We start from the raw sequence: 57,671 nt of genomic DNA, 5'->3' as shown, positions 1-57,671 counted from the left end.
GCTCTGTGTAATTCGCTTCGATAAATTGCCTTGCTCGTCGTACAACAGGAGAGATAACTGATTCTTGATCAACAGCATCTTTGCAAAGTCTATACACCTCAGGAATCGATTCTAAGCTGCCATCAATTGTTTCTACGTACAAATGAACAATCATTTTTAGACAATCTTTAATTGTTTCTTCCACTCTTTTAACCAAAGTGTCAGAAACTTCTTCCCATACAATTAAGTTGATCCGTCCAGTTTCGTCCCGAAATACGACAGGAATATAAGGTTCAAGTATTTCAACGACAATATTTTCAATTGAAAAGAACAACATTTGCTTGTCTTTATCGTTTAATAACGGCTTATTCGCGTAGTATTCTGGGCTTTGCATGATGGCAAATAACGTTGGAACTTTTAAAGGCAGCTCCAGAAATTCCAATTGCTTTACAATCTCTGTTTCTTTCAAACGTCCTTCCACCCATTCTCGACAAAATCCTTCCCTTAATATAGAAAGATTTTTTGTTATTTGGTTGGAAGCCATTTTTAAATATTCATCCTGCTTTACTGTCTTTTCAAGCTCTTTTCGTACACCATCTAATACTTGTTTTAATTGATCAGGATCAGCCGGCTTTAAAATGTAGTCTGTGACATTTAATCTTACAGCTTCTTGTGCATAAGAGAATTCGTCATGTCCAGTAATAATCACTATTTTACAATGTGGCAGCTTTTCACGTAGTTCCTTTATTAAGGTAATTCCATTCATAATCGGCATATTTAAATCTGCTAAAAGAATATCAACAGAGTGCTCCAATGCCAGTTCTAACGCTTCCTCTCCGTCTTCGGCTTCAGCTTTTACTTCCATTTGAAGTGATGACCAATCCACAGAGTCCCGGATCCCTTCACGAATGACTGGCTCATCATCAGCAATTAATACTTTCCAAACGGTTTTGTTCATCGCGTTCCCCCCTTTTAACTTTTTACACTCATTCTTTGAATTGGCAGATGAATCATGACAACGGTTCCTTCACCTAGTATGCTGTCAATTGTTAGGCCATATTGGTCTCCGTATGTTAACTTTATTCTCGCTTGGACATTCATCATTCCATAACCAAAATCTACTCGTTTTCCCTTTTCCTCTTTTACCGTATAGAGGCTGTCCATTTTTTCTCTTAATGCTTCAAGTTTATCTGATGGGATACCTTTGCCGTCATCCGTTACCTTTAAAACTAATTGGTCTTGTTCTTCTTTTGCATGGATATGAATATGTCCAGGTCCTTTTCTTTCTTTTATACCGTGATAGATGGCATTTTCCACAATCGGCTGGAGAACAAGCTTTAGAATTGTGACATCATGGATTTCGGGTTCAAGCTTGATTGAATAGTTGAGTTTATCGCGATATCTCGCTTTTTGAATGCTTAAATAGCTTTGGATATGGGTAATTTCTTCCGTCAATAGGATAATGTCATTACCTTTACTCAGGCCAATCCGAAATAATCTTGATAATGAGGCAACAACCTCTGAAACATCATCCGCACCGCGTTTTCGTGCCATCCAACTGATTGTGTCCAATGTATTATAAAGAAAATGCGGCTTGATATGTGCTTGAAGACTCCTAAGCTCAGCTTCTCTTTTTTGACGTTCTTGCTGTTCAGTAAGTGAAATCAAATCATTTACTTTTACAATCATATGGTTAAAGCTTCTGCCAAGCATCCCAATTTCGTCTTTTCGATCACCCTTATAACGGATCGAGAGATTTCCTGATTCTACCTTTCTCATAAATGACATCAGCTGAACAATTGGCTTGGACATTGAGTTAGAAAGATAGTAAGAAGCCGTGATCCCAAATATACAAACAAAAAAGACAAACGATATAACATATAAATGAATCGTTTTTACTTCAATAATGGATTCATCAGTGGAAAAAATGCCCACTGTCGTCCAATTCGTAAACGGCTGTTTTTGATAAATAAACTGCAACGTGTTCCCTTCCACTTCCTCAGAAAAATAACCGGAATCATCGCTGTTAAGTAACCGCTTAGGAATTTCCTTTACTAATGGATTTGCCGGCGAATAAATTTCTTCGCCATTTTCATCAATAACCATTAAATATCCATATTTCCCCAACCTTACATTCTTTGTCGCCTCAGCAATGACTCGCAATTTTAAATCAATTAATACAACACCTTTCACCTCTTGTGTTTCAGGTTCAATGATGGCACGGACAACCGTAACGACTTCACTATTTTTATAATTAACATGACTGGTAATGGAGCGATTAGCAGGATGGCCAATAATTTTAAAAATTCCCTCATTTTGAACAGCTTCCTTATACCAAGATTCTTCAGTTAAATTCTGATTATATCTTGAGTAAAGCTCATTACTTATATAATTTCCGTGGCTATTAACGACTAAAATCCCAGCAACTTCGGGATATAACGTTGAAAGCCCTTGCATGAATTGACGAATTGAGTATACCTCATCCTCTGTTTGATTGGTAGTTGGTTGTTTCTGAGAAAGGAATGTATTTATTTCTGGGTCCATTGAAAGCAAGTAACTAATATTCTGCATATTGCTTGCATAGGACTCCAATGTTTTATTCACTTGTCCGATTAACTGCAGTGTATGCTGTGTTGCCTGGTTGTCGATGATTCGCTCAACTGTATAACCAGTTAATAAACCGAGACCCATGGAAGGCAGGATACTGATTAATAGCAAGAGCGTAATAATTTTATAGCGTATAGGAAAATTATTTAATTTAAAGACTGGTTTCTTCATCATACTTCAACTCTCGTCCTCTTGAAGTTTTTAGTCTGCATAATACTCTTCAATATTCTCTTTTGTAACAACCGAAATTCCTGTATCGACATATTCAGGTAAAATCGCAGAATGCTCTCCTTGCTGTGTGGGTGATAATGAAGAAGTCCCATGATTATGCTGGAAAAGGAACTGCATGGACCAATATCCCATATTCCAGGTGCCTTGAGCCAGTGTGGCCGAAATAGCTCCTTCCTTTATTTTATCAAGTGTTCGTTTATCAGTATCAAAACTAATAATTTTAATTTGTTGTTCCTTATTTAATGATTGTGTAGCTTGGGCAATGCCCACACCGCCATTTGCTTCTGTTGTAAAAATCCCTTGAATATCTGGATGTTCCTTAATAATGTCTAGTGCTGCTTGTTCTGAACGCAGTTGGTCACCTTTTCCATCTTTTATTTCCACGACCTCCATTCCAGGATAGGCTTCCTCTATCGTCTCAACAAAACCATCTGTTCTTTCCTGATGATTCAACTGATCCGGAAGTGTGATAACCGCTACTTTTCCTTTACGATTCAATAAATCAGCCATTTTATGAGCTCCAGTCTCGCCCGCAACATAATTATTTGTTCCTAAAAAGGATAGTGCCTTGCTTGAAGGAGCATCAGAATCAAACAAAACAACAGGAATTCCTGCTTCAATCGCTTTATTAATCGTTGTGTTTAATTCATAAGGATTTATTGCAGAAATCGCAATTCCTGCCGGTTTTTTGGCAATGACTTGCTCCAAAACAGTAATTTGTTCATGGGAATCATACTGGGTTGCTCCACGGTATTCAACTGATACATTCAACTCATTGGCCGCATCCTCAAATCCTTTAATGGCACTTTTCCAATAATCAATCCCTGCTAAAAACGTGACCATTACATATTTTTCGCCAATATCTCCTTGTAATTGCTCTTCATTTTTTCCAAAAGGATATAAATAGGATTCCTTTAAGTAATAGTTATATAGATAAATGGAAAAGATCGAAAATAAAATGACATAGACAATGAAAAGCTTTTTCACATGTCATCACCTCTAATGAAAAATTGTAAAGAAGGACTAAAATGCTAGTATGTTTATCTATTATACACATGTACGTACAATCTGCATATTAAAAATTATGCATTTTTTATTATTGTACACAAATATCATATGAATCATTTCACAACCACAAAAAACCTCTCCCATTTTACTAGGAAAGGCTTTGATCTCCAACCTTATTTCGTTGAGTTATCAAGATTATCCAAACTATTCTTTCATCCGTTATTTATGATAAATAAATCTTTCACCTGGAACCATCATATGGAATTTCTGTACTGGATAATGATGAAAGAGATAGTCAACAAAATAAGCAGGATTATCTCTGTTTTTTGGAAACATATCAAAATGAATCGGGATGACAAGGTCTGCTCCAACAGCTGCAGAAAAGTCAGCTGCCTCACGGAAACTCATATTGCCGATAATTCCTCTAGATGTCCGGAAATAATCGCCGCCATTAATAGGCAGGAACGCAACATCCGGATTAAACGCTTTCACCTTTTCGACAAGCAATGGAGTGACGACTGTGTCACCGCTATGATATAGTTTGACGCCGTTTACCTCAATGAAATAACCTAAGAAAGCGTGATCATTATTTTCGTCTACATCATATTCTGTATGTGCTGCCGGTACCGGCGTAATGGAAAAACCTTTAATTGTAAAGGGCTCATCCGCTTTAGCTAAGTGAAGTTTCATTTGTTCCACTTCCTTATATACAGAAGCTTCACAAGGTGCCGGGACAATTAAACACGTCTGTTCTGTCACCTGATCAAGTTCCTTTAATGTTGCTAAATCAAGATGGTCACCATGATCATGTGTAACAAGAACACCATCAATATTTTTTAACAATGCTGGCTCTATTACTGGGGGAAATGCTCTTTTAAATTCTGATTGTTGATCTGCTTCTTCAATAATTGCTGTTAAGTATGGGTCAATACAAATCCACCCATCTTGCTTATCCCCTTTTATTAACACACCTGCCTGTCCCAGGCTCCAAAATGCAATAGTATGATCCATTAGCTTTGTTTCAAAAACCTCTTTCAATAAAGCTTTACCACTTTTATAAAGCTTTTGCACGATGATCCACATCCTTCTTCTTATATGTACTCCTTACTAAAAGAGTAGATTGATAAGATGTAAGTGTCAACCTATCTTTTATAATGATTATGTAAAATAGGTTTGAATAAATGTGCCTACATTCAATCGATGCGGGAAGGTCGTGTATACAGAGTTGTAATCTTTTTACTCGCACTTTGCCGACATTTATCGCTTCTTACCTTTTATTACAGACATATCGACCCAATAAGGGGCTATCCTAAGACAGCCTTTGCTTTTTCTTACATATCACTTCAAACAAGACAGCCAAACCAATCCCCCCGCCGCTTCCAATCGCGGCTAAAACATAGTTACAATTGTTTCTTCTTTGCACCTCATAAAACAACCGGGTAATCAGCATTGCACCTGATGCACCATATGGATGTCCAATCGCTAAAGCACCGCCGTGGACATTCAGCTTGCTATACGGAATGGATAAGGCCTTTGAACAGGCGACAACCTTTGCAGCAAAAGGCTCATTTAATTCAACTAAATCAATTTCTGCAATTGTTAGGTTATTTCGATTGAGTAATTGTTGAATGGCTGGGACAGGGCCAATTCCAGGATAATCTGGGTGAACTCCACATACTACACTATCAAGATAGCGCAGTACAGGCTGCAGACCCATTTCCATTGCTAGCCCTTCTTCCATAACTAATGCTACACAAGCACCATCATTAATACCACAGCTGTTAGCAGCTGTAACCGTTCCATTCTCTTTATTAAAAACAGGTCTCGCACGCCTTACTAGTTTCTCAATGTTACGCTCTTTCAAAAATTCCTCATCCTGATTATATTCGTTTACAGCAAGGATTTCTTGCGAAAACAGTGAATGTTTAAACGCATGTATACTTCGTTCATAGCTTAATAGCGTATATTCATCCTGGAGTTTCCTAGTAATACCATATTTGCTGGCTACATTTTCTGCGGCAGCTCCCATGTCGGGATCACCTATTTTATCAGGAGAAAATCGTGCTCTTGATTGAAATGGAGATGTACTCGTACTTTCTACACCACCCGCAATATATCCATTACCTGCTCCCGCTTGAATAAGACAGCAGGCTAGCCGGATTGCATCTAATCCAGCACTGCATTGCCGATCAAGCGTCAAACCAGGTATGCTTATTGGGAGCTCTGCTTCTAATGCAGCTAAACGCGCTACATTGCCCCCTGGTCCAACCACATTTCCAATGATCACATCATCAAGTTTATTTTGAGACATTCTTGCTGCATGTTTAAGAAGGGGGGAAAGTAATTCATCTGCTCCAAACTGCTTAAGCATCCCATCCTTCCTGCCAATCGGAGTTCGTTTCGCTTCTACGATGACCGCTTTGTTAATCATCTTGCACCTTCCTCTCCAACATCTCGATTATTTTAGGACGTGCAATTTTACCACTTGTCGTAAGCGGAATTTCATTAAGGAAATACCATTTACGTGGAATCTTATAGGCTGCTAATTTCATTTTACATAGCTTTCTTAATTCCGCTTTTGTGGCACTTCCTTGGATCACGGCTGAAACAACCTGTCCCCAATAGGGATCAGAAGTTCCGACTACAGCTGCAGCATCTACATCAGGGTGTGAAGCCAGTACAGTCTCAACCTCCTCAGCGTATATATTTATTCCTCCGTATAAAATCATGTTTTTTTCTCGTCCAATTATATATAAAAAGCCCTCGGCATCAACATATCCCATATCATCAACGGTCATCCAGCCATCTTCAGTCTGAATAGGTTGAATGCATGACATACCGGCCTGAAGATAACCACTAAACAGCATTTTACTTCTTACATAGATTTTTCCAATTTCATTTTTTTCTGCAACCACCCCAGTTGATGTACGTATTTGAATTTCTACGTTATGACAAGGCTTTCCGACTGAACCTGGTTTTCGCTTACTGTCATCATCTGGTAAGACCGTCACAAAGCTTAGCTCACTCGCACCATAAAATTCATACATATACGAATTTGGGAACATTTCCATAATCCTCTGTTTTGTGATCTCCTCCCACTTTGCACCAGAAGAGATGATTTTTAGTTGCTTATTCGACTGACATCCTTCCTTTAGAAAAGCTTCCAGCATGGTAGGAACAACATATATAACAGTAATCGGCTTTGTTTCGATAAATTCTAGCGATTGTACAGGTGAAAACTTACTAAGTAAATAGACAGAGCCGCCAAAATATAAGGTACTAATTGCACCAAATAAAAAATGAGAGTGGATCAGTGAGCCTGGTATTAGTACATGATCATTCTTATTGATGTGAAAATCAAACTGAGTGCAAGCAAAGCTTTGTACCCATGATTCATGAGAGCGAATAAATGCTTTCGGCTCACCTGTTGATCCTGAGGTAAACCCCATATAAAAGGGCATTTCTCTCTTTATTTCTGTTTCACGATGAAGCGGCATTCTATTTATCTCAACTAAACATTCCTCCCATACCATGACATTTAGATCTAGTTCCTTTAGCTTTTCGAATTGATCTTTCATTGTAATAATGATGGATGGCTGAGAGAGTATAATACGTTTCTTGATTTCTGCTGTTGTCCATTTTATATCGAACGGGACAATCACTAATCCGGCCTCTGATGCAGCTGAAAATAGCTGTAAAAAAGGCAAGCCATTTTGCATAAAAACCCCTACAATGTTATTTGCTCTCTGCAGTGATGCAAGCCAATTAGCTGTTTGACAAATAAGCTGATACCAATTCTGGTAACTGAGGCTTTCATCCGCTGTTTGAATCGCTATCTTATCCGGAAAATGTCTTGCATGCATTTCATAAGTAGCAGTGATTGACATCTTTCTACTCCTTTCTAAATATGAAAAAAGTGAGACATTAAAGTGTCTCACTAGATTTAGCTAGTTTCCTTGAAATGATCGGGGATTTCCGTAATTGGTAGACCAAATAGGAAGCAATGATTGCCTTCAAAACATCGCCAGGAATATAGACAAGGCTTAGTTTTATTGCTTGGAAAAGTGATATTTCCATTATAAATGCTTGTACAGGTATGCCTATAAAATAAATCAATAAAATCCCTACTGTAAGATTAATAAATAAAATCGATTGTAATGACTTTGCCTTAAATTTAGTGAGCAAATAGCCAATGATAAACGCTGTTAAAGGATAGGCAAGCAAGTATCCGGCACTAGGTCCAAAGAAAACACCAATTCCACCGCGTCCTCCTGAAAGAAGCGGCATTCCTGCAGCAACGAGCAATAAAAATAAGATTTGACTAAAAGCTCCTAATCTAGCACCAAGCACTCCTCCAGAAAGTAAGACTCCTAATGTCTGAAGGGTAATTGGAACTGGTGTAAACGTGAGCATAATTGGCGGAACAAGTCCTAACGCACCCATTACGGCTGTGAATAACGCTATGTATGTCATTTCCTGTACTTTCATTTTAGACCTCCAATCCATTTTTCGCAAAACAAGTTTCTAGTTTATTTTATTAGCAAAAATAAATATATGTCAACGATATTTTACTTTAAGTTAACATATAAGTTGAGGTCTAAAAATTTTTTGTAAAAGGAAAAGGCTATATCCAAAGGGTCAGTCCCTTGAAACAGCCTTCCTCAAATAATTGTTTTTCATTCCGATAGTGTTTTCTCGGCCGTGATCGAATAAAGAGCATTTGAAACTACTCCATACTCGCTTGCATGTGGGCGATCTTCTCCGTCACTATACCCGTAATCAAACATTCGGTTTCGATTAAGTGTTAATTTCGTAAATGTCGGACGCAGCAAGTCAAACAGCTCAAAGCGTTCCTTTAAGTGTGGGAATCTTTGCTGATACGAAATGATTTCATCGCGGACAATCTCCCAAAAGCGGTGTTCGCTAAATGCTTCTTTTTCTTCAAGCAGACTGCTTAAATAACGGAAGTGGCATATAAATAAGCCCGTAAAAATAAATTGTGTCAACCCTTCTGGCGGCTCACTGCGTAACACGCTTTTCAGGTCCTTTGAAAGAACGGAAAGCTCTTGCAGCGGTTGATCACTAATATTAACATCATCAACAAAATCCTTCATAATGGTACGTTCAGGTATATAATCTTTCAGAACAAGCACCGTGTTTTGACCATGAGGTGAAAAGACGGTTCCATATTGGTACATGTAGTGAAGCAATGGCGGCAGAATCGCTTTTACTAATTTTCCCACCCATTCTTCGACCGTCAATCCGGATTTTTCAATAAGCTTTGAGACAAATGGCGTTCCCTCATGATCGACATGAACTAATGCTGCAAGGGTGATAGCTCGCTCTTGGCTCGTTAATTGATTATAAATACTCTCCCTCCAGACAACGCCAAGTAATTCAAGATATTGATATGGTGCACCTTTAACATTCTTGAATACCGGTTGATCAACATTCATCGTTGCTACTTCACCTAATAACCCCAAGCGGCATTCATCCTTTAAAAACGGGTCATTGTCGAGAATGTTTTTCATAAATGCTGTTACTTCAGGTGCAATAACCGTTCGCTCGCCTGGTAATCCGCGATAGACAAGTGTGTTTAAAATGCTCATCGGCAATTTCACATGAAACTTTTCTTTGTTTTTGACATTCACAAAGGTTCTGATCGATTGCTGCGGCAAGTAAAGATCATCGGCTTCTCCTAACGGAATCATCTCGTTTTTCGCTATCTCTGCGGCAAACATTGTGACAATTGAATGATTCCATTGCCATAGATGAATTGGCATAAAATAATAATCCTCAGGCTGAAGATTCAGCGCTTTTATACGATTGTTGAACTGAATGCGAGCATCCTCTGCCAGTTCCTGCTCAATCACCTTGTGATAATTCAGTTCTTCCACAGAATGAAAGGTTGCCAAATTTTTATGTACGGCAATCCAGGATAATTGCACCGGCTTCTTTTGCTCTGGAGCAAATTGTGTATAATCATTGTAGCCAAACCCAATCCGGCCTTTATTATAGGTAATCCACGGATGACCTGTCATTTCTCCTTCAAGCTCTGCATAATCAAGCTCAACCAGCTCTTCAGATAGTTTTGAACGTTCCTGTATATGTGTGTCTGCAACCAATGTGTGCAAATACTCTCGGACTAAATGGCCTGCCGTTGATCCCGACATTTTCCCCTCGCCTTGGATACTGATTAAAAGCGAAAGTGATAAGGGGATATGCTCTTCAAATGGGATCACTACAATCGAATCTGAGATTACAGAAATACTGTCAAATAGCCGTTTTTTTGCTTGAAATCGATAAACCCTTCCACTGCTATCTTTCCATTCATATTGCCCAACTCCATTTTGTTCAGTTATTAGCTGGGGGCTAATAATTTCTTCATAAATAAATTCTTGAAGCATTTTTGCGATCAACTGCTGATCAGCTAGTTTCCAATTTTCCTTTGTTAGCATGGTTAATGGTGTATCACAAATTTTCACGATATCCAACTCCTTTTCGTTATTAGCTACATTCCAAATTGCTGAAATACATTATGCTGATAGGTTTTATACACGGTTTTTCCAGCAAGCTGATTGATGATTTTTGCACTTCGGAATGCGCCCAGCCCTAAATCTGGTGCACCAACACCATGTGTATGAAGCTCACCGTTCTGAACAAAAACCTGATTACCGGTGCTATTCTTCGTCTGAAGCTTATAGTCTTCTTCGACCATTAATTGTCCATTATCATCCCATTCCAGCAAATCCTCAATCCCTTTTAAACATTTAGGTATATACGGCTGATACCCTGTAGCAAGGATGACAATATCACTCTCTGTTTGCTTGGCTGCTTCTTGTTCAATCTGATAGAGTGATAGACGCAAAATATCCTCCCACTCTTCGATTGCAACAAGCTCAGTTAACGCCTGCAGATGTACGTTTGGTTTACTAGCGCCAATCGATCTTTCATACAATAGATCATAAATATCAGCAATGGTTGAAAAGCTAATCCCTTTATAAAGCAATGCCTGATTTTTAAGAACTGCTCTCTTCTTTTCTGCAGGCAAATGGTAAAAGTATTTTGTATAATCCGGTGAGAAGTGCTCTAATCCCAGCTTAGAATACTCCATTGGATAAAACCCTTTTGACCTTGTATACCATGACAATCGATAGTCATGATCAGGCTGTCTTGAGAGTAAATCATAAAATATTTCCGCAGCACTCTGTCCCGAACCAATAATGGTCACTGACTTAGCTTGCATGGCATCTTTACGTCTTGTTAAATAATGTGAAGAATGAAAAATGCGGTCACTAAATTCGGAAAATTTTTCAGGTATATACGGTTTCGTACCAATGCCTATAACAATATGCTTTGTATTATATATTTTTTTAACACCTTGACTCACAGAATGGACCGTCACCCGATAATGGCCTTCGTCAGTTTTTTCAATCATTTCTACCTCATGATCAAACTGAAGCTGCGACAGCTGTTCAGCAACCCACTGGCAATAATGATTGTACTCATTGCGCGGGATATGGAATCTTTCTAAAAAATAAAACTGATATAAACGCTTATGCTCATGCAAATAATTTAAGTAGCTAAATCGGCTCGTTGGGTCAACCATCGTGACCGCATCAGCCATAAATGGCACTTGTAAAGTCGTCCCTTCAATCAGCATGCCTGGATGCCAATCAAATCGCGGTTTTTTATCAAAAAACATTGCTTTACATTGCGTTTTTTCAAGCAATGCCGCTAATCCAAGATTAAAAGGACCGATCCCTACGCCAATGACATCTAAAATTTGTTTTGCTGCCAATCGGCCCATCTCCTTTCAAAATTTTCTCGTTCACAGAACATCAATAGCCCTGTTTTATCAGGAAGCTCTACCTCCTTTATTGGGATAAAACCGCATTTTTTAAAGACATGAATCATTTTTTCATTACGAATATCCGGTTCTGCTATTACTTTATTTGTTTGTGAAACTTGAAATTTATGAAATAAAATCGTTAGCAGCAAAGGATAAATAAACCCTTTCCCCAGATAGTCCTTATTTCCAATGAGCAGGTGAATCCCCTGGTCAAATGGTTCAAACTGATAACATGTTCCAATAATATCTCCATCCACCCAATACGACTCCCAATAGCTAACAGGTACTCCATTAATCTCGCCGATCAATAGAGTTTGATGATGATCATTTAAAAAATTTTGTAAATGGAGCTTATATGCTTCTAACGAAATATTCAGCTTCCAATAGGGTATGACATGCTTTTCATGCATCCATGAATGCAGTAAGGTGACATCCTCGTTATAGCTTACATGGCGGAAAGAGATCTTCTTTTTTGTAATAGGATCATCATGCTTAAATGGGTATGCCGGTTTTGCTTTTAGTTTAGACACCATGCAGCTCACCTACAATATTGAATAACGGATTGTGTACCCTAGTGTATACAGATTGTGTTTCAAGGGAGCCGACAAGTTCGTCCATATCATGAATTCTAGTCAACAGATTGGCTTTGCACGGCAAGGTTTCCTCGTTTACTAAAGAGTTCAATAAATTCGTCGAATCGCCATAATCTTTCTGCAAATCATGTAATTCATCCTTAAGCAGTTGCAATAATCGATCTTCATCAATCAAACGATTGACGCCAAACGCATTAATGAGCCCGAACAAGTGGTTAAAAAAGAAATAATAGCGAAAACGTTCTTCTGCAACATCATCAGCACATATGGTGTTGCTCTTTTCATTTAAGTCCGGGAGCACCTTTCTTAATTCCTCTGCTTTTGATTCCATGAAATAATAGCCCTGGTTATCCCGGTAGTAAAATGCTGCTGGGTACCCCTTTTCATCGAATGTTACAAGTGAATTTTGCTGATGTGCTTCAAGGGCAATTCCATATGTAGCATACATCCAATAAAGCGGACGCAGACTAATGGTTAAATAGCGGCGAAACCATTCTTCACACACATCTGTGACTGCCTTTTGCTCCTTATCAGCTAAACCATGAATAAGGTTTGCAAGATGGGATAGACCTCCATTTATATGGTCCTGACATAAACCGGCAAGCAAAGTTGTTCTTGCTCCCTCGTTTTGCTGAAATGGATTTTCACGAATGACCACTTCAAAGCCGGATTCTTCTGTGTCAAGCTTAACTGTGATATAAGCAGGATCTTGAACAATTTGAAAGTTAGGATGAAGAGCTGTTAGTTTATCCTTAAGCACCAGCCCTAATATACGGCTAACCTCCACTCCGCGATCAAGCTCCTTTCGTTTATTGATCCGCAGTGAATTGGTGATTTTCACTGGTATCGAAAACTTATACATATAGTCAGCATCTTGATGGTAAACAGTACGCACCGATGACGTAGGGTAATAGCTTCTGCCATGTGGACCAAGATAGGTTAGCTTGCCGGCTTGAATTAGCTCACAAACCGCTTCTTTTCCCAATAGCTTTCTTGCCTGTAAAGGATGAACAGGGATCAAGGAATAGCCATCCTCTTGGCAATACTTCTCTTTAAAAGATCCAGAAACAAAAGGATCTTTCTTTAATTCTTCCTTGATAAGAGCTGTAGCTGTTTTGGAAAGGATCGAGTCCTCTTCCACAATGTCATTTACTGCCTGAAAATAATGTAGCTTAAACGATCCTTTTCGTTCAGGAGCAAAGATATGCTCCTCCTCATCATCAATTCCTTGCCTGCTTTTCGGGGTTGGATGAACTTGATGCCCAATTAAAAGGGACTGTTCAGCTTGCAAAAAATTCTTTTCAGCTTGATAGCATTCCTCATAATCCTCATTACGGTGTAAAAGGATGCCCTTCATATTTTGATAGCTTAAGATCGTTCGTAATATTAGCTCTTCGGAATCAACAGGCTTTTCAGCTGCTGCAGCTAAATCCTTTTGCAAATAGATAACTAATGTTAAGTAATCCAGCTGCTTAACATTATCCATTTTCCATTGATAATACATAAATGGTGAAAATAAATGCCGTCCTGTGATAGAGTAATAGCGAACGGGCACGTATAATGTAACTGACTGACTTTTCAAGGGAATCACAAATACATGCTTGCATTCCGGGTCAGCTAATGGAAAAGTGATGTCTGCAGCCTCCTTCAGCACACCTTTATCCGTTTCCTTTATGTAACAATTAATCAGATTTTGCATGGTAAGATGATTAGAAATGAACGGAATATTCATTGCTTCTCTCTCCTTTCTTTTCTGTTATGATGTCACCTATCTTTTTTATGTTTTCAATCTGAATCTCCATGTTGCGGAGTGTATTTAATGGATTCAACATCGTAAATTTCAAATATACTTTGCCATTTTGCCTTGTTTTAGCCATGATCAGCTTGCCGCTTTCGTAAAAATAACGCTGAAGCTCAAGATTGACTTCATCAACAAAGAGCTGATTTTCTGCATGCCGATCAGGAAGATAACGAAATAGGACAGCGTTTATGACCGGTTCATTCAGGACCTCAAATTGTGAACTGCACTGCAATAGCTCAGCAGTGTCCTTCGCAAGCTGAATAGTAGAGTCAATCATCTCGCCAAACACATCGGTTCCAATAAGCTTAAAGGTCATTAAGACCTTTAGCGCATCAAATCGTTTTGTCGTTTGTACGCTTTTCTCAACAAGGTTGATAATGCCGTCCTTCCGATCCTCTTCAGGGTTTAAATAATCAGCATGAAAGGCAATATGATGAAAATACTTACGATCCTTAACAAAAAATGCCCCACAGCTAATCGATTGGTAATAAAGCTTATGAAAATCAATAGTGATGGAATCTGCTTCCGATAAATCATGAAGCAAATCTCGATATTGATGGGAAAACAGCAAAGCCCCTCCATAAGCTGCGTCAACATGGAGCCATAAATGATTATCATGTGCCATCTTTGCTAGCTCCGTTAGATAATCGATACTTCCAAAGTCGGTCGTTCCCGCTGTAGCAACAATCATAAATGGAATAAGATCTTGCTCATGCAATTCAGCCACCTTTTTTTGGGCATCCTTTAGGCAAATCTGGTGATTTTCAGTGGATCTAACCTTGACGACTGAGTTGATGCCAAGTCCCAGTTGTGCCGCAGATTGCTGGACAGTGAAATGGGCATGCTCTGAACAAAGAATCCGTAATCTGCCTGCGTTGGCAGGAAGACCATGCTCCCCGACATTTATCGAAAAATGCCTTTGACAAGCGTGGTTCCGTGCAAGCAAAAGTCCCATATAATTAGACTGTGTCCCACCGCTGGTAAATACGCCATCAGCATTCTCCCCATACCCGATTTTGTGGATGAAATACTGAAGAACCTCTTCTTCAACATATGTAGCTGAAGGACTCTGGTCCCATGAATCCATTGATTGATTTAACGTGCTTATCAGAACCTCAGCAGCGATTGAGGGTAAAAGCGGCGGACAATGAAGATGTGCCATCGCTGAAGGATTGGAAATCCATAGAGAGTTTCTTACGACCGTCTTTTTGATTTCGTTCATTACTGCATCTGTCTCTTGGCCGCCAGCAGTAATGTTTGTTATCTCCTTCACCTTTGCTTCGATATCTTTTCGTGTTGCACCCGAATACGGATTAGTCGCTCTGTAATTTTCTTCTATAAGTAATTTTACGGTCTTATCCATTAATTCCATAAACGACTTCTGACTTTCCTCGCTGGAATTTAGGAACCACTGCTGAACCTTATTTTTCATTTCCTTCACCTTCTATCGCAATCCAAAGTGGTCTTCTGCGCTTTTAATTGCTTCGTAGAACCGCTGTAGGACATCGTCGATTTGCTCCTTTGTGATAATTAGCGGCGGTAGCAATCGAATCACTGTACTGAATCTGCCGCCAACCTCTAAAATGAGTCCTCTGTTAAAGCATTCTTGTTGAATTTTACTAGCCAGCTCAGGAAATGCCGGGTAGCTTCCAAGATGATTGGCTGTTTTTGCAGGGTTAATGATTTCGATACCAAGCATCAAGCCGCGCCCTCTAATCTCTCCTATAGAAGACATACTCTTTTGTATCGAATGCAATTGCTGCTTTAGATAGGCTCCAATTTCATCTACCTTATTTGTTAATTGATTTTCCTTTATATACTTTAATGTTGCTTTCCCTGTTGCCATTGCCATTTGATTGCCTCTGAAGGTTCCAATATGTGCACCAGGCTCCCATTGATCGAGACGGCGATCATAGATCATAACTGAGAGCGGGAGACTGCCGCCAATCGCTTTTGATAAAACAAGGACATCTGGTTCAATTCCCGCATGCTCGAATGCAAACATTTTTCCAGTACGGCCAATTCCTGTTTGGACCTCATCTATGATTAAAGGTATATTTCGTTCTTTTGTGATCCTGCGCAGTTCTTTTAACCACTCAATTGGTGCGGGTATCGAGCCACCTTCACCCTGTACGACTTCGACAATAATTCCAGCAGGACGAACGATTCCGCTTTCCGGATCATCTAATAAATTCTCAATATATGTACTGCTGACTTTATGACCATCCTTTCCAATTCCAAAAGGACAGCGGTATTCATATGGATATGGCAGAAAATGCGTATCCGGGACAAGAGCGTGAATCTTTTGTTTAGGACTTAATGTTCCGCTAATACTTAAGGTCCCATGTGTGGATCCATGGTAGCCTCCTTGGAACGCTAAAATCGCCCGATTCCCAGTTGCTGTTTTTACCAGCTTTAACGCTGCTTCGATTGCATCTCCGCCTGTAGGACCGCAGAATTGAATTTTTGCTTTTTCTGCAAAAGACTTTGGCAGTGCTTCAAACACCTCGTTAACAAATGCTTCTTTAACCGGAGTTGTTAAATCAAGGGTGTGCAATGGCAAGTATGATTCGAGGACTTCCTCAATTGCTTCCCTGACTACGGCATGATTATGGCCAAGAGCTAACGTCCCTGCTCCTGCTAAACAATCAATGTAGATTTTGCCATCCATATCTGTTACATAAACACCCTCTGCTCGTTTTATGGCCAATGGTAATCTTCTTGGATATGATCTTGCATTTGATTCTCTTATTTCCTGCATAGTCAATAATGTTTGATTGTCCATTGATGTCGTCAACACTGCTTCCATCATGTTCCACTCCTTTTTTATGATTCGAAATTTATAATTGATAATGATTTTCATTTTCTTTTACAACGAACATCTTAAATGATAATGATTATCATAGTCAATTGTTGTTTGCAATTTTAATGATATATACCTAAAATAAAATCTCTTTGTTTAATCAATTATGGTTCTATAGATCTATTCAATAGGCCTTCTGGTTCTAAAAGTCTTTATTCAATGGAAAAAGACCACACACTTTGTGTATGGTCTTCTATAGTAACAAGGGATATCATTTTTTAGTTTTCTTTTATTATTCAGGTTCTTCCAAAACCCGTTTAATTCGTTCTAATGCCCAAGCTATCTCCTCTTCCGTAATGATAAGAGGCGGCGCAAAACGAATAACATTTTCATGTGTTTCTTTACATAATAACCCGTTTTCCTTAAGCTTTTCACAGTATGGTCTTGCAGCTTCTGTCAGCTTAACACCAATAAATAACCCTCTTCCTCTAATCTCTTTTATTTTTGGATTCTTGATTTCTTTTAAATTGTTTAATAATAACTTACCTAATTTATATGAACGCTCCACAAGTTTTTCTTCTTCAATAACGTCGAGTGCAGCGATCGATACGGCACATGCAAGCGGGTTTCCCCCAAATGTTGAGCCATGTGAACCAGGATTAAACACATTTAAAATGTCACGATTTGCTGCCACACAAGAGATTGGGAACACACCACCGCCAAGGGCTTTTCCTAAGATATACATATCAGGAACAACATCTTCCCAATCACAGGCAAACATCTTTCCAGTACGGCCAAGTCCCGCTTGAATTTCATCTGCAACAAAGAGAACATGATTGCTTTTACACAACTCAAACGCTTCTTTCAAAAATCCTTTCGGCGGCAACAAAATCCCGGCTTCTCCTTGGATCGGTTCAATAAGAAATCCACTTGTACTCGGTGTAATGGCTGCTTTTAAAGCATCAATATCTCCATATGGAATCAATTTGATGCCTGGCAGCATAGGGCCAAAGTTTTTCCGGTACTCCTGATCAGATGATAGGGAGACTGCTGCCATCGTACGGCCGTGGAAATTGCCTGTACATGCAATAATTTCTGCTTGATTGTCAGGAATTCCCTTTACCTGGTAGCCCCAGCGTCTCATTGCTTTTATTGCGGTTTCAACTGCTTCAGCTCCTGTATTCATTGGCAATGCCATTGCTTTTTTAGTTATTGTTGTAATTTTTTCGTACCATGGTCCTAATTGATCATTATGAAATGCTCTTGATGTAAGGGTTACCCGATCTGCTTGATCCTTCAGGGCCTGAATGATTTTTGGATGGCGATGTCCTTGGTTGACAGCTGAATAAGCACTTAACATATCCATGTAACGAGTGCCTTCTGGATCCTCTACCCAGACACCTTCTGCTTTGGTTATAACGATTGGAAGCGGATTATAGTTATTTGCACCATATTTTTCTGTTTGGGTAATAATGCTTACTGTTTTATTCTTCATCCAGCTATCTCCTCCTTATTGTTATTAATCACGAAACAAGCAGTAAACCTCCCACAAAATAAGAGCCTCATTATAATAATTTTTCTCCTAATAATGAGCCCATTAATGCAACTGCAACAGAGGCTGTTTTGTTTCTTTCATCCAAAATCGGGTTCACCTCTACAAATTCAGCTGAGGTAATGATTTTAGATTCCTCTAAAATCTCCATTGCCAGATGGCTTTCCCGGTAACTAATTCCGCCTATGACAGGTGTACCCACTCCTGGAGCATCACTTGGATCAAGCCCATCTAAATCTAAAGAGAGATGAACGCCGTCCGTCTTACCCTTTAAATAGGCAACCGTTTCTTCCATTACTTTTGTCATCCCGAGTCGGTCAATTTCATGCATTGTATACACTCTGATGCCTTTCTCACGGATCAACTCTTTTTCCCCATCATCTAAAGACCGTGCACCGATAATGACAATATTTTCAGGCTTTACTTTTGGAGAATAGTTTGCAATAGCTGTTAATGCCGGGTGACCAAGCCCTAAGCTTACAGCTAACGGCATTCCATGAATATTCCCCGATGGCGAGGTTTCAGCCGTATTTAAATCACCATGTGCGTCATACCAGATCACTCCAAGGTTTTGATAATGCTTTGAAACCCCAGCCAATGTCCCGATTGCAATGCTATGATCGCCTCCTAGAATAAGAGGAAAGGATCCAGCCTCGACAACATGATCTACAGCAGCAGCAAGCTCCTCACTCGCTTTTGTTACCGCTTCCAAATATTTTAAATTCCCCTCAGAATCCACTTCATTTTTACCAGGTCTGCCAATCTCTATATCTCCTTTATCATGAATCTCATAATTTAGCTTTTCCAGCCTTTCGATAACTCCAGCATACCTCATAGCACTTGGCCCCATATCTACCCCTCGTCTTGATTGTCCTAAATCCATTGGTACACCAATAATCGAAATATGCTTTTTCATCATTTTGATTCTCCCCCTTTGCTGATGCCACAATTGTATCTTACGATTAAAGGATGACTCAACTGAACATATTTACGTATAAATATTCATAGTTATTCAGAAAATAATTTATTGGAATAATAATATCCTTTTTTCGAAACCAAGTATAAAAAATGATTAACAGATCAATAACTTCATTTTTTACTTTTTCATTATAATTTAACTCCAACAAAAAACTAGTTACCTTTTTTTTATTTTAAAAATTTTTTTAGAATAAAATATATCTTATTAAATAAGTAACTATACTTTTGTAAATATATCGCTTTTTGTAATTAAATAATCTTTCACAATTATATTATTTGAAATAATTTGGTATAATATCAATTAAACAAGGAGTGATACTACATGAATAAATCGCTAATTTGTCCAAGGTTTGAAAAGGCAATGGGCATTTTAAGCCAGAGATGGACTGGACTTGTTATTTATCAATTGCTTAACGGCCCCCAGCGATTTTCAGAAATTGAAGCTGCAATTGGGATTACAGGGAGAGTTCTTTCAGATAGATTAAAGGATCTTGAAACTCAAAACATCGTTAAAAGGGAAGTTTATCCAGAAACACCGGTTCGCATCGAATATTCTCTAACCGAGAAAGGGTTATCATTAGAACCGCTCTTACGGGATATTGAAAAATGGTCACAAACCTGGCTGGAAGTAGAAGAAGTTGAAAATAAGGAATAGCAAAGAGGCTGTCTCGGAATGAAAGGGATAGCCCTCCAACACATATTGTGCTGGAGGGGTAAGTAATCCTTTTGAGTCAGCCTCTTACTCATTTCCTACCTTTGATATTGCACGCGATGAAGGTTTGCAAAAATACCATTTTGTTCGATTAAATCATCGTGTTTTCCTTCTTCAGCAATCCCGTTTTCGGTTACGACAACAATCCGGTCTGCATTACGGATCGTAGCCAATCGATGGGCAATCACGAGTGTTGTACGGTTTTTAGAAAGCTCTGTTAATGCCTTTTGAATAATCAATTCTGTCTCCGTATCCAATGCAGAGGTCGCTTCATCCAAGATAAGGATCGGAGGATTTTTTAAGAACATTCTTGCAATAGCTATTCTTTGTTTTTGACCGCCGGACAGCTTTAAACCTCTTTCCCCAATCTGTGTCTCATAACCAAATGGAAGTGAATCTATGAAACTCTCTAAATGTGCCCGTTTTGCCGCTGCTTCTATTTCTTCTTGTGTCGCATCTAATTTGCCATAGGCAATATTTTCTCTTAATGTTCCCGTAAATAAAAACACATCCTGCTGTACGATGCCAATTTGCGAACGAAGAGATTGCTTTGACATATTGCGAATATCGATCCCATCAATTTTAATCGAACCTTCATCCACATCATAAAATCGAGGGATAAGTGAGCATATCGTTGTTTTCCCCGCACCAGAAGGGCCAACAAATGCAACCGTTTCCCCTGCCTTGATGGAAAGATCAATCCCTTCAAGCACTCGTTTATGCTCATCATAACCGAAGGTCACACCGTCAAATTCAATATCTCCGCGAAGTTCAGCCACTTCAACAGCATCCTTTACATCCACAACATCTGGGTCCGTATCCATCAGCTCTGTAAATCGCTTGAAGCCAGCCATTCCTTTTGGATACAGCTCCATTAATGCACTAATTTTATCGATTGGTTTAAACAGAACATTTATATAAAGAACAAATCCAACAAGCTCCCCATAGGAAAGCTGATTGTTATAGCTTAACCATGCTCCGACAACAAGAACCGCCAGTGTTACAAAACGAGTCATCATGTAAATACCTGACAGGCTAAAGGACATGACCTTATATCCACCAAGCTTTGCTTTCCGAAATTTTTGATTGTTTGTCTGAAATCTGTTATTTTCAAACTTCTCATTTGTAAACGACTGGACAACACGTACACCTGAAACACTATCCTCTACCCTTGCATTCACATCAGCAATTTCACTATACATTCTCTTCCAGGCTTTATTCATTTTCAAATTGCTAACGACGATCAGCCAACCGAGAAATGGCAAGATGATTAATGCCACTAATGCCAGTTTTGCATTAATCGAAAACATGATCCAAAACGCACCGATAAACGTCATAAACGATATAAATAAATCTTCAGGCCCATGATGCGCAAGCTCACCAATATCCATAAGATCATTAGTTATTCGGCTCATGATATTTCCGGTTTTTGTATTATCAAAAAACTTAAATGATTGCTTCTGAACATGCTGAAACAGCTGCCTTCTCATATCTGTCTCAATATTAATTCCAAGCATATGTCCCCAATAGTTGACGATAAATTGTAAAAATGTTGATAAAACATAAAGCAGCAGCAACCCAATACTTACAGATACGATTGCAGACCAATTTTCACTTGGCAGCAGGGAATCAATAAACCATTGGACAGCAAGCGGAAAGGCCAGTTCCAGAACTGCTACAACGATGGCACTGCTAAAATCAATGATAAAAAGCTTTTTATGTGGTATGTAATAGGAAAAAAATCGCCTTAGCATCTTTGTTTCTCCTTTTTGTTATTTAGACTTTGTTAAACCTACTTCTGGTTTTTTTCAATACAAGCATCATCGTGGTAAAAACAACAATGGGTTTAACATAGCTTTTATTTTAATACTATTATATTCGCATTACGAAATAAAATATAGATGAAAATGTTGTTGATTTTTTATTACAAACGATATAATGAAAGGTATCGAATAGGAAAGGAGCAAATATCTTGTCAAAACTAATCGGTTATATTGGTACATACACAAAAGGAGATAGTAAAGGCGTTTACAGTTTTACACTTGATACTGACAATGCCAAGATTGGAGAGGTGAAAGCTGTTGCTGAATTGGATAACCCAACTTATGTAAACATTAGTCAAGATAACAGTACGCTTTATGCAGTTGTAAAAGAAGGTGCTAATGGAGGTGTAGCTTCCTTTACAATAAACCATGAAACTGGTGATTTAACAAAGCTGAATCAGCAAGTACTTGAAGGTGCTTCACCTTGCCATGTAAGTGTTGACAGTCAAAACCGTCAAGTTGTTACAGCGAACTACCACAAAGGAACCGTTGAATCTTACTTAGTAAATGCAGACGGCACCATTAATCCTGCTGCAGCGATTATTGAACATAACGGAAATGGCCCGCATGAACGACAAGAAAAACCGCACACACATTTTTCAGGATTTACTCTAGATGAAAAATATGTTGTTGCTGTTGATTTAGGAATTGATAAAGTCATTACATACAAACATTCAAATGGAAAATTGGAGGAGGCGCACAGCTTATTAGTAAAAGCGGGCAGCGGTCCAAGACATATTTCCTTCCATCCTAATGGAAAGTTTGCCTATGTGATGACAGAGCTTAGTAATGAGGTTATTGCGTTAAGCTATAATAGTGAGAATGGAATTTTTACTGAGCTGCAATACGTACCAACGATCCCAGCTGATTTCACAGAAAACAGCCAAGGAAGTGCTATTCATATCTCGTCTGACGGACGTTTCGTTTATGCAGGTAATCGCGGTCATGACAGCATAGCCGTCTTCAGTGTGAATCAAGATAATGGAGAGCTTAGCTTTGTTGAATACACATCAACAGAAGGCAGCTGGCCGCGTGACTTCGCAATCGATCCAACAGGAAAATTCGTTGTTGTGTCTAATCAAGAAAGCTCAAATCTTGTCTTATTCTCTAGAGATTCCGATACAGGCAAGCTAACATTGCTACAATCCGATATTACTGTGCCCGATCCTGTTTGTGTGAAGTTTTTAAATAATCATGAAGGAATAATTTCTTAAAAAATAAGAAAAGTGCAAGCGCCTTGATCAGCCTAGGGCAAATAAGACGCTCATGAATAGAAGGCGTTCTTTGCCTTCAATTCATGAGGGGCTAGACCCTAGAGGGGCTAGGCGCTAGAGCTAGACACTAAAACTAAGTACAAAATTTTATACTCCCTCTATAAAGCAAGGCGCTAAGCATTCGGCGACAAGCATAAGGCGAACAGGAATAGAAGGTGTTCTTTACCTTCAATTCCTGTTTGACTAGACCCTAGAGGCAGTTAAAAACTATGGCGGCCTTATCTCTTAACTGCACTTGCACGTCCTGTGCTTCGCCGATGGCGCCTGGATCTAGATTCAGAAACGCAAGCTATGTTAAGAAAATATATAAATTCTGCTGATATTACAAAAAAGGGGCTGCCTAAAATCAAAGGCTAGCCCCTCTATTATGAACCAAACATGCTTTTTAAAGGAATCAGTCCCATTGAGACAGATCCCTTGATAGTTTCCTATTTCTATTTATTGATTTCCCTTTTTCACCCATTCAGCAACAGTTACTGTTCGTTTCGCCTGATGTTTTACAGCAGCCTCAACATCTTCAACCATTTTTCCGTTTTGGTCAACTGTAACACTTGTTCCATATGGATTTCCGCCAGCACCAAACGTAACAGGATCGGTGTAACCAGGTGCTGCTACAATCGCACCCCAATGGTACATGGTTGTGTATAAAGATAAAATGGTAGCCTCTTGCCCGCCATGAGAGTTTTGTGCTGAAGACATCGCGCTTACTACTTTGTTTACAAGCTTTCCGTTAAACCATAAGCCTCCTGTTGTATCTAAAAATGATTTCATTTGTGAAGGCATATTTCCAAATCTAGTAGGTACACTAAAGATAATTGCATCTGCCCATTCTAAGTCACCTAACGTCACTTCAGGGACATTGCTTGTCGCATCTACATGTGCTTTCCAGGCTGGATTTGATTCAATTGCTGATTGTGGTGCTGTCTCAGGTACTTTTAATACTTTTACTTCTGCACCTGCTTCTTTTGCACCAGCTTCTGCCCATTGCGCTAATTGATAGTTTGTTCCTGAAGAACTGTAGTAAATTACTGCTAATTTTACATTTGCCATTTGATTCGACTCCTTATCATTTGTTTTTTTCCCGAATAATTTGTCCAAAAATCCCATAATTTCACCTCTTAATATCTTTCTAACGTAATGAGCTTCACCCCCTTAATGGCGGTCAAATTTTTTAATAATCGTCCTGTCCTATTATTTGTCTTTCTTGATAAATACAACCATGCCTACTTCTATCTATCCCCTAATCATTTTCTGGTAAACCCATTACGCGCAATTAAATAATTTTTAATTCGAGATATATCACCAAATCTTGACCTCATATATTCTTAATTCGAGATAATTGTACGATAGATTAATATGTGTGTCAACTCCTTAATTATTTATAATTAACGGGGTCCTAATTTTTAATTCTTCAGTAGATTCAGGTACCCCTCTTTTGTTATTACTAAAATTGCTAAAAGATTTGTTATACAATGTTATCTGTTTCTTCACTGATATTGTTGCATTCTTCACAAATTCCATACACATCATATTTCACTTCATCATGTTCCTCAATCTTTCCGCAAACTTCACATATTTTAAATACCATTTTATTCACCTCAGATCTTTTTCATTGTTTTTCCCTATGTATTGAAATTGTTTTCATTGTTTCCACTTAAAAGCACTCCTAAACCTTTTGTTCATCAACCTTTTTAATACCTTGGAAATATAACATGACAAAAATAAAAAGGATAAACCTCATGAATGAGATTTATCCGCGCTAGTTCAATAAAAACGACTATTCAACTAACTTTGCAAGTTGGAATAGTCGTTTAATCCTCATACGTCCATTAAATTTCGTTTTAAATTTTCCTTACCCTTTATTTGCTCCAGCCTTTAGTCCCTCAGTTAGATGGTCCTGAAAAAGAAAAAACAAAATGGTAATGGGTACAGCTACTAAAACGGCACCGGCAGCAAAGTTGGTAAATTCTGAGTTCCCACGCCCCGTTACCATCTCGAAAAGACCAACTGCTAAGGTCTTCTTTTCACTAGATCGCAAAACAAGCTGCGCAAAGATAAAGTCCATCCAAGGTCCAATAAAGTTTGTCACCGCTATAAAGACTAAAACCGGTTTTGATAACGGCATCATGATTTTATAAAAAATCTTCATATGACTTGCCCCGTCAATTTTTGCAGCTTCTTCAAGGCTTTTCGGAATTCCGTCAAAATATCCCTTAACAAGCCAAGCTCCAAATGGAATTGATCCTCCCGCATAAACTAAAATGAGTCCCCAATGATTGTCTAATAGATTTAATTGCAACAATAAGATATAGATTGCAATCATTCCCATAAAACCGGGGAACATTTGCAAAACAAGCATTGTCATTAAACCTTGTTTTCTCCCTGGAAAACGAAACCTGGAAAAAGCATATGCAGCCGTAACAACTAAAAAAGTAGAAAAGATCATATTCCAAAACGCAATTTTTAGTGTATTTTTATACCATAATAAATAATCCGTTTCTTTAAATAAATATTCATAATGTGCAAAGGATAGTGTGTCTGGAATAATTCTTGTCGAGAATAAAGAATCTCCCGGATTTAAAGAGCCAGTAATAATCCAAATGACAGGATACAGGATTAATAGTGTTGTAATGATTAAAATCGTATAGATTAATATTTGACTGATTTTCTCTCTTAAACGAAGTCCCATCATGACATCATATCCTCCTCTTTAAAGGCTCTTGTTCTTCTAAAATTAATAATTGAGAATGTTGCAATCACAATAAAGATTAAAATTGAGATCACTGATGCTACCGCAAATTGATTATTATCAAGTGTAAGCTTATAAATCCAGCTGATAAGGATATCTGTGGACCCAGCATACGTATAATCCATATTGACAGGTCCGCCTTCTGTCATTAAGTAAATAATATTAAAATTATTGAAGTTTCCGGCAAACGACATGATTGCAAGCGGTGCTGTAGCAAACATAATTAATGGCATGGTGATTTTCCAAAATCTTTGCCCCGGTGTTGCACCATCAACTTCCGCTGCTTCATATACTTCTTTATCAATACTTGTTAATACACCGCTCATTAATACCATCCAAAATGGAAAACCAAACCACATGTTGACCACTACGAGTGTAAATTTTGCCCAAAATGGATCTGAAAGCCATGGGATGGCATTTTCAATAATCCCTAATTCAATTAAGTAGCGGTTTATTGGGCCAAATTCACCATTGAAGATATTTCTCATAATTAAAATCGAAACAAATTGCGGAATGGCCCATGGCAAAATAAAGATACTTCGCCAAAACTTTTTAAATTTAACGCCCTTTTGATTTAATAAAACCGCAAAGATCAGCCCTAAGAAAAAGGTCGTTATTGTTGAAAGAACAGCCCATATGACTGTCCAAGAAAAGACACCGTAAAATGTAGAGCTCCATGTTTTCATTTGGAAAAGTTGAATAAAAGTATCAAATCCCACCCAATCTACTAAATGTTTTGGAGGCAGATGATTTGGTGCTGAATAATTCGTAAAAGCAATTAAAACACCAAACAACAATGGTAGAATAGTCAAAAAAGATGTAAACAGGACCGAGGGTGTTAATAAAAGATAAGGGAAGCCATTTTCCCAAATGTTTTTAACCATTTCCTTAGCATTATTCGGCTTTATCCCTTTTTCACTTTTAACAGCAACCTTGTAGGCATCACGAATATTTAAATAATAGAACCATAAGAAAAGCAAAAAGGAAATCAAAAATAAAATCCCTTCAATCATCAAGAAGATCGAATGGTCTCCTTGGATAATTTTAAATCCATCCCGAGATTGCGGTGTGTCCCCTAATGTTGTAAGTCCCCACATTGCCCATTGAAAAGGGACTGTCCAAAAAATAAGAAGGTATAATTCCAAAGCTAAAAAACAAATCCCTTTGACATATTGTCGATTTAACAGTTGGCCAAGACCCATAAATAAAATCGACAGTAAAGCAGCTAGTCTAGGCTTTGTTATGAAAGAATGTTTAGGTGGCGTTGGTAAAGTTGAAGATTTATTTGTTTGATTGGCAGTATTTTTTTGTAGATTAGTTTGATCATATTTTTGATCACGCACTACTGAACTCATCATATCACCTTCCTTTTGATCATATGAGCTAATACCTATTAAGGTATCAGCTCATTTTATTTACTTATTACTTTGTTTGCGATTCAATTGCTTCTTTTATTTGCTGTACTCCTTTATCAAGTGCAGCCTGCGGTTCGGAAGCCTTATTCCAAATAGCTGTATAGGCGACTTCCATCCCGCCCCATACCGGCTGCATTTCCGTGATATTAGGCATTGGAATGGAGTGTTGTGCCTGCTCTAGGAAGGCAACGTTTATTTCATCCGCTTTTATTTTTTCATTTTCAAGCAGAGCCTTGGACGGCGGCAGCTGACCTGTCATTTCATAACGCTTTAAAAGCATTTCATCACTTGTCGCAAATTTGGCTAATAATGTTGCAGCCTGCGGATATTTACTATAAGCGTTTACATAATAACCCTTAGTTCCTGTAAATGATTGTGGAATCTCTCCATTTTCAAGCTTTGGCAAAGTTGCTACTCCAAAATTTACACCAGCCTCCTGATGTCCTTTCACTGCCCATGGACCTGAAAAATAATATAAAAGCTTGCCTTCGTTAAAGTGAGAAGTGATGACATCAGCAGTAATATCCTCTTTTTTCATTGGCAGAATTTCATCACGGATGCGCTCCATTAAGTTTGCAGCTTTTAAAGAACCTTCCTTGTTTAATCCAATGTCATCTGGATTTGTATTGTTATCTCCGAAAATATAATCACCAAACCCTCCGACGAAACCGTGAATTAAGTAGAAATTCCCCGGCTCAATCATGAAGCCGTATGACCCTGGATTTTTTTCCATGAATGCTTTGGATTGTTCAATTAGCTCTTCCATTGTTTCAGCAGGTTCAAAACCCATCTTTTCTAATAAATCTTTATTATAATAAAGTGCAACCCCTTCAATGTTCAGGGGAAATCCATATGTTTTTAATTCTTCATTATCTTTTGCAGATACCGCTGTAATCGAAGCTTCCATAAAGCGTTCTTTATATTCTTGAGAATAATAATTATCATAAATTAATCCAGAGGCAACCATTGACCCGACATGATCATGTGCTGCGTTAAATACGTCTGCTCCTATTCCAGCAGGACCATCTGTTTTAAGCTTCCCGGGTGCTTCTGTGTGACTTACTGTTTCATATTTAACAGGAACCCCATACTCCTCAGTGAATTTTTCAGCTACATATTTTGCCCACTCACCCTCTTGATCACCGTTATCCCACAAAACAAGCTCAGCACCTTCTTCAGGTACAATTTCTTCTGCTGAAGCCTCTGTTTTACTTCCTCCAGTTGGTTCATTCGCTGTTTCTCCTGCTGGATTGGATCCTGGCTTGTTACATGCAGTTAATACAAAAATCAACATGGCTAGTATGGATAGATTCAATACCTTTTTCAACATGACCCCACCTTTTTAATTGATTAATTTATCTCAATGATCCTTTGGCTTTTTACCAAATTCACAATTGAAACCAATAGTTAAGCAAACGATTGCAATAAAGCTTTAATCTAAAAATACAAATTCAAACTTTAAAACCAAGGAGTTTTTAATTCCTAATTCAATAATTTAGAAGAATTATCACTTGCCAACATTATATTAAGACAAACGTTTGCGCAAAATAAAATAAATACCTCCTATTAACTGATAACAACAATATTTCCACCGAAATTCATCATATGTAATATAAAATTTTTCCCATAAAATGATTATTTCAATTTACCAATATGAGAAAACGGTTTCACAAGATCATGCTATCATTCTATTTTTCTTTCTTTTATTTGTCAAATACTTTTTCATATTTTTTAAAAGTTTTTAAGGAGGTTTGCATTTATTTCCTCCTGAAATTGACAAAAATGAAAGAAACTAATGGGAACATGTATTATTTTATGGTCGATTTTTTGCAAAAATAGTCGGATATATCTATTTATTCTAATTTAAATTCCTGTTAAAGTTCATATTACGTGCAAACGATTGCAAAGGTAGGAAGGAGAATGAATTTGCTTAAAGAAGCCATTTATCACAGACCTAAAAATAATTTTGCTTATGCGTATGACAAAGAAACATTGCATATTCGACTAAGAGCCAAAAAGGCAGACCTGAAAAAAGTATATTTACTTTACGGCGATCCATACAAATGGACAAAGGATGGATGGATAAACTTTTCGAAGCCTATGACATTAGAGGGATCGGATGAACTTTTTGATTATTGGTTTGCAGAAGTCAAACCTGAATTCCGCCGATTGCGATACGGCTTTGAACTCATTTCAGATCATGACTCAATTTTTTTTGGCGAAAGAGGTTTTGCTGAAGAAGATCCGCGTGACACAAGCTTTTATTTTTGCTTCCCATTTTTAAATGCTATTGATGTTTTTAACGCACCTGACTGGGTGAAGGATACTGTTTGGTACCAAATTTTTCCCGAACGGTTTGCGAATGGAAATCCTAAATTAAATCCACCAGGGACCATTCCTTGGGGAAGTGCTGATCCAAAAGCAGATACTTACTTTGGCGGTGACTTTGAAGGGATTATCAACAACATTGATTACTTAGTAAACTTGGGAATTTCCGGGATTTACTTCACACCAATTTTCAAGGCAAATACAAATCATAAATACGATACAATCGATTATATGGAGATTGATCCACAGTTCGGTGATAAAAAAACGTTTAAAAAACTCGTTGAAGTCTGCCATAGTAATGGTATTCGTGTTATGCTTGATGCTGTTTTTAATCATAGCGGCTTTTATTTCGAGGCATTTCAAGATGTACTTGAAAAACAAGAGAAATCTGCATTTAAAGATTGGTTTTACTTAAGAGAATTCCCTGTCCAATCCTTTCCAGAACCGAATTATGATACATTCGCCTTCACACATGTCATGCCAAAATTAAATACTGAACATCCTGAAGTTAAAAAATATCTTCTTGAAGTGGCAACATATTGGATTGAGGAATTTGATATTGATGGCTGGCGTCTTGATGTGGCTAATGAAGTAGATCATGAGTTCTGGAGAGAGTTTAGAAAAACAGTGAAAGCTGTAAAGCCAGACGTTTATATTCTTGGTGAAATCTGGCATGACTCGATGCCATGGCTTTTAGGAGACCAATTCGATGCTGTCATGAATTATCCTTTTACGAATGCATGCTTAGAATATTTCGCCAAAAATAACATAAACGCTGAAAATTTTGCACAGCAACTAACAAACGTTCTAACTTCCTATCCCAAGAATGTTAATGAAGTAGCATTTAATCTTTTAGGAAGCCATGATACTCCTAGAATTTTAACGATTTGTGATGAAGATCGCAATAAACTTAAGCTGTTGCTTTTATTCCAGCTGTCATTTATCGGAACTCCTTGTCTCTATTATGGGGATGAAATTGGTTTAACTGGAGAAAATGATCCTGGGTGCAGAAAATGCATGATTTGGGATAAAAATGAGCAAGATCGCGAGCTCTTTACTTTTGTGAAAAAATTAATTTTGTTGCGAAAAAAACATTCAGCATTCGGTAATAGTGGTAAGTTTACCTTCTTAGAAACGAATACCAATACAAATCATATTATTTATTCGAAACAATCGGCTGACGAAACCATTATCATTGTGATAAATAATTCGCAAAATAACATTCATGTTACGATTCCATTTGACTTTACAGGTAAAAATCCTGTTGATCTATGGAATAATGAGTCTCTAAAAGAAACGTCCAAGCTTGAACTTAAGCCAAAGGAATTTTCCATTATCCAAGTAAAGCAATGATTGGGAAAAGCAGTGGCGTCAGCTTTTTACCATTAAATAAATATGTATGATTAGGGAATACTACTAATCGGTGTATAACACCACAAAATTCAATGTGGAGGGATATACTTTGAAAATGCTTCTTATTCACTTAAGCCCGTCTTTAACATTTGCCGTTTTTCAATTTTTAAAACGATTACGTATGTTAACACACAAACTAAGTTGGCTGTTTAACGCTCCATCTTTTGCTAAGTGATTATTATTTTTAAAGGATTATCTAAATTCACATTGTAAGCTGCATAAAAGGCAGGCGCTTTATTCGCGCATGCCTTTTATCATGATTTTGCTAAATAATAGAGTTCTTGTTTGAACCAAATGGTTCGTTTGCTTGAATAAAGTATTCATATTCCGAAAAATGGTTTATTGTTTCTTGGTCATTTCCCCACACCCATTCATCCATACTGGATTGCGTTTGATGCGCTCGAAAACCATACAGCTTTTGTAAAAGATACTTTCGAATAGTAATTTTTGTAATCTGCTCTTGGGAGAAGCCGTAACTTCTAGGGTCTTGAGCAACATTTGACCAGCAAACATAAAACAGGTTTGCTTTTGAATTTTTCGTTTTATAGACAGTAAATGCTTCTTTCGTGGCACGTCCTATGGCACAATGATCCGGATGCCCCCCTAGTATTTCATGAAATGTAATGACCGCATCAGGCATAATCTCGGTCATTTGCACTAAAACCATTTGTTTGAGTGTTTCGAAAGGGTGAATTTCTAATAACTTATCACGAAGCCCTAAAAAGCGTAAATTGCTGATTTTTAACGCTTGGCAGGCATTGAATAATTCCTGCTCTCGAATGACAGGAAGACTTTCTCTCGTTGCAACCGGCGGATCGCCCATTCTTCTTCCCATTTCCCCTTTCGTTGCACATAAAAGCACAACACGGTGACCCTCACTTGCATATTTCGCCAACGTTCCGCCACAAATAAATGTTTCATCATCAGGATGTGCAAAAACCGATAAAATTGTGCCCATATGTAACCCCCTTCTATTAAAAGATCATCATATTGAAAAAGGAGAAGTGCTGATTTCAAGTGTCCTAGCCAAGCGGTTGACATGATCATAGCTGCTGATCACCACTAACTCTTCTGACACCATCATATGTGTTAAACCATCAACTTGGATTATTGATTTCTGCTGATCAAGCTCTAAATAAACCCTATAGGCTTGATTTCCTTTTACATGAACATCAAATAACGTCGCTTTTCCGTTACGAAAATAACCGCCGGGATTTATCTCATGATGCAGAAAGATCTTCCTCCCGGTCCATTGCCTGAGCTTCTCTAACAAGGCCTCTGAATTAATCGGTACCAATACCCCCACCACTATTCTATTAAATTTGGCATTTCAATTTAATCTTGCCTAAGATCCTGTTGATCAACATTAAATTCTATCAAATTCAAATCAGGGTCCATACAAAATATTTGCGCAAAACCACTAATACTATTTGGCTTTTCGACGATCTTTATTCCTAGACTTTTAAGGTGCTCCAATGTTTTCTCATAATTCTTTACACGGATCGCAAAATGACCATCCTTTGTATTTATTTCAGGGTGAGACCGTATTGTTGAAGACTCTTGCTGCACGATTAAATGAAGCTGTTGATTTCCCACCTGATACCAGGCACCAGGAAAATCAAAATCCGGACGCTCTAATTCTTGAAAACCTAACATGCTCCCATAAAAATGCTTTGCTTTTTCCAAATTCGTAACAGAGAGGCTTACATGGTGAATGCTTTCAACTTCGATCAATCTGAACAACTCCTTATTTACTTTAAGTAATTATTTTTAATAATAGTCAATTATAGCAAATGTAAACGCAAACATGTTATATAAACGATCATTAAGAGCAATAAAACAAGCCTCCGGAATTTGCTTAAATTCGATGGCTTAGGGAATATTTCATAGGTTATTATGTTACATTTGATTTTGGTTTATCTTTTTTTAATCAGCAGCGTATAACCAATATACAACGTAAAGTAAGCCAATGATCCACCAAGGTATTTTCCAAATATTTTCCTCGCATATCCGGTAAACATAAGGTTTGGATATTGGCGTAATAATGTATAGTAAATAAAAAATAAGACAACTCCACCACGCATTCCTAAGAGAATGGCAAGCCAGGCATCTTTTTGGGCACCTATTCCATAACTTATAACTAATGCAGTTCCCATATCAAATATAAACATTATGGAAAAAAGTTGAATAACGCTAATTTTAGCTTTCTCCATCCTTTAAAACCCTCCCCTTCTAGACATAAATTCAACCTAAAAAGGAAATTATCCGAATAATGACAGATTTCTTTATCAAGAATTTTTCATTAAAATTTCCCCTCTTAACAAATACTATTTACCATAAACAACAACTAGGAGGAAAAAACATGAAAGTGTTAGGAGTATTTTTACTCATTCTTTTACTATCTACATTACTTAGTTTAGCATTGGACCTTCTTTTAGGCTTTCCCTTCACCCAAGCAGCAACTCATTTACTAAACCCGTTTTGGGTCATGGATGCTGGAGAGTATGTTATGTTAATATTTTTTTTATTAATTACAATCAGTCAACAAATCTTTAACCTCATAAAAAATAAAACGAACAAACAAAAGGGTTCTAACTAACTTTGTTGAAAAGGTTACGGATTATGGTAATAAACAGCATTAATAACGGGATGATTAACATTAAAGGAATGTGCAGAGGAAACATTACCGTTTTTAGCCCCTCTTCAATATGCTCTGCAAAGTCTGTGGCAATTCCCATTGATAAAATGAGGAGAATGACCCCAGATGGAAACAGAATGGAATGATGATTTTTCAGCTGGAACAAATCGACCATCCCGATGACTGAGACATAAAAAAGGATCGAAATTTTAAAAAACATCGTAATCAGAAACGTAAAGACAACAAGAGCATCGAGCCGTTGGATAAACTCGAAAAGGTTTACCTTTCCAATAGTTGATAACAATGGAAACGTGGCTCTCTCCACTTGTTCAACACCAAGAACAGCGATATCTAAACTAGTCGTATAAGATAAGATAAGTCCGCTAGAGATTAAGGCAGTCACCCAAACTTTTTTCGATAATTCAGGCCGGTTTAGATAAGGAAGCAGCATGGTAAAGGCAATCATTTCTCCAAAAGGGAATAAAGTTGTTATCGGAAAGGCTGTTGTTAAGATTGGTTTCCATCCCTCTTCAAGAAACGGCTGTAAATGATGGAGATTAACATTACCTGATAAAAAGACCAAAAGATTCCCTGTTATTCCTAAACAAATCAGTATAACCATTAATACCTCGGCTGTTCTCCCTAATACTTCGATCCCTAGATAAAGGACATAACAAATGGTCAGAACCATCAAGATATTGAGCGCCAATAATGGTGTTTCTGTCAGGGTCGATGAAAGCAACAAATCCCCGAAGTCACGCAGATTTCTGGAGGCATCATACATAAAGTATACTGTGTATAACAATCCAATCACCCAGCCCAGGTACTTGCCGAATATTTTTCTCGCATATCCGGTAAGCGGAAGATTTGGATATTGGCGAAATAAAAAGTAGTAAATGAAAAACAAGGCGATTCCACCACACATCCCCAAAAGAATCGCCAGCCAGGCGTCTTTTTTAGCCGTGACACCATAACTTACGACAAGTGCACTTCCAAGTTCATATATAAGCATCATGGCAAAGAGTTGAATAACGCTAACCTTGGCTTTCTCCATCGTCTCGCATCCCCCTTTTTACTTCTAGTGCCCGGATTTTTAGTTCATTTAATAAATGTTTTTGACTGTATCATATTCAGAGGATATCTCTGTACGTCTAATCTAGTTATTTCTCCTATTCCTTTATAAAATTTATACTTATCCATTATTTAAAAAGGAAATTTGCTTATAACAGATAAGTCACTCCCTATTTTGGATCATACTCTCATGTTTTTGTTTATTTAATATATGGCTTTGTCCGCAGGCCAGATCTTCGAATAAATGCTAATACATCTACCTTCACTTCTGTCTCAGGAAAGATTTCATCATTCCATTTTTTATCGATTTTCTTCCACAGTTTTGGGTCCTCTCGGTTGACATATTCACCAAAACTAAAAATATCGCTCTTTTCTTCTTTTGCAGCTTCTATGGCCATCATCACCTCATCTTTTATTTCCTTCTGCAACTGCTTTTCAAGTTTTTCAAAGTTTTCATATTTCCCGAGATCCATGGAACAATGAACTTCCGAGATGTGACTTTCCGATCGCACTGAGACATAAATAACGGGTTTATCATTTTTAATGTCGACTTTTATATTCGTTTTGGACCGCATCATATCAACGGCAACACCCTTTTTTTTCTTTTTACAATCCAGGTTTAAGGTGGTTTTGGTCAATTCATTATTAACCCATGTAGCACCACGTGCAGCATCATCATCTAACCATTTTTGGAGTTTCCCGTTTCTAAAAATGGCAAGTCCTTTTATTTGAAGTTCCGCTTTTGGAGATATTTGTTGAACGTTTGTTAACTTACTCCCTTCTTCTTTGGTTCCTATAATCTCAATTCCTGTCAAATGTGCCGCCTCACCTCCTAATTGTTGAATAACTTGATCTGCCCGGCTGCTTGCATACTCTCCCCACGTTTTTTGAGTGGATTCTAAGCCGCCGACAATTTTTGCTGAAGGAATCGGCTCTAAAGATGTCATGATTTCGAGAACATTTTTTGCTGAATTATTTCTAACGACTAGAATTGGAAAAAGCGTTCGAAATTGTGAATCACGTTCAAGCCAGTCAAATAAATCTTGAATGCCCTTTTTTCTCGCCAAATCCTCTCCAATCACCATTAATTGGAGATGAGGAAAAAAAAGTTCCTGCGGCAGCTTTGGCGCAATTTTTCGAAGTGTTTCCTGAATGGTGCTCCCTGTTGACGTATAGGTCGTAACAGGAGATAAATCCCCTTTCCCTCCTTGTTGTCCACCAGCTATTTGTCCCTCATTTATCACTTGAACTGTGACGCGATATCTGTTTTCTAGATCATCGCCGCCTTCATCTATACCAATAGCGCTCACGATGTCAATGTCCTGTAATTCTTTGCGATCCCAACATCCTGACAGCAAAGCAATGGACAAAAGCAGTATAAACATGATAAATGGTCTATGTTTCATTAGAATCCCTCTTTGATTTATTATCCTTTTGTTGATTTTCTCTCGATGATGGCCCGAGATTATGAGGATCACCTGTCCTCTTAATTTTCTTTTGGTTAATTAATCGAGGACGCGTTGACAAAAATGGCTTTGGATACCGGATGATCGTATCTTTCCAATCAGTCAAAATAAGCGGGGCAAAGGGAACCAAGTATGGAATACCAAAAGAGCGCACACTGCAAGTATGTGCAACTAACATAATGACACAGAGTCCAACTCCATAAAGACCAAAAGAAGCGGCAAAAATCATCATCACAAACCGAAGTAAACGAACAGCATCCAGCATCGTATGGTGGGGGATCGTAAAGCTTGCAATTGCTGTCCCTGCCACCACAATGACCATCGCACTTGAAACTATTCCCGCCGCAACAGCTGCTTCCCCCAATACGAGTGCACCAACAATGGAAACCGCCTGACCAATCGGCCGAGGCATCCGAACACCTGCCTCTCGCAAAACCTCAAATGTTATTTCCATTAATAATGCCTCTATAAATACCGGAAATGGAACCCCTTGCCGTTGTGACATTAAGTTAATTAATAAAGGTGTTGGGATCAATTCTGGGTGATACGAAAGAAATGCAATAAAAAGAGACGGTCCAAGCAGGGTGATTAAGAATGCACCGACCCGTAAGATCCTTAAAAAACTGGCGATATTCCAACGCAAATAATAATCTTCGGCCGTTTGAAAAAACTGGCTCCACACCGCTGGTAAAATCAACGGAATCGGTGTACCGTCAACAAAAATAGCAACACGTCCCTCCATTAAATTTCCGGCCACCACATCAGGTCGTTCCGTTGTTAATATAGTTGGCCAAGGCGTCCATGTGTCATCATTAATCCATTCTTCAATCGTATTGGAACCAGTAATCTCATCCGCTTCCATTTTATCCAGTCGCTCTTTGACTTCTTTAAGAAGCTTGTCATTGACAATTCCTTTGACATACAAAATTGCTGCATCTGTTTGTGTGATCTTCCCAAGCTTCATCGTTTCAATCCAGAGATTAGGACTTTTAATCCTGCGGCGAACCATTGCTGTATTCGTAATAAGTGACTCCGTAAAGCTGTCTTTTGGCCCTCTGACAGCAGGTTCTGTCATAGGTTCTGTAATCGATCTCAACTCTCCGCCTTCAGCAGAACAGCTGAGTGCTTGATTCCAGCCGTCAATTAAAAGAATGGTTTGCCCTGATAAGAGGGAGAGCAGCAGCTTGTTTAAATCTGTTTCATCTTTAACTGTTGCCACAGTTAAAATGTTTTCTTTAATATAAGTAAATAATTGACCGGGTGACTTTGGGTCAACACTTTCAGTATTGTTAACATTACCCATCAATCTTTCTATAATAAAATTGCCAATGATCTGCTTATCAGATAATCCATTAATATACAAAAGAGCAACCTTATGTAAGGTAGGTTTTCCCATTTTAAATTCACGAACAGATAAGTCACCGCTGTTCCCTAATGCTTCCTTTATATTTTTGAGATTTATATCTAATTGTTGGCTTATTTCCTTTTGGGTTAAATTTATTTCTGAATTCATATACTGGGGTGACTGTTTACTTTTTTTTCGACTTTTTGTTAACCGCTTCCATGCACTGTTCATTTTCTTATAACGCTCCAAGTTTATAGTGTCATCGAAAAGAATAGTTCGATGCGTTCTCCCTATTGGTTATCTTTCCTATTTACTTAATTTTTAATACTTGCAAGAAAACACATACAAAAATCAAAAAACGACTGTACATTTCATCTGAAAGGTAACAGTCGTTTTTTCAACTACTATACTAATGTATTAATTTTTTTATTTTATAATAGGATCATTGATAAACAGTACGCTTTTGTTGAATTTTATGAAAGGCAACCTTAGTGTTCCATGTTAACCAAAAAGCCATAGCGCTTCCAAAGAAAAAAATAAACAAACCGGCAAACTTGGTAAAGACAACAAAGATCGTTAAGCATCCTCCAACCATCATAACGCTATGAAATATTCTTGTAATACTTACAAATAAGACATTTTTAAAAAATTCTCTAAGCGAAAGTCTTTTTTGGACAAAAAGCGGGAACATAAACGGGAGCATGATGATAAATAAAAAGCCTACAGTTATCATAAGATAACGAAGCATAAAAAAGAATGTTCCTCCTTTTTGAAAAAAGAATTGAAGATTAAAATAAAGGAGTCCAGCAGCCGCTGTTAAAAGTATTCCAAGCAGCTGCGAACGAAGAAATTCTTCCTTGAATTTAGTGAAAAATGTTTTAAAAACTGGTATATCTTTATTTCCGCTTACCCATTCATTTGCTACATAGAACATTGATACTGTAGAAGGGAAAAGTCCAAAGACACCCAAACCTGCAAGTGTAAATAATACCCACAATGCATTCAGGTAGAGTAAGCGATAGATCCAATCAAACATGTTCATCAATTTATTCATAAGAACCACCCCGTTCCACCTTTTATACTAATTAACTCTTTGAACCAGTTAATGCGATCCCTTCAATAATTTGTTTTTGCGCAATGACATACACGACAAGGACCGGAATAATAGAAATCGTTGTTCCTGCCATCATTAATGACCAGTCTGTAAAGTATAGACCTTTAAATGTATTTAACAGTAAAGGGACTGTAAATTTTTCAGGTGTTGATAAGTAAATTAATGGCTCAAGGAAACCGTTCCAAATTCCCATGAAAGAAAAGATACCGAACGCAGCCAAAGCTGGGCGTATTAAAGGTAAAATAACACTCCAATAAATACGTAAAGGATTTGCACCATCTATGACAGCAGCTTCCTCCAACTCATTTGGAATCCCTTTGATAAATTGGCGTAATAAAAACACACCAAAAGCATTAAATAAACCAGCGGGCACAATTAAAGCCAAATGGGTATCAATCCAGCCAAGTTTATCCATGATAATATAAAGCGGAACCATTGTAACTTGCTTTGGAATCATCATCGTGGCTAAAAATAAAATGAATAACACATTTGAACCGCGGAAGCGAATTTTCGCAAAGGCATAGGCAGCCATAGAGCAAGTTAAAATATTTAAAAACACGACCAAGCCAGTGATGTAAAAACTATTAAAATACGCTTTACCAAATGGCATGGCTGTTAATGAGTTCGGATAATTCTGGAATGTTACTGGGTCAGGCAGCCATTTCGGCGGGACTAGGAAAATTTGCGACATATCCTTAAGCGAACTGCTGATTGTCCACAAAAATGGCGCGACCATTAAAAAAGCACCGATGATTAATACAATGTGAAGCAAAATTCTTGTTGGTCTAATTTTCTTACCAAGGCTCACTGAAATATTTCGATCTACAACCGTTTTCGTTTGAACTTCACTAGTCTTCATAATGAACCCACCTTTGTGACATCTTAAACTGGAGTAAAGTAAACAATAGAATAATAACGAATAGGATCATCGCAGCAGCCGAGCTCACGCCCATTTCAAAGTCAACAAATGCTGCTTCATAAATATGATAGACGAATGTATAGCTTGATTTTGCCGGTCCTCCACTTGTCATAACAAACGCTTGGTCAAAAACTTGGAAGGATGAAATAATCGCCATAATCGTGATAAAGAATGTTGTTGGTGACAATAACGGCAATGTAATATGACGGAATTGCTGCCATTTATTTGCACCATCAATTTCAGCTGCTTCATAATAGGATCTTGAAATCCCTTGGAGCCCCGCTAAGAAAATAACCATGTTATGACCTAATCCCCACCAGATACTTAACAAAGCAATTGAGGGCATAACCCACTTTGTATCTGTCAGCCACTTTGGCCCTTCAACTCCAATATTCGCTAAAACTTGGTTAAGGATACCGAAATCACCGTTTAAAATCCACATCCATATAACACCGATAGAGACAGAGCTTGTAACGACCGGCATGAAATAAAACAAACGGTAGAAGTCTTTTCCTTTAATTTTATTTAAAGCAATGGCAACAGCTAATGAGATTCCGATACTAAAAGGAATAACAAGAATTGTGTAGTATACAGTATTTATTAATGCTTTCCAAAAATCAGGTTCTGTAAATTGATCTACATAATTTCCTAGACCGATGAACTCTTTTGCTCCAAATCCGTCCCATTTCATAAAGCTCAACGTTAATGTAAAAAGAACCGGAATTAATGAGAATGCTAATAAACCGATTAACTGAGGTGCAAGAAATGTATAACCCCAGAGATTTTGACGACTTCTCAATGGTATCACCTTCTTCTGTATTGATAAGGAGAGGACTGTCTCTAAATCAAAGGGTCAAAACTCACCGAATACAATATAGCAGAACTATTTGTAAATTGGAGGAGTCAGACCCTTTTTAAGACAGGCCCCTAATTGACTAATTATTCAGCTCTGTGTTCCTCAATCATTGCTTTTGCTTTTTCAGCAAGTTTGTCTACTGTTGTTTTAGCATCGTCTTTACCGAGATACATTAAGTCCATAATGTCATTAACCTCTTTGTCCAATCCTGGAATGGTTGATTGGATAGCGTTAGCAAATCCTTGCTCACGAGCATTAATGATGACGTCTACGTGCTCAGGAACTTTTGATTCTGTTACAACTTCATCAATACCGTTGACAGATGGAATTGCGTTACCAATACCAGTTAAACGGTCTTTTTGTCCAAGAGTAGAAGTATAGTAAGATGCGAATTTCATCGCTGCTTCTTTGTTTTTAGAATCATTATTTACAGCCATATATGCTGTTGGGATTGCAACTGGCTCGGTTTTGTTTTCAGTGTTTGATGGCCAAGAAATATAATCCCACTCTAAAGATTTGTTTTCGTGGAATAATGGTGTAAACCATCTGCCTGCAGCAACCATTCCAACTTGTCCAGACATAAACATTGCTTCTGCTCCTTGACCTTTTGGAAGAGATCCAGTATACGTGAAGTTTTTGTCTTTTACCATTTTTGCAAGGAATTCCATTGCTTCGGTTCCCTTAGGATTTTGGTCTAATACAAAGTCACCAGTTTCTTTGTCATAAATTTCTCCCCCATTCGCCCAAATCCAGCTAAATAAAGAAGCCCAGCCGTTATCTGCGATAAATCCATATTTTCCGCCATCACGTAATTGGTCTGTCACTTCTTCCATTGCGGCGAAATTCCATTCACCAGCATCGAAATATTCTTGAGGAGATTTAATACCTAATTCTGAGAATAATTTTTTGTTGTAGTAGAGTAACATTGGGTTACAGTCAACAGTAATACCGTAAATTTCATCATCTTTTTTAGCAGCACCCCATAAACCTTCAGCAAATTCCTCAGGTTTTGCATAGCTTTCTGAACTATTCATAAATTCGCTAAGCGGAGCTAATTTTCCAGTTTCGATAATTTTTGAAATATCACCGTCACCCACGTAGAATACATCTGGAGCTTGACTTCCTTGAAGTTGTGTTTGTAATTTTTGAATATACCCATCACTTGGGATTGGTACAAGTTTTACTTTGATATTTGGGTTTTCCTTCATGAATCCATCTACAGCTTTTTGGTAAACTTTAATCTCTGCTGGATTTCCCCAAGCTGAAAATGTCAAATTAACCGTTTCACCAGAACCATTTGAGCCTGAATCTGATGAACTTGAACTACTAGAATCGCTGCAACCTTGTAGAACCGGTACCATCACAAGCAATAATACAAGTAATAAAAATGCAAGTTTTGTTTTCTTCATACATTTACCCCCTATTTTGTAATTGCGGTAACTTTGATTAAACACTTTCTAGAAACGAAACCAAAAAAAGCTGATTTTAGTATTTATGTATAATTGTGCCTCACCTCCTTAAATGCTAAGAACACCAGAAAGCGTTTTCATTTTCTGTAAATTAGGGTAAAGAGACTGAGCAATTTATTACATAAAACCCGTCTAAAAAGACTACTAGCATAAAGATTTTACAGTCTCTCTTTCAATGATTGAGTGCGGAAGAATGAATGTCTGATTAAATGGTTCATCCTTTATAATGGCAACAAGATGACATACAGCTATTTCCCCCATCTGTTCTAGCGATTGCGACAACGTTGTCAGCCTTGGAAACGACATTTCTGCAAGTTGTGTGTTGTCATAGCCGATGATTGAAAGCTGTTCCGGAACGTTTATTCCAAATTGGTGTGCCTTATTAAGAGCACCGACTGCCATTTCATCACTGGCCGCAAAAACAGCTGTAAACTTACTGTTTTTATTTAATAATACTTCCATGCAATCGCTTCCACTTTTATAAGAAAAATTACCAAATTCAATTAATTCATCATTTAGCTCTATTCCATGGTCAGCCAATGCCTGTTGATAGCCCTTTAACCTTGGCTTTCCGGCAATTACATCTTTAAATGTTCCGCTTATCATGGCAATTGAGGTGTGACCTTTATTTATTAAGTAGCAAGTAGCATCATAAGCTGCTTGATAATCATCCACTTTTACAAATGGATAAGGAAATTCTTCACTTATTGATGATACAAGAATGACTGGTATGTCGGTTTTTTCAAGTTCTTGATGTACTTCTTCTGTTAATTTCTGACTTAAAATGATGATGCCATCTACTTGCTTTTCCTTTAAAAATTCCACATATCTTAGTGTTCTTTCACCGTTAAGGGATGCATTGCAAATTATGACACTGTATTGAAGCTCATTTGCTGTTTCCTCGATCCCATGGAGTACCTTTGTGGAAAATAAAGAAGAGAGCTCTGGCATAATGACTGCTATTGTTTGCGTCTTCTTCCTAACAAGTCCCCTCGCAATTGCATTTGGTGAAAATTGTAGTTCAGCGATTGCTTTTAATACTTTTTCTTTTGTTTCCCTTGAATAGCCCTTTTGATTATTATTTAAGACTCGAGAAACGGTTGAAATGGAAACACCAGCTTTTTTAGCCACTTCTTTTATCGTTGATTTCATTTTTTCACCTTTCGAGAAAACGTTTTCTTATAATCTATTTAACTAAGAATATAATCGAAGGCGAGAAACAAGTCAATACTAATTTTTCCTTTAATAAAAAATTCACACAAAAAGACTAGTTAAGAAATCAGGTTAACAAGTTAACAAAAACACTTGAGTTTTTACTTTATATTAACTAATTTTTACTTCACACTTAGAGATTAACAGAAAAATCAAACGCTTACAACTACTTTTTTTCATTTTTTACTATTATACCCTCCTATCTTTTTCAATTCTTCCTAAGTAAAACATAACTTTATAATAGTAAAAACATCCTATTTCATTGTGTATTCACACATAATAAACAATCACTATATTTACTAAATAAATGACCTTAGTTTTCCCCTACCTAAATACATTATTTTGTAATCTTTTATAGGACAAATTCATGTATCGATGTATGAACACCTTATTTTTTACCTAAACTAAAGAAAGGGAGGTAATAAAAATGAACCAACTAACAATTTTACTTATAAAACTTGTTACATGTATGATTGCTTTTGGCCTTGGTTTAGATTTATTTTTTGATGCAACGATAGTGGATATTGTTTCCTTTAGTTTATTTGTAACTATTGTTTCGTATGTTTTAGGAGATCGTATTATTTTGCCGCAATTAGGGAGACGGGCAGCAACAGTTGCAGATTTCGTGTTAACCTACTTAAGCGTTTGGATTTTCGGAAGCATCCTCTTAGAGAACTATATGCAAATTGCTTGGGGGAGCATTATATCTGCCGTGATTATAACAGCAGTTGAGGTTTTTGTTCATTTATTTTTACAGGAGCGTGTTACAGGAGCTCTTCCAGAAAGAAGAAATGCCGGGATAAATCCTTCATTAGCTTTTGGGACAGAATTTGGAGAAGAAGAGGATTTTACAGATCTAAAAAAATCAGACAAAAATTAAAAAACTCGTTTGAATGCAAAAAACCAACTGCGTTTTAGATTTCAGTTGGTTTTATTGTTGAACGATATCTCTATTTAGCCAAAAATTTCTTTGGCGAGCCGCTTTCCTGTTGGAGTTGCTGCTAAACCTCCTTCTGCTGTCTCCTTAAGAGCATTTGGCATCGTTTGGCCGATTCTATACATGGCATCGATTACTTCATCACAAGGTATTTTACTTTTAATGCCAGCTAATGCCATATCCGCAGCTGTGATTGCATTTGAAGCTCCCATTGCATTGCGCTTTACACATGGCACTTCAACCAAGCCTGCAACAGGATCACAGACTAATCCAAGCATATTCTTTAATGTAATTGCCATAGCTTCTGCCGATTGTGAAGGTGTACCTCCAGCTAGCTCAACAATTGCCGCCGCTGCCATGCCGCTTGCAGAGCCCACTTCCGCCTGACAGCCGCCAGCTGCACCTGAAATGGACGCATTATTTGCTACGACAAACCCGAACGCTGCTGCCGTAAATAAAAATTCAATCATTTCCATTCGTGTTGGATTTAACTTTTCTTTAACGGCAAACAAGGTACCTGGAACAACACCTGCTGAACCAGCTGTGGGTGTTGCACAAATGGTTCCCATTGCTGCATTTACCTCGTTTGTTGCGACTGCCTTGCTTACCGCGTCTAACAATACATTCCCCGCCAAGGCTTTTCCAGTTTTTAAATAATTCTGAAGTAAGACGGCATCCCCGCCTGTAAGTCCTGAAAAGGATTGAACACCTTTCAATCCGCGTTCAATTGCCTGCTCCATCACCGTTAAATTCCGGTCCATCTTTTCAATAATTTCTTCTCTTGAAAGGCCTGTGACTTCGATCTCTTGTTGGATCATCACTTCTGCTATTTTCACTTGTTTGCTTTCTGCAAGCGCAACAAGCTCTGTTACATTTCTAAACATCATTATCCCTCCAAAGAACTGTCATTACTCGACCATTCGGATCGTTTGAGTAATATTCGGCAAGCTCTCAATCTCCTGTATGACGACGTCATCGATCTTTTGATCCACTTCAATGACCATCATTGCCATATTGCCTTTTTCCTTACGAGATACTTCCATCCGTCCAATATTTAATTGATATTTTGCTAAAATATTCGTTACACCTGAAATTGCTCCATAACGATCTTGGTGTACAACAAGAATCGCCGGATATTCGCCTGACAATTTAAGTTTAAAGGAATTTAATTCTGTAATTTCAATTGAACCGCCGCCAATTGAAATTCCTACAATATCGAGCTTATGTTCACCATTTGATAATTGAATTCTAACTGTATTTGGATGATCAGTCACAATATTTTCAGCGATAAATTCAATTTCAATCCCTGCTTGCTCAGCTAATTGCAAAGCTTTGGGAATTCGTTCATCAAAAGTATCAAAGTCGAGCAAACCGCCAACGATTGCTACATCTGTTCCATGTCCTTTGTATGTTTTAGCAAATGAGCCATATAAGGAAATAACAGCTCGTTTTGGTTCACGACCAAATAATGTTCTTGCAACACGGCCGATACGTGCTGCCCCAGCAGTATGTGAGCTTGATGGTCCAATCATGATCGGACCGATAATATCAAAAGCAGATTTATATTTCATTTGTTCTCACCCCTAATAGTTTATGCAGCATTTTTTACAAACTGTGAACCCCTTTTTATTTATTTCAAGTATATATTTTTTCGTTTTGTAATCGCTTTCAAGGTATATGTTACCGAATGGATAGAATTTCACATAACTCCTTTTCACAAAAGTATCTTAACATAATATATACATATTGAAAATGTTTTTTTATCCTCTATGAAAATTTTGTAAAATTCAATTTAAACTTAATATTAATTGAACGTAACATTCTACCATTTCTTTTTGAAAGGCAATTAGAGCAGAAATTAATATTATTTCTGTAGAATTATTTTATCATTCGGAATAGAGAAAAAACCGCTAAAGTATAATTCCTTAGCGGCCTTTTCATATTTTCCTATTTTTAAAAGACAGAAGTATTGGCTTCAATCATTTTTTCCGTTGTCTTCCATAGTTTAGGAAGAAACTGGATCACGTCGTTTCCACTGCGAATAAGATCACTTGTAGTTGTTATTCCAATATCTGCAAGGAGTGCTTCAAAGGCTGGAGATCGATCACGTTGCAAACTTTGCGGTGCGTCTGCAGCTAATATTTTATGGCACCGCGCAAATGTTGCAACAATCCAAAAAACCGTTTCTCGATGATATCCTGTACGAATAAGATGGCGGCTTCCATCAATAACAATCGGTCTGGCAGAAAGAGTAATGTCAGAGCTAAAAAAGAACGGTGTCTTTGAAGCTGCTGCAGCAAGATCAAATGTTTGGGCAAGCTGATCAAGATGCCCTTCAACTTGCTGAGGAGTTAGGTCGGCACAACCGAGCAATTCCAATAATTCTGTATAGACGTCAGCAAACCCGTATTCCATAAGCACTTTGCGAGCAGCGAGATAGCGAAGCCTTACTGTTGGATTTTGCAATGCTGCAACAAGAATGACATGTGTAGTGATACCAGTCGGAAACACCCATGATGTCACTTGATCATGAAATGGCGCAGAAAGATCGAACCCGCGAATACCATTTTCAACTTTACTTTTTGCATTTTCACAACGTTTTGTGACCCATTCCCGTTTAGCAAATTGCTTCGATACTTTCGCAAAAAGTTTATCAAAATGTCCTGTCGGGTCAGCAATAATGGTATTCACTCGGAAACTGCCTGCAAGGTGATAGGAAGTTAAAACCTCTTCGACTGTACCGAACAGATTCCATGATAAGTAAGTGACTTCCAACAATACATTCTTATATACAAATTTACCAAGCTTAAGCGGTACTTCCTCCTGGGAAGTAACCACGACAACATCCACATCAGAATACGGTGACATTTCTGCATCTTCAGGCATTCCCACCGTTGATCCGCTGAAATACGCTCCCATAAACCATTTTTCCTTACTGGCATTCTGTAAAACCCATTCAGTAGCAATTGACTTTGCCTTGCTAACCTTCATCAAGAACACCTCTCATTAGTATTTGACCGATGGAATAAAGTACATCTGGGATCAATTCTTTTACAACACTTCGTTTCTTTTTTGCAAATAACGATATAATATCACACTCGCTACCGAACAAAGTAAAGCACATAATCCAATAAAAATAAAACCTGCCTGAAATCCTCGGGTTAAACCGATCTCCGAACCATAAAGGCCGGTAAACCATTCTTTGAAAATATCAATAATGGCGCCAATTAGAAAATTCCCCACTACAACAGCAATCCCCATTAAGGTTACTGTAAAGGAAATCGCTGCATCAATACCATTTGGATAGCGCTTTGCTAATAATGCCATCACTGTAGGATAGATCGGTGCAATTCCGAAACCTGCAAGGGCAAATAACCATATTGCAGTTGAACCGATTAACGTAGCTAGAATTGTTGCAAGTCCTGCAATGGCAGAAAAGATGATCAGTGAGGTCATAAATCCAATTTTATCTGTCACGAACCCAAGCAAAAGCCTTCCTAGCATAAAGCATAGGAAAAATACGGATAACATAACAGATGAAGAGGTCGCGCTCCACTGATAAGATTTTTCTAAAAAATTAACAAGCCAGCCGGCGATTGATAACTCAGCAATCACCCCTAAGGAAAGGATTGTGATGATTAACCATGCTGCAGGGTCTTTTATATACACTTTTAAGGGTATTCTTTCCTCAATTTTCGCATGATCCTCTGGAAACCTGCTGAAAATAGCTGGAATCATCGGTATTAAACAAAGGGACAGCATTAGCACATACATTCCGCGCCAACCTAATTCACCACCAAAAAGATGCATCCCCATTAGACCGGTCGCCATGATTGGAGCAGCGGTTGAGCTTAATCCATAAAAGAAATGCGATAAATTCATCATAAATCCGGTATTTTTCGTAAAAACCCTCGCAGCCAAGATCGCTAAAGCGATTTCAAGCATTCCGTTGCCAATATACATTAAGAAATAGGAAAGCGAAAACATCACATAATGACTTGAAAAATAAATGAAAAATCCAGATAACGCCATGGAACCAAATGCTAATAAGCTCGAAAGCTTAATTCCATATTTAGATGTTAAAACTCCTGTAAAGCTGCATGCAAGCAAAAATCCAAGTGAATTAAACGCCAAAAGCATACCAATTTGCAGTTCATCGATCACAAAATCCGTTTGCATTCGCGGGATTGCCGGTCCCTTAATATTCTCAGAAAAGCCAAAGACTAAATACCCAATAAAAATGACGAGAAAAGGGAGTGGTATGTATCGACGGCTTTGACGAACCTGTTGTACTGTTTCTAATTCCATTCACAAAAACCTTTCTATATATTTATTTTTAAAATCCATAAACTTACTATTTACTAGTATACAAGGTTTTTGAAAAAGGGGACAGTCCCCCATCGCTTTAAAGTAGTGAGGGACTGTCCCCTTCATAAAGTTCGTATGCACGTATTGTTTTTTTCATTTTTACTTGTTCTATTTGTGGGTTTTCTTTCTTCCGTTTGTTCATTTCTTTATGATCGTTCACATGTTCTTCTCTTGAGATCCATGCTTTAAATGCGTCATGTGATTCCTTATTTTGATACGTAAACAAATTCTACGGTGTCCTTGTTTTCTCGGCGCCAGCATTCAAAATTAACTAGTCCTTTTGCCTTTCCAAGCTCTGATTTATCTTTTTCATGCTTTCTTACAAGACGTTCCTCATAAGCTTTTTCAATTTCAAAAACAGCAGTGTTAACAAACATGTAGATCATCCTTTCAAATCTATTCATAATAATATCTAGCAATCTTATAATCCTTATATTTTCAGCTGATTTGTGTAAAGATCATGATAAAACCCGAATTGATTCAATAATTCCTCATGGTTTCCTTGCTCGATGATTTCCCCATCTTTGATAACTAATATCCGATCAGCCTGCTCAATTGTCTTAAGCCGGTGTGCGATTACAAAGCATGTTTTTCCTTTAGTCAGATTGCGAAGCCCTTTTTGTATCTCTACCTCTGTTCGAGTATCAATATTTGCCGTTGCTTCATCAAGAATTAAAATATCTGCATTGGACAGAATCGCCCTTGCGATTGAAAGCAACTGCTTTTGCCCTTGACTAATATTTGATCCTCCTGATTTAATCACCGTGTTATATTGATCCGGCAAATGTTTAATAAATCCGTGGGCTGATGCTGTTTTCGCCGCATGGATAACCTCTTCCTCTGTTGCATCCAATTTGCCATAGCGGATATTTTCCATTACCGTTCCGGAAAATAAATAAGGATCCTGCAAAACGATTCCAATTCTTTTGCGTAATTCTCTTAATCTATAATCCTTGATATTCCTGCCATCAATAAGAATTTCTCCAGATTGAATATCATAAAAGCGCATAAGCAAATTAATGATTGTTGTTTTACCAGAGCCTGTTGGTCCCACTAAGGCGATCATTTCACCAGCTTTTGCGGAAAAATGAATATTCGAAAGGATTTTCTTATCATTGTTATAGCTAAAATCAACATCGATAAATGTAATATCCCCTTGAAATCGATTGACTGGACGTGCGTCTTTCTTATCTTTTAGATCTGGAACTTCATCCATTGTTTCAAAAACGCGTTCCGCACCTGCTAAAGCTGCTTGAATCGAATTAAGCAGGTTTGACAACTGATTAATCGGTCGAGTAAATTGTCTTGAATAGGTAACAAAGGAAGCGATGACCCCCACCGTTGTCATCCCTTTTAACGCCATGATTGCACCAACACCGATAACTAGCCCCAATCCAAGATTACTTAGGAAGTTATTAATTGGACCAAGGAAGCCTGAGAACATATCAGCTCGCATCGCAGATTGGCGTAACCGTTCATTCACTGAATGAAATTGTGTAAATGTTTCCTCCTCCTTACCGAATAATGTAATCACTTCACCGCCGCTTATCGATTCCTCTATAAAACCGTTCAGCTCTCCTATATCTTTTTGTCGTCTTAAAAAGTTTTCCCTGCTGAACCCGATAATCTTCCTTGTTACAAACAGCATAAGCGGAATCGTCACAAAAGATACAAGTGCAAGTATCCAATCCAATGAAAACATGGCGATCGTCACTCCGGCTATGGTTAAGATAGAAGAGATAATTTGGATCACACTTTGACTTAATGCCTGATTCAGGTTATCAATATCATTTGTAAACCTGCTCATCAAGTCTCCATGCTTATGACGATCAAAAAAGTGTAAGGAAAGTGTCTGAAGCTTCGTAAATAAATCTTCGCGCAAGTTCCCAATTGTTTTTACCGATACATTGACCATCATATACGCCTGCAGCCATGTAAAAAGAGATGCACCAATGTATATTCCCAGCAGCATCACTGCCATTCTGATTGTCCCTGTAACATCCCCAGGGATAATATAATGGTCAATAATCACGCCAATATAATAAGGTCCTAATAAGCTCAACAAGGAGGAAATGATGACGAAAACTCCAGATAACACCAAACCTGCTTTATGTCTCTCCATATAATTCCACACTAGCAAAAGGGTTGCTTTCGTATCCTTCGTTTTAGCAGCTGGTCCTGTCATTCTTCCTTTTGGACCGATGCCTGTTGATTGTTGTATTCGTGATAGGGATTGATTGCTCAACTTACTACACCTCCCTTTTGTGCTTGTGTATGATATATTTCTTGATAGACTGGGCAATTTCTAAGCAATTCTTGGTGGGTGCCGAGTCCTACCATTTCGCCTTCATCCAGCACAAGGATTTTATCTGCATGAATGATTTATGAAAGTTTAGAAGCGATGATGAAGGTTGTTGTATGAAGATACCTGGTTTCCAAAGCCTTTAGAATGCTTGCTTCTGAACGTGCATCAACTGCTGAACTAGCATCATCTAAAATCAACATCGCCGGCTTTCGAATAAAGGCTCTCGCAATCGATAGGCGCTGCTTTTGTCCACCTGAAAGATTTGTCGCACCTTGTGTTAACTGATGCTCATAGTCTGCTTCTAGCTTTTCAATAAACTCAGCTGCACATGCATCCTCTGATGCGGCTGTTAGCTCCTCAAATGTTGCAGAGGTTTTTCCAAATTTGAGATTGCTTTTGATACTTCCTGAAAATAAAAACGGTTTTTGTGAAATATACCCAATGGAAGCACGCAAATCTTCTAAATTTATCGTCTTTATGTTTTTTCCATCAATAAGAATTTCTCCCTCATCAGGGTCGTACAATCTAGGCAGCAGTTTCATTAACGTCGTTTTTCCGCTGCCTGTCGGACCAATAATCCCAATCTTTTCACCATTTTGAGCAACAAAGGAAATATTCCTTAAAACATGTTCACCATTTTTACTATAGGAAAAAGAAACATTCTTAAACTCAATGGTTCCATTGGTCGGAAAGTCATTGGCAGAAACTGTATTGCTTTCATGCTTATTTTCTGTTTCCAGCACCTGTTGAATCCGAGCAGCCGACGGTACAGCACGAATCAGCTGCATTAATACCATACTGCTTGACATTAAAGCCATAAGGATAATGTTCAAGTAATTGATAAACGCAAGGATCACACCAACCTGAAGCGCTCCTCCATTCACTGGCATGACACCTAGAACAAGGGAAATTACAATACCAATATTAATGACTAGCAGCAAAATCGGCATAAGGACCGTAATGATTTGATCAGCATGTATTGTTGTTTTTGTTAATGTATCATTTACAATCTTAAACTGGCCAATCTCGTAATCTTTCCGGACAAACGCTTTGACAACCCGTATTCCTGCGATGTTTTCCTGCAGCTTTGTATTAAGCTGATCCATCCCTTCCTGAACCCGCTTAAACCAGACACCGGCCATTTTGGAAAGCAGGATAATAAAAAATAGCAGAATCGGAACTAGAATGAACAATAGAGGAAACAGCTCTCGTGCCTGAAAAAAGACAATGATAATGCTGCCAATAAAAAGCAGCGGTCCCCTGACAAACACACGGAGCGTCATCATCAATGCTGTTTGAACCACGGAAATATCACTAGTTAAAATCGTAATTAATTTACCTGAACCAATATGATCACGATTTTCATTTGATAAAGATGTTGCTTTTTTAAACACATCTCTTCTAATATCAGTAGCAAAATTGACCGCAGCACGTGTACTGTAAATTGCGCAGCCTGCACCCCCAAAGAGGCCAATTACCGCAGCGCCAATCATAAGAATGCCCATGCTTATGACATAATTCATATCTCCATTAACAATCCCATTATCAATCATTTTTTGCATAATCATTGGCTGCAGGAGATCCATCGTGACCTCCAACGCCATTAATAACGGGGCAAGCAAGATAAATAGTTTATATGGCTTTGTGAACGATAACAGTTTTTTGACAGATTTCATAATCTTTACTCCTACCTATCATTTTTCCTTTTTATCCGTTTCATTTGACCATTGAATGAGTTCGTTTCTTCCCTTCCTAATAATTGAGACGAGCTCCTCTGCAAGTGCTGGATTCGTTAATACAGCTCTCATCGCATAATGAAATTCGAGCTGAAACTTATCCATTTCTGCTCTGACCACTGCTGCTTCAGTAGATTGCTTCCACATTAAGCGGAGACGCCATTCCTCCCAGAATACTTCGTCATCGTCCTGGACAAGATCTTCTAGAAATTCCAATCCTTCCTGCTTTAAGTCATACACTTTTTTATCAGCTTGTTCATCTACTGATATCAGCTCTTTATCTAATAAATCCTGTAAAGCAGGGTACACCGTACCCGCGCTCGGGGAATAGAACCCGCCACTTCGCTCTTCCAACAGTTTCATTACTTGATAACCATGTCTAGGCTCTTCTTTAAGAAGCTGGAGAATCGCTAGTTGGATCAGCCCCCGTCTCTTTGCAAATTTTGATTTCATTTTGTCTCTTAAATGTGAAGGCTTTTCAAAGAAGTGACGTGACCTTTTCAAGCCCTTTTCAGATAAGGACAACATATTCTTTTTCGATAAGATGATTTCTTCCTGAAGCAAAAAATCAATGGCCTCACCTACCATGGGTATTTCGTTTCTTAAAATTTCCTGTAATCTTTCCCTGCTTATATCCTCACGGCTTATATGAATTAAGATAGTAAGAATATCCTGTCTATTAAAAAATGACACCACGAAACCTCCATATCGTTTTAATTACGATTAATCTTAATCGATATATTGATGGAATACAAGAGATATATCGATTATTTTTATCGACATAAAAAAAACGGCCTCATTAATAGAGCCGTTAGTGTTTTGTTCTTCTATCTATGAATATTGAAGCAAATCTAGAGAGTTAGTCATCTATTGCGGTTTGGACAACATCCAGTAATTTGTCGAATCCATTCTGTGCAGAAACTGGATGATAATTTGGAGAATACGGATCACTAAATCCATGCAATCCTTCAAGTTTAATGACCTGAACATTTTCCTTTTCTAATTTTTTTAGTAGCTCATCTACTTGAAAGGAATGCTCCTTTTCCGGAAAAAAAAAGCAGTGTTGGGCATTTTGGTGATATTTCTGTATAATTCCTTATTTTGGAACCATAAAAACCAATGATACCATCAATCTTATCATCCTCACTGCAAAGCCAAGCAATAGTCGCTCCGATGCTATACCCTAATATAAGGATTTTTTCATACTTAGCGTTTAGATCCATAATAATAGAGTTTACTTTATTCTTTGCACTGATCAATCCAATATTCTCAGTAAAATGCTGATAAGCCTCGTCAACTTCCGTATAATCAAAAGGAACTTCACGATCAATTAAATTAGGACAAACAACATCTGCCCCTAGCTCCGATACCACCCTGCATGTTTCCTTCATAAATTGGTTCAAACCATAGATTTCATGGAGAACAATAACTAGTGTGGAGGACCCTTTTCCTATGATATCTGTTGTCATCCCAATTCCCGCCTTTTGTTATTCATTACACAATCAAGATCGAAATAATCCAAAATGCTCCTTTGCTGCTGCTTTAAATCCTTGTTCATCAACTTCTGTTTTTTTCACCACCCCATCAATCCATTCCGTTAATGAAGTGTCTGTCAATATTTTCATTCCATTTTTCGTTAACCTTGTCACAAGCTTTCTTTTATTAAATGGCGATTCCTCATGTTCTAGAATCGTTTGTTGGATCTCATTTAATTCTGAAAGAGTGTTAACTATTCGGTTTGAATCAAAAGCATACCCTAATGTCCACTCTTGATCTTTATCCTTTCGTATCATTTCAAAAACATAATTGCCATGCTCTGTAGCTAGCTTTCTTACTCTAAACTCGCCGTTTCTGGATGCTACACTCCTGCCGCTTAATGGAACCGGCTTTAACGGCAAGTTTCCCCCGAAGCCGGTATCAATAAGGTATGTCTCCCCCTTATACTCTAGCAGGTTTGCGACATGAGTGCGCCCTACAGAGTTCCAGCGTTTCTCTTTGTCATTATAGACAACTCCACGAATTAACTGGACGTTAAAACCATTATTTAAAAAGAAGAAATAAAGAAAAGCATTTAGTTCATAACAAAGACCGCCTTCATTTTTTATGGCAATTTTGTTTAGCAAGGATTCCTTTGTGATTTCAATCGTGTCATTTGCGATGATACATAAATTTTCAAAAGGGATGGCTGTTGCTGTTTTTTCAAGGATATCATCCAATTTTTCAAAGGTTATCATTTCATTTTCTGGATAATTGATTCTTTTACGAAATAATTGATCAACATCATATTCATGTTGATTCATCTAGAGTCCCTCCTTAGATTTTCTAATATGTATACAGACTTATTGTCCAAATGACCAACATCCATTCCAATTATCATGGTACAATAAATGGGACAATAGAAGGTTTTCTCAAGGGTGTCGGCACACTCCTGGTAAAGGGGGTGAGGCTGATTGACGATTTTTGAATCATTGATGTTTTCGGTTGCATTTGCAAGTCTAATCGTAGCGATTCTATCATTTGACTCAAAAAAATAATCCACCCTTGAGTTAGTGGCTCAGGTGGATTCTTCTACCGATTTGGCCGACTCCTTTAAAAAGGAACCGTCTATTGCAGGACCGTTTGGTGTTCCAGCACCAGCGGTCTTTTTTAATGTATTCTGCTTTGATTACTATTATTATACAACAGAGAACATAAAAGGCAATCTTCAAGATGCTTGCATAAGCAAAAATCAATGTACGTTTTATCTACGAATTCGAAAAAACGACATTTTAATTTGATCAATCGATTATGTTTCTTTCATTCTCGACAGTTTTTCTTTATCTAACGTTCCTGGGGGCTGTTCTAACCAGTTGTTTTGAATCATGATATCAGCGCCGTCCTTAGCATATTGAGCGATTTCTAATGATAAACGTTCATAATTCAAAACTAGGTCGCTTCTTTGACTTGCAGCTGCCGCTGTTGCATAGTTGCCAATTCCTGCTGTGCTTAATAGGGACATATGAAACATGGCCAACTTATCTGAAAATGGTGCTATGGTTGAATCTGAAATGGATATATCTGATGAAATAGGTGGTTGGATATTATTGTTAATTAATGCTTTTGTAAATATTTGAACATGTTTTTTGGAAATTTCACTGCCTCTGATCATCCATTTTTGTATTTTTTCGTCAGGTGAAATTTGTGCAAAGCTAATGGCAAGCTTACTTCCGATCACGTTTGTTTGGATATTCATAAATAAATGGGAAATTTCAATTGTATTTAGCGGACGCTGTTTACTAAATATTGAAAACCCGCTTAAATATTTTTTATTATCGACAAAATCAGTTTTGGATGGATACGCGATATAGGGAGCACGAACAAATACTCCCTTTGAAAGGGCAACATCTGAACTTTCATCATATAAATTTGATGTTTCTTGAAGTCCTTCTCTAAAATAAGCTCTAATATCCTTTCTTGCGCTCATGGCAATAAAACCGCTGTATGCAAATAAACCTACTTTTGCCATATGATTAATATAAGTAAGCATAAACAAATCGGTGTAAAGACGGGGAGCATTATTATTTATGTCCTTTTCATTTGTAAACCCTGTCGGTAAGGGGATTCCTTCTTTTTGAAATAAGCTTGTTAATTTTTCAATATGGGTGGCTGAAAGGTCATATGTATATTGAACAATTGAACGAATTTCCTCATCTTCAACATGTTTTAAAAAATATCCTAGAATACACTTGGACATACTATCGTTCATAAAAGCAGTCCAAATACAGGCAATCTCAGCAGATGTCAGCATTTTATGATTTTCTGTCATAGCTATATTTCCTCCAAGGAATACATTTTCAATATGATGTTTATTCTTTGCAAAGAATAAATAAATTATTTAAATAATGAAAATAAAAAAGGCAAAGTCTCCTTAGCAAGCTTGAAGAGTTTAAAGTGGATTGGAGTTTGGCCAAACTTTTATCACTTATCTGTTAATTAAGCAGTCCCCTATTTTTCAAGCAGTTTTTGATTTTCTTGCATAGCATATGTTCTTGTTTCCCCTATAAATAGCATGAATGCAATAATCATTATTGCCATCCACAAAAGTAACAAGATTCCTATAAGGATCGGAAGCAGAGTTGGTTCGAAAACAGAATGACCAAATGCTGTATGAATGCCTATTAAAATAATCGATAGCATCCAAGATATACTACCGGAGTGGATAAGCAATTTTTTCATCGTGGTTTTACCTTGTACTCTATCCAATAGCCACCCCAATAAAACTAAAGTTTGTAAAGCATGAAAGCTTATACCATGAAGAATAATGATATTCCCTGCATCACCTGTAAATCTGCCTTGAAGCAGAATCATCCAAATACCGGCTAGATTAGCAATGAAAACAGAAAGAAATGCATAACGTATCCCTAAAATAAGCATTGGTCGTTCAAATGGAGAATGTATCCGGAAAAATTGCAGCATCAGCAAACACGATAGGACAATAAGCAACAAGGAGTCGAGGGCAAAAAACATTCCGGAAATTCTATCGAAAACAGAACCATAACTGGAGAAACGTGGATTTATGCCGCGGATGTTTTGGATTGTTTCAACTGCATATGCATAGAGAGAAGCTACTATAAATAGCCACCGCATAAGCTTTCGATTTAAACGACCAAGCCTTGCAAATGGCAAAATAGCTGCAATCGATAACGTAAAGATGCCGATTGCTGCATTAAATGAAAAAGCATTCATTAAATTTCCTTCTGGCAAAATAATTGGATCATGAAAAAAGAGATAAATGGCAATCCATGCTGCAAGGACAAAACCGAGCACCCCCGTAATGATTAGGTATCTTTCCTCTTTGAATAAATATTCCGTTGACTGACGATCATTATCTCTGGTTTTTAACATAAGATTTCTTCTCTTTCATTTTTATTTATTTATCAATCAATAAATATTGGGGCAAAAAAGAAAGCCTCATCACTTTCTTTTTAATCTTCGGCTTATTTCCCATGGAGTAATTCCGGTAAATTCAACACCTCTGAAACCGTAATAAGCAGCCCTGTGCTAATAAAATGTGCGGCTGTTTCTTTTGCATTTGTTATTCCAGCACGCTCAAATTTCAATGTTAATGATTCAAAAAT

General features: G+C 37.7%; 51 protein-coding genes and 1 pseudogene (2 of these 52 only partly in view). 5 read left to right on the top strand and 47 right to left on the bottom strand.

Translation table 11 applies throughout. From position 1 onward, the window contains the following. The 15 genes from ACSVDH_RS09465 to rocF all read right to left on the bottom strand — a co-directional run. On the bottom strand, positions 1–937 hold the 5' portion of the coding sequence (locus tag ACSVDH_RS09465; RefSeq protein WP_439249235.1) for a response regulator transcription factor. The gene continues 278 nt to the left of window position 1, outside the view; the window shows 937 of its 1,215 coding nt (coding positions 1–937); its start codon is at positions 935–937; its stop codon lies beyond the left edge, outside the window. 14 nt (positions 938–951) lie between these two features. Then, positions 952–2,760: a cache domain-containing sensor histidine kinase gene (locus tag ACSVDH_RS09460; RefSeq protein ID WP_439249234.1), complete on the bottom strand. Its 1,809-nt coding sequence runs from the start codon at positions 2,758–2,760 to the stop codon at positions 952–954. Positions 2,761–2,787: 27 nt separating this feature from the next. Further along, positions 2,788–3,804, bottom strand: a complete 1,017-nt coding sequence (locus ACSVDH_RS09455) for a substrate-binding domain-containing protein (RefSeq protein ID WP_439249233.1) — start codon at positions 3,802–3,804, stop codon at positions 2,788–2,790. A 240-nt stretch (positions 3,805–4,044) separates the two neighbouring features. Beyond that, positions 4,045–4,896, bottom strand: coding sequence for an MBL fold metallo-hydrolase (locus tag ACSVDH_RS09450; RefSeq protein WP_439249232.1), 852 nt, complete (start codon positions 4,894–4,896; stop codon positions 4,045–4,047). A gap of 238 nt (positions 4,897–5,134) precedes the next feature. Then, positions 5,135–6,253 (bottom strand): acetyl-CoA C-acyltransferase, encoded by a 1,119-nt coding sequence (locus ACSVDH_RS09445; protein WP_439249784.1) that lies wholly within the window; start codon positions 6,251–6,253, stop codon positions 5,135–5,137. Continuing rightward, positions 6,249–7,712 carry an AMP-binding protein gene (locus ACSVDH_RS09440; RefSeq protein WP_439249231.1) on the bottom strand — a complete coding sequence of 488 codons (1,464 nt, stop codon included), beginning with the start codon at positions 7,710–7,712 and terminating at the stop codon, positions 6,249–6,251. The genes ACSVDH_RS09445 and ACSVDH_RS09440 overlap by 5 nt, the downstream gene beginning before the upstream one ends. Before the next feature lie 37 nt (positions 7,713–7,749). Continuing rightward, on the bottom strand, positions 7,750–8,313 hold the full coding sequence (locus ACSVDH_RS09435) for a biotin transporter BioY (protein ID WP_299089422.1): 564 nt from the start codon (positions 8,311–8,313) through the stop codon (positions 7,750–7,752). A 188-nt stretch (positions 8,314–8,501) separates the two neighbouring features. Continuing rightward, positions 8,502–10,283: an IucA/IucC family protein gene (locus ACSVDH_RS09430; protein WP_439249783.1), complete on the bottom strand. Its 1,782-nt coding sequence runs from the start codon at positions 10,281–10,283 to the stop codon at positions 8,502–8,504. Positions 10,284–10,336: 53 nt separating this feature from the next. Further along, complete coding sequence (locus ACSVDH_RS09425; protein WP_439249229.1) at positions 10,337–11,635, bottom strand: lysine N(6)-hydroxylase/L-ornithine N(5)-oxygenase family protein; 1,299 nt, start codon at positions 11,633–11,635, stop codon at positions 10,337–10,339. Next, complete coding sequence (locus ACSVDH_RS09420; protein ID WP_439249227.1) at positions 11,605–12,207, bottom strand: GNAT family N-acetyltransferase; 603 nt, start codon at positions 12,205–12,207, stop codon at positions 11,605–11,607. The genes ACSVDH_RS09425 and ACSVDH_RS09420 overlap by 31 nt, the downstream gene beginning before the upstream one ends. After that, on the bottom strand, positions 12,200–14,002 hold the full coding sequence (locus ACSVDH_RS09415; RefSeq protein WP_439249226.1) for an IucA/IucC family protein: 1,803 nt from the start codon (positions 14,000–14,002) through the stop codon (positions 12,200–12,202). Before ACSVDH_RS09415 ends, ACSVDH_RS09420 begins: the two co-directional genes overlap by 8 nt. Further along, on the bottom strand, positions 13,980–15,503 hold the full coding sequence (locus ACSVDH_RS09410; RefSeq protein ID WP_439249224.1) for a pyridoxal phosphate-dependent decarboxylase family protein: 1,524 nt from the start codon (positions 15,501–15,503) through the stop codon (positions 13,980–13,982). Before ACSVDH_RS09410 ends, ACSVDH_RS09415 begins: the two co-directional genes overlap by 23 nt. 12 nt (positions 15,504–15,515) lie before the next feature. Continuing rightward, complete coding sequence (locus ACSVDH_RS09405; RefSeq protein ID WP_439249223.1) at positions 15,516–16,880, bottom strand: aspartate aminotransferase family protein; 1,365 nt, start codon at positions 16,878–16,880, stop codon at positions 15,516–15,518. Between the two features lie 286 nt (positions 16,881–17,166). After that, on the bottom strand, positions 17,167–18,369 hold the full coding sequence (locus ACSVDH_RS09400; protein ID WP_439249222.1) for an ornithine--oxo-acid transaminase: 1,203 nt from the start codon (positions 18,367–18,369) through the stop codon (positions 17,167–17,169). Positions 18,370–18,439: 70 nt separating this feature from the next. Beyond that, the gene (gene rocF, locus ACSVDH_RS09395) at positions 18,440–19,342 is read right to left on the bottom strand and encodes an arginase (RefSeq protein WP_439249782.1); all 903 of its coding nucleotides are present in this window, start codon (positions 19,340–19,342) and stop codon (positions 18,440–18,442) included. 384 nt (positions 19,343–19,726) lie between these two features. On the opposite strand from rocF, the gene ACSVDH_RS09390 reads away from it, so the two are divergent. After that, on the top strand, positions 19,727–20,059 hold the full coding sequence (locus ACSVDH_RS09390; RefSeq protein WP_299089432.1) for a winged helix-turn-helix transcriptional regulator: 333 nt from the start codon (positions 19,727–19,729) through the stop codon (positions 20,057–20,059). A gap of 95 nt (positions 20,060–20,154) precedes the next feature. On the opposite strand, the gene ACSVDH_RS09385 is transcribed toward ACSVDH_RS09390, so the two are convergent. Further along, entirely contained in the window at positions 20,155–21,870 is a 1,716-nt protein-coding gene (locus tag ACSVDH_RS09385; protein WP_439249221.1) for an ABC transporter ATP-binding protein, read from the bottom strand. A 218-nt stretch (positions 21,871–22,088) separates the two neighbouring features. Between ACSVDH_RS09385 and ACSVDH_RS09380 the strand changes: the two genes are divergently transcribed. Beyond that, positions 22,089–23,153, top strand: coding sequence for a lactonase family protein (locus ACSVDH_RS09380; RefSeq protein ID WP_439249220.1), 1,065 nt, complete (start codon positions 22,089–22,091; stop codon positions 23,151–23,153). 498 nt (positions 23,154–23,651) lie between these two features. Here the strand turns inward: ACSVDH_RS09380 and wrbA are convergent, their stop codons facing one another. The 5 genes from wrbA to ACSVDH_RS09355 form a co-directional block, all read right to left on the bottom strand. Further along, a complete protein-coding gene (gene wrbA / locus ACSVDH_RS09375) occupies positions 23,652–24,320 on the bottom strand; it encodes an NAD(P)H:quinone oxidoreductase (protein WP_439249218.1) in 669 nt (222 codons plus the stop codon). Between the two features lie 358 nt (positions 24,321–24,678). Next, positions 24,679–24,801: a hypothetical protein gene (locus tag ACSVDH_RS09370; protein WP_439249217.1), complete on the bottom strand. Its 123-nt coding sequence runs from the start codon at positions 24,799–24,801 to the stop codon at positions 24,679–24,681. A 264-nt stretch (positions 24,802–25,065) separates the two neighbouring features. After that, positions 25,066–25,902: a sugar ABC transporter permease gene (locus ACSVDH_RS09365; RefSeq protein ID WP_299094820.1), complete on the bottom strand. Its 837-nt coding sequence runs from the start codon at positions 25,900–25,902 to the stop codon at positions 25,066–25,068. Further along, positions 25,902–27,317 carry a carbohydrate ABC transporter permease gene (locus tag ACSVDH_RS09360; RefSeq protein WP_439249216.1) on the bottom strand — a complete coding sequence of 472 codons (1,416 nt, stop codon included), beginning with the start codon at positions 27,315–27,317 and terminating at the stop codon, positions 25,902–25,904. The genes ACSVDH_RS09365 and ACSVDH_RS09360 overlap by 1 nt, the downstream gene beginning before the upstream one ends. A 67-nt stretch (positions 27,318–27,384) precedes the next feature. Beyond that, on the bottom strand, positions 27,385–28,707 hold the full coding sequence (locus tag ACSVDH_RS09355) for a sugar ABC transporter substrate-binding protein (protein ID WP_439249215.1): 1,323 nt from the start codon (positions 28,705–28,707) through the stop codon (positions 27,385–27,387). Positions 28,708–29,303: 596 nt separating this feature from the next. Between ACSVDH_RS09355 and ACSVDH_RS09350 the strand changes: the two genes are divergently transcribed. Continuing rightward, positions 29,304–31,058 (top strand): alpha-glycosidase, encoded by a 1,755-nt coding sequence (locus tag ACSVDH_RS09350; RefSeq protein WP_439249781.1) that lies wholly within the window; start codon positions 29,304–29,306, stop codon positions 31,056–31,058. 325 nt (positions 31,059–31,383) lie between these two features. Here ACSVDH_RS09350 and ACSVDH_RS09345 read toward each other — a convergent pair whose 3' ends face one another. The 4 genes from ACSVDH_RS09345 to ACSVDH_RS09330 form a co-directional block, all read right to left on the bottom strand. After that, complete coding sequence (locus ACSVDH_RS09345) at positions 31,384–32,076, bottom strand: PIG-L family deacetylase (protein ID WP_439249214.1); 693 nt, start codon at positions 32,074–32,076, stop codon at positions 31,384–31,386. Between the two features lie 27 nt (positions 32,077–32,103). After that, positions 32,104–32,415, bottom strand: a complete 312-nt coding sequence (locus ACSVDH_RS09340; protein WP_439249213.1) for a DUF1806 family protein — start codon at positions 32,413–32,415, stop codon at positions 32,104–32,106. A gap of 38 nt (positions 32,416–32,453) precedes the next feature. Next, positions 32,454–32,852, bottom strand: a complete 399-nt coding sequence (locus ACSVDH_RS09335; protein WP_439249212.1) for a VOC family protein — start codon at positions 32,850–32,852, stop codon at positions 32,454–32,456. Positions 32,853–33,034: 182 nt separating this feature from the next. Next, positions 33,035–33,331: a GerAB/ArcD/ProY family transporter gene (locus tag ACSVDH_RS09330; RefSeq protein WP_439249211.1), complete on the bottom strand. Its 297-nt coding sequence runs from the start codon at positions 33,329–33,331 to the stop codon at positions 33,035–33,037. Between the two features lie 149 nt (positions 33,332–33,480). Between ACSVDH_RS09330 and ACSVDH_RS09325 the strand changes: the two genes are divergently transcribed. After that, positions 33,481–33,717, top strand: a complete 237-nt coding sequence (locus ACSVDH_RS09325) for a YczF family membrane protein (protein ID WP_439249210.1) — start codon at positions 33,481–33,483, stop codon at positions 33,715–33,717. On the opposite strand, the gene ACSVDH_RS09320 is transcribed toward ACSVDH_RS09325, so the two are convergent. The 8 genes from ACSVDH_RS09320 to ACSVDH_RS09285 form a co-directional block, all read right to left on the bottom strand. After that, positions 33,710–34,810, bottom strand: coding sequence for a GerAB/ArcD/ProY family transporter (locus tag ACSVDH_RS09320; RefSeq protein ID WP_439249209.1), 1,101 nt, complete (start codon positions 34,808–34,810; stop codon positions 33,710–33,712). The two genes, ACSVDH_RS09325 and ACSVDH_RS09320, sit on opposite strands and share 8 nt — an antisense overlap. 217 nt (positions 34,811–35,027) lie before the next feature. Further along, complete coding sequence (locus tag ACSVDH_RS09315; protein ID WP_439249208.1) at positions 35,028–36,233, bottom strand: Ger(x)C family spore germination protein; 1,206 nt, start codon at positions 36,231–36,233, stop codon at positions 35,028–35,030. Then, the gene (locus ACSVDH_RS09310; RefSeq protein ID WP_439249207.1) at positions 36,223–37,869 is read right to left on the bottom strand and encodes a spore germination protein; all 1,647 of its coding nucleotides are present in this window, start codon (positions 37,867–37,869) and stop codon (positions 36,223–36,225) included. The genes ACSVDH_RS09315 and ACSVDH_RS09310 overlap by 11 nt, the downstream gene beginning before the upstream one ends. 211 nt (positions 37,870–38,080) lie before the next feature. Next, positions 38,081–38,692, bottom strand: coding sequence for a YesL family protein (locus tag ACSVDH_RS09305; protein WP_439249206.1), 612 nt, complete (start codon positions 38,690–38,692; stop codon positions 38,081–38,083). A gap of 31 nt (positions 38,693–38,723) precedes the next feature. Then, positions 38,724–39,611 (bottom strand): carbohydrate ABC transporter permease, encoded by an 888-nt coding sequence (locus tag ACSVDH_RS09300; RefSeq protein WP_439249205.1) that lies wholly within the window; start codon positions 39,609–39,611, stop codon positions 38,724–38,726. After that, a complete protein-coding gene (locus ACSVDH_RS09295; RefSeq protein ID WP_439249204.1) occupies positions 39,601–40,470 on the bottom strand; it encodes a carbohydrate ABC transporter permease in 870 nt (289 codons plus the stop codon). The genes ACSVDH_RS09300 and ACSVDH_RS09295 overlap by 11 nt, the downstream gene beginning before the upstream one ends. A gap of 140 nt (positions 40,471–40,610) precedes the next feature. Next, the gene (locus tag ACSVDH_RS09290; RefSeq protein ID WP_439249203.1) at positions 40,611–41,936 is read right to left on the bottom strand and encodes an ABC transporter substrate-binding protein; all 1,326 of its coding nucleotides are present in this window, start codon (positions 41,934–41,936) and stop codon (positions 40,611–40,613) included. Between the two features lie 204 nt (positions 41,937–42,140). Further along, complete coding sequence (locus ACSVDH_RS09285) at positions 42,141–43,148, bottom strand: LacI family DNA-binding transcriptional regulator (RefSeq protein WP_439249202.1); 1,008 nt, start codon at positions 43,146–43,148, stop codon at positions 42,141–42,143. A 487-nt stretch (positions 43,149–43,635) separates the two neighbouring features. Between ACSVDH_RS09285 and ACSVDH_RS09280 the strand changes: the two genes are divergently transcribed. Next, positions 43,636–44,088, top strand: coding sequence for a YndM family protein (locus tag ACSVDH_RS09280; RefSeq protein WP_439249201.1), 453 nt, complete (start codon positions 43,636–43,638; stop codon positions 44,086–44,088). A 74-nt stretch (positions 44,089–44,162) separates the two neighbouring features. On the opposite strand, the gene sdaAA is transcribed toward ACSVDH_RS09280, so the two are convergent. From sdaAA to ACSVDH_RS09210, 14 genes and pseudogenes are all read right to left on the bottom strand, one after another. Next, positions 44,163–45,029, bottom strand: a complete 867-nt coding sequence (gene sdaAA / locus ACSVDH_RS09275) for an L-serine ammonia-lyase, iron-sulfur-dependent, subunit alpha (RefSeq protein ID WP_439249200.1) — start codon at positions 45,027–45,029, stop codon at positions 44,163–44,165. Between the two features lie 24 nt (positions 45,030–45,053). Then, entirely contained in the window at positions 45,054–45,716 is a 663-nt protein-coding gene (gene sdaAB, locus ACSVDH_RS09270) for an L-serine ammonia-lyase, iron-sulfur-dependent subunit beta (protein ID WP_299089153.1), read from the bottom strand. 382 nt (positions 45,717–46,098) lie between these two features. Beyond that, positions 46,099–47,136 (bottom strand): hypothetical protein, encoded by a 1,038-nt coding sequence (locus tag ACSVDH_RS09265; RefSeq protein WP_439249199.1) that lies wholly within the window; start codon positions 47,134–47,136, stop codon positions 46,099–46,101. A gap of 60 nt (positions 47,137–47,196) precedes the next feature. After that, complete coding sequence (locus ACSVDH_RS09260; RefSeq protein WP_439249198.1) at positions 47,197–48,453, bottom strand: MFS transporter; 1,257 nt, start codon at positions 48,451–48,453, stop codon at positions 47,197–47,199. Positions 48,454–48,550: 97 nt separating this feature from the next. Then, positions 48,551–48,739, bottom strand: a complete 189-nt coding sequence (locus ACSVDH_RS09255) for a hypothetical protein (RefSeq protein ID WP_439249197.1) — start codon at positions 48,737–48,739, stop codon at positions 48,551–48,553. Further along, the gene (locus ACSVDH_RS09250; protein ID WP_439249196.1) at positions 48,720–48,890 is read right to left on the bottom strand and encodes a hypothetical protein; all 171 of its coding nucleotides are present in this window, start codon (positions 48,888–48,890) and stop codon (positions 48,720–48,722) included. Before ACSVDH_RS09250 ends, ACSVDH_RS09255 begins: the two co-directional genes overlap by 20 nt. 53 nt (positions 48,891–48,943) lie before the next feature. Continuing rightward, on the bottom strand, positions 48,944–50,698 hold the full coding sequence (locus tag ACSVDH_RS09245; RefSeq protein ID WP_439249780.1) for an ABC transporter ATP-binding protein: 1,755 nt from the start codon (positions 50,696–50,698) through the stop codon (positions 48,944–48,946). 56 nt (positions 50,699–50,754) lie between these two features. Further along, positions 50,755–52,494 (bottom strand): annotated as a pseudogene (locus ACSVDH_RS09240) (ABC transporter ATP-binding protein). Positions 52,495–52,512: 18 nt separating this feature from the next. Then, positions 52,513–53,247: a PadR family transcriptional regulator gene (locus tag ACSVDH_RS09235; protein ID WP_439249195.1), complete on the bottom strand. Its 735-nt coding sequence runs from the start codon at positions 53,245–53,247 to the stop codon at positions 52,513–52,515. 323 nt (positions 53,248–53,570) lie between these two features. Beyond that, entirely contained in the window at positions 53,571–54,023 is a 453-nt protein-coding gene (locus ACSVDH_RS09230; RefSeq protein WP_439249194.1) for a dienelactone hydrolase family protein, read from the bottom strand. A 33-nt stretch (positions 54,024–54,056) separates the two neighbouring features. Further along, positions 54,057–54,854, bottom strand: coding sequence for an arylamine N-acetyltransferase family protein (locus tag ACSVDH_RS09225; protein ID WP_439249193.1), 798 nt, complete (start codon positions 54,852–54,854; stop codon positions 54,057–54,059). A 485-nt stretch (positions 54,855–55,339) separates the two neighbouring features. Continuing rightward, entirely contained in the window at positions 55,340–56,359 is a 1,020-nt protein-coding gene (locus tag ACSVDH_RS09220; RefSeq protein ID WP_439249192.1) for a DUF3231 family protein, read from the bottom strand. A gap of 179 nt (positions 56,360–56,538) precedes the next feature. Continuing rightward, the gene (locus ACSVDH_RS09215; protein ID WP_439249191.1) at positions 56,539–57,438 is read right to left on the bottom strand and encodes a hypothetical protein; all 900 of its coding nucleotides are present in this window, start codon (positions 57,436–57,438) and stop codon (positions 56,539–56,541) included. A 92-nt stretch (positions 57,439–57,530) separates the two neighbouring features. Next, a protein-coding gene (locus tag ACSVDH_RS09210; protein ID WP_439249190.1) for a TetR/AcrR family transcriptional regulator crosses the window boundary here: on the bottom strand, positions 57,531–57,671 show its final stretch. It continues 366 nt past the right edge of the window; only the last 141 of its 507 coding nucleotides appear in the window; its start codon lies beyond the right edge, outside the window; its stop codon occupies positions 57,531–57,533.

Source organism: Metabacillus sp. Hm71 (assembly GCF_051842955.2).
Lineage (GTDB): Bacteria > Bacillota > Bacilli > Bacillales > Bacillaceae > Metabacillus.
This window is presented reverse-complemented; position numbering and strand designations above follow the sequence as displayed.

Bases quoted from the DNA above. Each gene is read 5' to 3' on its own strand.
- ACSVDH_RS09355 (WP_439249215.1), bottom strand. From the start codon at position 28,707: ATGTTGAAAAAGGTATTGAATCTATCCATACTAGCCATGTTGATTTTT.
- sdaAB (WP_299089153.1), bottom strand. From the start codon at position 45,716: ATGAAATATAAATCTGCTTTTGATATTATCGGTCCGATCATGATTGGA.
- ACSVDH_RS09290 (WP_439249203.1), bottom strand. From the start codon at position 41,936: ATGAAGAAAACAAAACTTGCATTTTTATTACTTGTATTATTGCTTGTG.
- ACSVDH_RS09410 (WP_439249224.1), bottom strand. From the start codon at position 15,503: ATGAAAAATAAGGTTCAGCAGTGGTTCCTAAATTCCAGCGAGGAAAGT.
- ACSVDH_RS09325 (WP_439249210.1), top strand. From the start codon at position 33,481: ATGAAAGTGTTAGGAGTATTTTTACTCATTCTTTTACTATCTACATTA.
- ACSVDH_RS09460 (WP_439249234.1), bottom strand. From the start codon at position 2,760: ATGATGAAGAAACCAGTCTTTAAATTAAATAATTTTCCTATACGCTAT.
- rocF (WP_439249782.1), bottom strand. From the start codon at position 19,342: ATGAAAAAGCATATTTCGATTATTGGTGTACCAATGGATTTAGGACAA.
- ACSVDH_RS09345 (WP_439249214.1), bottom strand. From the start codon at position 32,076: ATGGGCACAATTTTATCGGTTTTTGCACATCCTGATGATGAAACATTT.
- ACSVDH_RS09280 (WP_439249201.1), top strand. From the start codon at position 43,636: ATGAACCAACTAACAATTTTACTTATAAAACTTGTTACATGTATGATT.
- ACSVDH_RS09310 (WP_439249207.1), bottom strand. From the start codon at position 37,869: ATGAACAGTGCATGGAAGCGGTTAACAAAAAGTCGAAAAAAAAGTAAA.
- ACSVDH_RS09230 (WP_439249194.1), bottom strand. From the start codon at position 54,023: ATGACAACAGATATCATAGGAAAAGGGTCCTCCACACTAGTTATTGTT.
- sdaAA (WP_439249200.1), bottom strand. From the start codon at position 45,029: ATGTTTAGAAATGTAACAGAGCTTGTTGCGCTTGCAGAAAGCAAACAA.
- ACSVDH_RS09370 (WP_439249217.1), bottom strand. From the start codon at position 24,801: ATGGTATTTAAAATATGTGAAGTTTGCGGAAAGATTGAGGAACATGAT.
- ACSVDH_RS09265 (WP_439249199.1), bottom strand. From the start codon at position 47,136: ATGAAGGTTAGCAAGGCAAAGTCAATTGCTACTGAATGGGTTTTACAG.
- ACSVDH_RS09360 (WP_439249216.1), bottom strand. From the start codon at position 27,317: ATGAGTTCAGTAGTGCGTGATCAAAAATATGATCAAACTAATCTACAA.
- ACSVDH_RS09435 (WP_299089422.1), bottom strand. From the start codon at position 8,313: ATGAAAGTACAGGAAATGACATACATAGCGTTATTCACAGCCGTAATG.
- ACSVDH_RS09425 (WP_439249229.1), bottom strand. From the start codon at position 11,635: ATGGGCCGATTGGCAGCAAAACAAATTTTAGATGTCATTGGCGTAGGG.
- ACSVDH_RS09305 (WP_439249206.1), bottom strand. From the start codon at position 38,692: ATGAATAAATTGATGAACATGTTTGATTGGATCTATCGCTTACTCTAC.
- ACSVDH_RS09260 (WP_439249198.1), bottom strand. From the start codon at position 48,453: ATGGAATTAGAAACAGTACAACAGGTTCGTCAAAGCCGTCGATACATA.
- ACSVDH_RS09315 (WP_439249208.1), bottom strand. From the start codon at position 36,233: ATGAAACATAGACCATTTATCATGTTTATACTGCTTTTGTCCATTGCT.
- wrbA (WP_439249218.1), bottom strand. From the start codon at position 24,320: ATGGGATTTTTGGACAAATTATTCGGGAAAAAAACAAATGATAAGGAG.
- ACSVDH_RS09300 (WP_439249205.1), bottom strand. From the start codon at position 39,611: ATGAAGACTAGTGAAGTTCAAACGAAAACGGTTGTAGATCGAAATATT.
- ACSVDH_RS09245 (WP_439249780.1), bottom strand. From the start codon at position 50,698: ATGACAGGACCAGCTGCTAAAACGAAGGATACGAAAGCAACCCTTTTG.
- ACSVDH_RS09320 (WP_439249209.1), bottom strand. From the start codon at position 34,810: ATGGAGAAAGCCAAGGTTAGCGTTATTCAACTCTTTGCCATGATGCTT.
- ACSVDH_RS09415 (WP_439249226.1), bottom strand. From the start codon at position 14,002: ATGAATATTCCGTTCATTTCTAATCATCTTACCATGCAAAATCTGATT.
- ACSVDH_RS09430 (WP_439249783.1), bottom strand. From the start codon at position 10,283: ATGCTAACAAAGGAAAATTGGAAACTAGCTGATCAGCAGTTGATCGCA.
- ACSVDH_RS09440 (WP_439249231.1), bottom strand. From the start codon at position 7,712: ATGTCAATCACTGCTACTTATGAAATGCATGCAAGACATTTTCCGGAT.
- ACSVDH_RS09225 (WP_439249193.1), bottom strand. From the start codon at position 54,854: ATGAATCAACATGAATATGATGTTGATCAATTATTTCGTAAAAGAATC.
- ACSVDH_RS09390 (WP_299089432.1), top strand. From the start codon at position 19,727: ATGAATAAATCGCTAATTTGTCCAAGGTTTGAAAAGGCAATGGGCATT.
- ACSVDH_RS09220 (WP_439249192.1), bottom strand. From the start codon at position 56,359: ATGACAGAAAATCATAAAATGCTGACATCTGCTGAGATTGCCTGTATT.
- ACSVDH_RS09330 (WP_439249211.1), bottom strand. From the start codon at position 33,331: ATGGAGAAAGCTAAAATTAGCGTTATTCAACTTTTTTCCATAATGTTT.
- ACSVDH_RS09285 (WP_439249202.1), bottom strand. From the start codon at position 43,148: ATGAAATCAACGATAAAAGAAGTGGCTAAAAAAGCTGGTGTTTCCATT.
- ACSVDH_RS09250 (WP_439249196.1), bottom strand. From the start codon at position 48,890: ATGTTTGTTAACACTGCTGTTTTTGAAATTGAAAAAGCTTATGAGGAA.
- ACSVDH_RS09215 (WP_439249191.1), bottom strand. From the start codon at position 57,438: ATGTTAAAAACCAGAGATAATGATCGTCAGTCAACGGAATATTTATTC.
- ACSVDH_RS09405 (WP_439249223.1), bottom strand. From the start codon at position 16,880: ATGGAAGCAGTGTTGACGACATCAATGGACAATCAAACATTATTGACT.
- ACSVDH_RS09365 (WP_299094820.1), bottom strand. From the start codon at position 25,902: ATGGGACTTCGTTTAAGAGAGAAAATCAGTCAAATATTAATCTATACG.
- ACSVDH_RS09400 (WP_439249222.1), bottom strand. From the start codon at position 18,369: ATGAAGAATAAAACAGTAAGCATTATTACCCAAACAGAAAAATATGGT.
- ACSVDH_RS09385 (WP_439249221.1), bottom strand. From the start codon at position 21,870: ATGCTAAGGCGATTTTTTTCCTATTACATACCACATAAAAAGCTTTTT.